This window comes from Pedobacter sp. SYSU D00535 (assembly GCF_017355855.1).
In the GTDB taxonomy this organism is placed as follows: domain Bacteria; phylum Bacteroidota; class Bacteroidia; order Sphingobacteriales; family Sphingobacteriaceae; genus Desertivirga.
In genome coordinates this window covers 115,344-173,014 of the sequence record NZ_JAFEWD010000011.1, presented here as the reverse complement: position 1 = coordinate 173,014, position 57,671 = coordinate 115,344, and the positions used below count along the sequence as shown (strand labels likewise).

Below are 57,671 nucleotides of genomic sequence, written 5' to 3'. Positions count from 1 at the left end.
TATAGTCCGGAGGGTAAAGAGGTTCGGCGGGTTTCCTCAAGCAAAACCGTCGCAGCTAATGGACTTGCAGAGGTCGTTCAAGCCGCAGTTTTGAACAAGCCCAGCCTATGGTCCGTTGACAATCCTGCCTTATACAAGGCAGTTACCCAAGTAGTGGTAAATAAGAGAATCACCGACGTCTACGCTACGCCTTTCGGAGTCCGTACCTTTAATTTCGATGTAGATAAAGGATTTTTTCTGAATGGTAAACCTTTAAAAATACGTGGCGTCTGCAATCATCACGATCTTGGAGCCCTTGGCGCTGCATTCAATGTACGGGCAGCGGAGCGCCAGCTGGAAATTCTGAAAGAGATGGGCTGTAATGGCATCCGAACCGCTCATAACCCACCAGCTCCAGAACTTTTAGATCTGTGCGACAAGATGGGCTTTATTGTCATGGATGAAGCCTTTGATATGTGGGCGAAACCGAAGAACAAGTTCGACTATTCTGTTGACTGGACGCAGTGGTATAAAAAAGACCTTGAGGACTTCATTCGGAGAGACCGGAATCACCCCTCGGTCTTCATCTGGAGTGTGGGCAATGAAATACAGGAACAATGGGGCGATGCTCAAAAAGGCGATTCAAGCGGTCGCAGTATCGCTAGGGACCTTGTGTCCATCGTTAAAAAGCTAGATACTACCCGGGAAATTACAACGGCCAATAACGAAATAAACCCCTGGAACAACTTGATACAGTCCAATGCTTTTTCTATGGTGGGGTACAATTACAACCACAAGTCTTGGGAGAAGTTCAGGAAGGATTGGCCGGGAAAGAAGTTTATTGTCACAGAAAGCACTTCTGCACTTCAAACCCGTGGCCATTACGATTTGATTCCCTTTGATACGATCCGCCGTTGGCCGGAGGCATGGGACAAGCCGATTAAGGGAGGAGGAAATCCTGATTTTACCGTGTCTGCCTATGATCATGTAAGTGCTCCCTGGGGTTCCACTCATGAGGAGAGTTTGAAAGTACTGGAGAAGCAGGATCATGTGTCTGGAATGTATGTCTGGACAGGATTCGATTATCTGGGTGAGCCTACTCCCTATCCATGGCCAGCACGCAGCTCTTACTTCGGAATTATCGACCTCGCCGGATTTCCTAAAGATGTGTACTACCTGTATAAAAGCGTTTGGTCTGAAAAACCGGTCCTGCATATCTATCCGCACTGGAACTGGAAGCAGGGAGATACAGTAGATGTCGTTTCTTACTATAATAATGCGGACGAGGTCGAGCTGTTTGTGAACGGAAAGTCGTTAGGAGCTAAAAGGAAAGAGGGCGATAATCTACATGTGAAATGGCGGGTTCCCTATGCTGCGGGATCAGTAAAAGCGATTTCAAGAAAAGCTGGGAAGCCCATCCTAACACGGGAGATCAAAACAGCCGGAGCCCCTGCGAAAATTGAGCTACACGCAGACCGGAACAATATTGCAGCAGATGGTAAGGACTTGTCTTTTGTAACGGTAAGAGTTCTTGATGCGGAAGGCAATCTTGTTCCCAAAGCAGACAATCTGGTTAGATTTAAAGTTTCAGGTCCAGGTTTCATCAATGCCGTAGACAATGGCAGCCCGACCAGCCATGAGCCATTTAAAGCAAGCCAGCGAAAAGCATTTAACGGTTTGGCTCTGGCAATTCTTCAGGCGACAGAAAAGGCGGGTCAAATTACGTTTACCGCAGAATCAGAGGGTTTGGAGCCTGCTACACTTACAATTCATGTTAAATAGTTTAAATACAGTTCTTCACTTTTATTGGTTATGTGCTGCTTGCCTGATCGCCCGATCAGGAAGCAGCCTTTTTTAATTGAGTATGGGACAGCTTTTTAGAGTGCAGACCGTTTTCCTATTGTTGCTACAGTTTATAGCGTTAAAGCTTGTCGCCCAAAGCGAAATCAAGCAGGTTAGCTATCAGTGGAAGAGTGTAAATATTACAGGAGGTGGCTTCGTTTCAGGAATTGTTTTTCACCCTAAAGAGGACGGACTGCGCTATTGTCGGACAGACATGGGAGGTGCCTATCGTTGGAATGCCTCTAGTAAAAGTTGGGAAGCTCTTCTTGACTGGCTGTCTTACGAAGACCGAAACCTGATGGGGGTAGAAAGCATCGCCCTTGATCCCAATGATCCGGACCGGGTATATCTTGCTTGCGGGACTTATACCACTATGCAGCCCAATGCTATTCTCATCTCTACAAACCGCGGCAAGTCATTTAAAAGAGTAAATGTGCCTATCCGTTTTGGAGCAAATGAAAATGGCCGGGGAAACGGTGAAAAGCTGGCAGTGGATCCCGCTAACAGTGATATAATTTATCTTGGAACCCGCTTGGATGGCCTTTGGAGAAGCGAAGATCGGGGGTTGAATTGGAAAAAGATAGAGAGCTTTCCTGATATCGCTGAAAGTCCTCCGACTAATCTTTCTGAGGCGCAGAGGCGCCGCTGGCGCTGGCAAAACCAAGGGTCTGGAATTGTTTTTGTTGCATTCGCTTCCGAAAACAAGAGTAGTGCCGGCAGCAAAGTTCTTTATGCAGGGACTTCTTTAAAAGATCGGACTAACCTCTATAAAAGCACAGACGGCGGTCAAAGTTGGACGCCGGTAATTGGGCAGCCAACGCGAAATAGAATTACCAGTGGCGTTTTAGGTGCCGATGGAAATCTTTATATCACCTACGGGTCTAATCCTGGTCCCGGACCAATGGTCGACGGAGAAGTTTGGAAGTTAAATACACATACTGGACGCTGGATGGAAATTACACCTGATAAACCTGAGCCCGAAAAAAACAGAGCCTTTGGTTATGCGGCCATTGCTTTAGACTGCCTACATCCGCAAAACCTCCTGGTGAGTAGTTATAATCGCTACCAGGCGGGCGGTGAAGAGTTGTTTCGGAGCGTAGACGGAGGACAAACCTGGACGGCTATTCTTCGTAAATCTGAGTTCGACAATTCCCTGGCTCCCTATGTTAAAACCACCGGTGTCCACTGGCTTTTTGATATTGAAATTGATCCGCATAATTCTGATCATGCAATTTTTACAACTGGTTATGGAGGACATGAAACCTTTAATTTATCTGCTGCCGACCAGGCTAAGCCGGTGACCTGGACGGTTATGAGTAAAGGTATCGAGGAGACAGTAGCACTGGAGTTGCAAAGTCCTCCAACAGGAGCCGCACTGCTGTCAGCTATTGGAGATTATGGTGGATTTGTGCATTGGGATCTGGATAAACCCTCCCCTGAAGGGAATTTTCAAAACCCCCACTTTGGCAATACCAACGGAATAGCATATGCGGAGAAAAGGCCAGAGGTGATCGTGAGAGTAGGAGCGGCATCGCACCAGGTAGCAGGTAGCAATATCGGCTATTCAATGGACGGAGGAAAAACCTGGAAGCCAGCGAAAATGCCAGGTAAGGACAGCAAGTACGGACACATCGCTGTTTCTGCTGATGGAAATACATGGATCTGGACTCCACAAAATAGTCACTCTTATTGTACGCAGAATGCAGGGAAATCATGGAAACAGGTACACGGTCTTCCTAAAGGGATACGTATTGTGGCAGATAAGTTCTCGGGCCGGCGGTTTTATGGTATCGACTTGATGGGTGGGAAGTTTTATGTCAGTAAGAATTCCGGTTCAAGTTTCACAAGTCGGCCACTGCCTGCAACTGTAAAGCTGCCTTTGTCAAAAGCAATGCGGGGAGACCCGCGAGGTGGGCAAGATCGGATCTACACCAGCCCGGCCGCGGAGGGTGACTTGTGGATTGCCGCATTTGATGGCTTATACCAATCGATGGATAGTGGAGAGTCTTTTAAGCAACTTAAACTGGTAGAGGAAATTCATGCATTTGGCTTCGGCAAAGGTCGCCGGGGGGCAGTAAAACCCACTCTTTATCTCGTCGGAAAGGTGGCCGGTACCAGAGGGATTTTCAGATCAGAAGATTATGGCAACAGCTGGGAAAGGATCAATGACGGAGAACATCAGTGGGGATTGGTGCTGCATATTACCGGTGACCCGAAAGTTTTTGGCCGAGTATATGTCGGCACGCACGGAAGAGGGATTTTTTACGGTGATCCAAAAAAAACTGAAAGGCTATAGTAAATGAAATTAAATACGCTTTTTTTATCAATCGCCTCCTTATTGAGTCTTTCCTGCGCTATAGCTCAAAGGCAAAACCATATCCGCCTCAATCAGCTTGGGTTTTATCCAGGTGCAGAAAAGGTAGCGGTAGTGGTTGGAGCCGGAGAAGGAACGTTTCAATTGCACGATGCAGGAAGTGATCAGGTAGTTTTTACGGGAAATCTTTCAGAAGAAAGAATATCTGCGCTTTCGTCGGCTCGAACGAGGATTGCTGATTTCACTAGCTTCGGAACTCCCGGACGCTACTTTATTCGCATTGGCGGACTGACAGATTCTCCCCCTTTCAGCATTCAGCAAAATGTTCTGAAAGAAGTAGGAGCAGCTACAATGAAGGCGTTCTATTATCAGCGTGCCTCGGTTGATCTTCCAAAAAATTATGCAGGTATCTGGAGCCGTAAGGCCGGTCACCCCGATAATCAGGTGATTATTCACCCATCTGCTGCTTCTGCAGGTCGGCCAGCAGGTACGGTAATTTCGGCTCCTCTTGGCTGGTATGATGCGGGCGATTATAACAAATACATTGTCAATTCAGGTATCTCTATGGGTACTATTTTGTCTGCTTACGAAGATTTTCCAAAGTTTTTTAAACGGCTAAATCTTAATATTCCGGAGAGTTCAAACGATGTTCCTGATATCCTCGATGAAGCTTTATGGAATCTCCGCTGGATGTTAGCAATGCAGGATCCTAAAGACGGCGGAGTGTATAACAAATTAACGAACCCTGAATTTGATCCCTTGGATGCAATGCCGGAGCAAGCTAAAGGAGTGCGCTATGTGGTTCAAAAAGGCACAGCAGCTACCTTAGATTTTGCTGCGGTAGCAGCCCAGGCGGCAAGAGTTTACAGTGTCTATAAAAAAGAGTTTCCCGGCCTTGCGGATTCCTGTTCCACAGCAGCAAAAAGGGCTTGGGAATGGGCCAAACGAAATCCTGCTATAAGCTATGAGCAGAATGTCATGAACAGACAGTTTGAGCCGAAAATTAACACCGGGGGTTATGGTGATCATGATTTTCGGGATGAATTTATTTGGGCTGCCGCCGAATTATATACTGCAACGGGCGACGAGTCTTATTTATCCACTGTAAATCTTTTTCCGGATACCAATACTCCTCTGCCCAGTTGGAGCCAGGTGAGACTGTTGGGGTATTATACGCTCTTACGATCTAATTATAAGGGAGCGGCTAAGGCACGGGTTGAAGCAAAAAGGCTAATACTGAAATTTGCTGACAGCCTTCTTGCCGGAACCGGTCAGCACCCTTACAAGACAGTAATGGGAAAATCGGTTCGCGATTTTAATTGGGGCAGTAACTCTAATGCAGCCAATCAGGGAATTGCTTTAATTCAGGCTTTTCTTATTTCGAAAGATCCTCGTTATTTAAGAGGGGCCTTGTCCAACGTAGATTATCTTTTAGGACGAAATGCGACGGGTTATTGTTTTGTAACCGGTTTTGGTGCCAAAAGTCCGTTAAATCCGCACCATCGGCCTTCTGTTGCAGACGGAATTAAAAAACCAATCCCCGGTTTTCTGGTGGGTGGACCTAATCCGGGAATGCAGGATAACTGCGAAGGTTATCCTTCGAAAATACCCGATGAAGCCTACGCAGATGTTGCGTGTTCTTACGCTTCCAACGAAATAGCTATAAATTGGAATGCCCCTGCAATGTATTTGATCAATGCTGTTGAAGCTTTGCAGAATAAGCTTCCCAAATAAAATATTTGTCATTGTTTTAACTTCAAACTATGCATCATCCGTTACGTCTTTTCCTGCTGTTTATAGTAACTCTGCTTTCATCGGATATTTCTGCACAGTCACAACCTTCTGAACTTAAGATCTGGTTCAACCACCCGGCTGCTAACTGGAACGAAGCTTTACCGGTAGGGAATGGAAGCCTGGGAGCGATGGTTTTTGGTAATGTGCAGTCCGAGCGTATCCAGCTAAACGAAGAAACCGTGTGGGTGGGTAAGGACGTTGACTTTGTCAATCCGCTCGCAAAGGCAGCTCTCCCTCAGGTACGGAAGTTGCTTTTTGAAGGCAAATATGCTGCGGCAAAGGACCTGGCGCAGCAATCGATGATGGGTGACAAGAAAGTTCACAGTACTTATCAAACTTTGGGTGATTTAAATTTAGAATTCGAAAAACCCAAAGGGGATGTGAGCAATTATCGCCGTGAACTTGACCTGGAAACAGCGGTTGCGTCGGTTTCGTATCTTGCTGATAATGTAACTTTCAAAAGAGAAATATTTAGCTCAGCTCCGGGAAAAGCGATTTTTTTACGATTTACTGCATCGAAACCAGGGGCGCTAAGTTTCAAAATAGGACTTACCAGGCCGGGTAATCAGGCACAAATTTCGGCTAGTGGATCAGAAATCTTCTTGACAGAGCATGTTGGAAATGGAAACGGGGTGAAATTATTCGCCAGAGCAAAGGTGTTACATGAAGGCGGCGAGCTAAAGGGCATTGGGCCAGAGTTAAGGATTGAAAAAGCGAACTCAGTTTTGATAGTATTGGCAGCTGCTACTGATTATTGGGGCAGCGATCCGGCGCTAAGTTCGGCTGCACAGCTGAAAGCGGCGATTGAAAAATCGTATGATGATCAGAGAGAAGCCCATATCAGGGATTATCAGCGGTATTTTCATCGCGTAAAGCTAAATCTAGGAACTTCTGACGCTGCGTATTTTCCTACGGATACAAGGATTACGGCATTACAGAATGGGAATATCGATCCGCAGTTGCTGGAGCTGTACTATCAGTTCGGCCGTTATTTGCTAATTAGTAGTTCGAGGCCGGGAAGCCTTCCGGCAAATCTTCAGGGCATCTGGGCTGATGGCTTGTATCCACCATGGAGCGCCGACTATCACATTAATATTAATATTCAAATGAACTACTGGCTGGCTGAAAATACCAACCTTAGTGAAATGCACCTGCCGTTTTTGAGGTTCCTGAATGCGTTGAGGCCAGATGGGAGAAAGACTGCAAGAGATATGTATGGGCTTCCGGGTACGGTGGCTCACTTTACTACCGACCCCTGGCATTTTACAGAAACTTATGGTGAAACCCAGTGGGCCATGTGGCCAATGGGTTTCGCCTGGAGTGCGCAGCATCTCTGGGAGCATTACCAGTTTACCGGAGATGAGAAATATCTGAAAGAGCTGGCATATCCCGTAATGAAAGAAGCCGCGGAGTTTTGTGCGGAATGGTTAGTCGAAAATCCAGCAACAGGGAAGCTGGTATCAGGACCTTCAATATCTCCCGAAAATACCTTCAAAACGAAAGCAGGAGAGATTGCGACGATGGTGATGGGACCAACAATGGATCACATGATCATTCGTGATCTTTTTAGAAATACTATTGATGCGGGAAAAGCGCTCGGGAAAGATGCAGGCTTCCGACGGAAATTGGAGTCCTTGCTAAGCCGGCTGGCTCCCACTCACATTGCTTCAGACGGACGAATTATGGAGTGGACGGAAGAATTTGCCGAGCCGGAACCAGGGCACCGTCACATTTCTCACCTGTTTGGTTTGTACCCCGGAAGAGAGATCAGCTCGAAAACGCCGGATTTAATGGCTGCCGCCCGAAAAACCCTCAATTACCGTTTATCTCATGGAGGAGGCCACACCGGCTGGAGCAGGGCCTGGATCATTAATTTTTTTGCCAGGCTGAATGATGGAGAGGCTGCTTATAAAAATCTGACTGCATTGCTGCAAAAATCTACTCTCCCTAATTTATTTGACAATCATCCACCTTTTCAAATCGACGGTAATTTTGGTGCAACTGCCGGGATTACTGAGATGTTATTGCAAAGCCATGCTGGAGAAATTCAGGCACTCCCGGCTCTCCCGTCTGCCTGGAAAGATGGCTTTATTCATGGTTTGGTAGCAAGGGGAGGCTTTGAGGTAGATTTGGACTGGTCGGCGGGTACATTAACCGGAGTGAAAATACATTCAAAAAACGGTAATCCTTGTACGCTTCGCTACGGGGACAAAGTGATTAACTTCAAAACTGAAAAGGGCAAATCTTATGTGTTTAATGGGAGCTTAAATTAGCCCGGCAGGAGAAGAACCTAAACCACTTCTGCAAGTCCTATAAGTACAACTTGCCCCGGCAGGATGCCGCAGGTTGCCACCTGTTGTTTAACTCCTAATTTAGTATTCCTAAATAACAGTAGAACTGTCTTTTTCAGGCAGGTTTACGCGCTCGTTTTAACCAATTATTTACTGCTAAAGCGGATTTCATGCTAAAATCTCTACACTTTTCTGGAGGATAGGTATTCCCAGGTCGTGGCCTTCCCGTCAGTGCAACAACTTCTTCTTCAATATCTAAACATTGTTTTGTCTCTTTTTTCACGTTCTAACCAATTAAAAGTATGGTGAAATCTTTACTAAAATCTTTAAAATTTAACCTTGTTTCTGCTGTCCTTCTATTTGCAAATTATTCTTTCGCCCAAAGCGACTGGCAAATTTTAGCAAATGAGACGCAGATTGCATCGACTAGTTCAAACTTCACTTCTCTGGTTACCGTTAGCGTTAATGGTACAACCGTTCCTTACCTGGGTTATACCGAATCCTCGGTTGCAAAAGTTAAGCGGTTTATAAATGGCGCCTGGGAGCAGGTCGGTGGGAACGTGTCTGCGGGAAATGCCAGCTATCTCACCCTTTCTGCCGACAAAAATGGCAAGCTTTATTTGCAGTATGTAGACGTAGTCAACGGGAACAAGCTGGCAGTGAAGATATTCAATACCAACACAGGTTCATGGGAGGCAGCAGGTAATTCTTTGCACGCATCTACAGGGCCGATTCTTAACGGTCAATCGGAAGAGCGCATACCATATAATAACTCCCTAGCGTTCGATTCGAACAACGTTCCTTATGTTACTTTCGGTGAGTTCCCAACTGCCGGTACGGGCCTCGGAAATGCCTGGGTGAAAAAGTTGGTGGCAGGTGAGTGGCAGACGGTAGGATCTGGAGCCATTAACACCACCGACAGGGCAAATAGCATCGATATCGATCTGACGTCTGACAATATTCCTTACGTGGTCTATCATGACGGGACAACTGGGGGACAGATCAAGGCTTTCCGGTTTGTGAATAACGCCTGGGAAAATCTCACCGTTCCAGCAGCTATCGGAAGTTTGTCTCTGGCAGGTGCCAGAACAACACGTTTGGTTATCGATAGGAAGACGAACAAGGTAGTGATCAATTTTTCGAATACAGCAAGTGGAACCACTGCGAATGCGCTTACTCTCACAGATGCGGGTGCCTGGACTACCTTAGGTGGACGGATCGGCTCTGGAGCGGCCGCCACTTATACAAGTACAATTTCCGATTCGAATGGCAATATCTATGCTTTGTTCAGGGATCAGATGTCCAGTAGCAATGGCACGTTTAAAGCCAGGTTGCACGAGTTTGCAAAGGGGTCGAGATCCTGGGCAGAGGTAGGAGCAGGGGGTGGGTTCGACGGGCCTATCGGTGGATATACTACTTTATCCTACGGAGCTGACCGGAACATGTATGTGGCGTATCTAAAATCGAACAGCAACAGTGTTTCTACACCGGTCGTTCAGGTATTAAAACAGGAAACCAAAATGCCTGCGGATGTTCCGGTAACAGCTGCCAAGCAAATGGAATATTTGGACAGGGGACTGGTAGCAGTTCGAACAAGCCCGAATCAGGTATTTCTTTCCTGGCGCCTGCTGGGAACTGATCCGGCTGATGTGAGTTTTAATGTTTACCGGGATGGCGAGAAAATAAACCCTACACCGATTACCGGGTCAACGAACTATGCTGACAATGGTACGGCCGCTGCTACTTACACGGTGAAACCGATTGTAAACGGACAGGAAAAAGCAGCCTCTGCTCCTGCGGCCATTTGGGCAGAAAATTATTTCAGCCTTCCCCTGCAAATCCCGGCAGGTGGAACTACCCCAGACAATGTAGCCTATACTTACGTAGCTAATGATTGCAGTGTAGGTGATTTGGATGGCGATGGGGTGTACGAAATTATTGTGAAATGGGAGCCTACCAATAGCAGTGACAACAGCAATGATGGCTATACCGGCAATACATTCATTGACGGATACAAGCTGAATGGAACCCGGCTCTGGAGGATTGATTTGGGAAGAAACATACGTTCGGGTGCCCATTATACTCCCTTTACTGTGTATGACTTCGACGGAGACGGAAAAGCGGAACTAGCTTGCCGTACCGCAGACGGAACAGTGGATGGTGTAGGGAATGTGATTGGAAACAGAACCGCAGACTATAGAAATGCGCAGGGAAAAGTGTTAAGCGGTCCAGAATTCCTGACAGTTTTCAATGGCCTTACAGGTGCAGCTTTAGCTTCCGCTGATTATTATCCAGCACGGGGATTGGTTTCTTCCTGGGGAGATGATACAGGCAACCGGGTAGATCGATTTGTGGATGCCGTGGCCTACCTTGATGGCATGAAACCTAGTTTGATCACTGGAAGGGGCTATTATACTCGTCTTGTTCGGGTAGCCTGGGATTGGAGAAACGGGCAGTTGACCCGCCGTTGGGTGTTTGATAGTAGTACGCTCGGGAACTCGGGTTATTATGGACAAGGCAATCATCAAATAACCGTGGGAGATGTTGATGGAGACGGAAAAGACGAAGTTCTGAATGGATCGAGCGCTATAAATGACAACGGTGAAGGGCTATGGACGGATGGTAAAGGTCACGGCGACGCCATGCATCTCACCGACATGGATCCGGATCTGCCCGGAAAAGAGTTGTGGATGTGTCACGAAGATCAGTCTTCTTATGTGGATAAGGGCCTCACGTTTCGTAAAGCCGCTACCGGCGAGACGCTTTTTGGGGTAGCAACTACAGGGGATATTGGGAGATCTATGGCAGCAGATATTGATCCCCGACACAAAGGCTATGAAGTATGGGGACCCAGAGGGGGACTTTACAACGCCAAGGGAGAGGAGATAAGTGCCACAAAGCCTTCCACGATGAACTTTGGCATCTGGTGGGATGCGGACTTGCAAAGGGAATTTCTGGACAATGTGACCATTTCAAAATGGAACCATCTCTCAGGTTCTACAGGTACACAGCTTTCGCCAGTGGGGGTAGCTTCTAATAACAGTACTAAAGCCACTCCAAATTTGAGCGCCGATATTCTGGGCGATTGGAGGGAAGAGGTTATTTGGAGAACTTCAGATAATACAGCTCTAAGGATCTACACAAGTACCGATGTCACCACTCACCGTATTCCAACTTTAATGCATGATGCACAATACCGTGTTGCCATCTCCTGGCAAAATTCCGGCTACAATCAGCCACCGTATCCTAGTTTCTATCTCGGTACAGACATGGCTGCATTGCCTCAGCCAAACATAACTACGGTAATTGCGACACCTCTAAAGCCAGTCATTTCAGCCCAAACATCGCTAACCATTTGCAACGGCAACGCTGCTGTATTAAATTCTTCCTCTGCCGTAGGGAACCAATGGTATAAAGACGGAATAATTATTAATGGGGCCGTCAATAGCAGTTATTCTGCTACCTCCGCAGGGGTATATACCGTTATTACTACCATCGAGGGCAAGTCTTCTCCTGCATCGGATGGAGTGGTTGTGACGGTTAATGCAGCACCCGTTGCTGTTATTACGCCTGCAGGCTCAACTACAATTCTCACCGGCGCAAGTGTAGTATTGAACGGCGCCACGGGCGCGGGATATACTTACAAATGGTTTAAAGACGGAGCTGAGCTGGAGGGGCAGATAACGCCAACGCTAACAGTTAACTCTGCTGGCTCTTATACCCTTAGGGTTAGTGCAAACGGCTGTACGGCTAGCTCCAGTCCTGTTGTGGTAAGTGTTATTTTTAGTTTGCCTGCAAATAATTTCCGGGTAACCGGAACCCCAGCAACGTGTAAAGGGTCGGCAAACGGAAAAATCTCAGTGCTTGCAACAGCTACTGGATATAATTATACCGCGACCTTGAAGAAAAGAGCGGAGACGATTCCATACAACTTCACCAGCAACACGCTCGACATTACCGGTCTTACCGCTGGAGCCTATGAACTTTGTATCGCGGTTCAGGGGCAACCCGATTACAAGCAATGTTTTAACATTAATATTTCTGAGCCCGCTGCTCTTTCGGTTTATGCATCTGTAAATGAGTCCGAGAAGACCGTCGATTTGACGCTTTCCGGAGCTGAGAAGTATTATGTGGAATTAAATGGGAAAACGCTGACGACAACAGAAGGTCATTTAACCCTCAATTTAGCTGCTGGATCAGGAAACGTGTTGAAAGTAAGTAGCGACGTAACTTGTCAGGGAATTTTTGAAAAAGTGCTTACATTAGCGAATAGTATATCGGTATATCCAAATCCGATAGCTGAAGTGTTAAACGTAAACCTTGGTAGTAGTGTGTCGGGCGAAGTGGGAGTAGAGCTATATTCCCTGGACGGAAAACAAGTATACAGCAAAAGAGATAAAGGGGCGGAGAGAAATTTGCAGGTTAATATGTCAAGCCTCTCTCCGGGAATTTATTTGCTGAAGCTTAAAACGGATGAGTCAGAAGTATCTTTTAAAGTAATTAAAAAATGAGAAAAGGGATTTTAATTTTATCAACGCTATTGTTTTTTTTTTCATGTAAGAAAGACAAAAATTCGAAGCCTGCCGAGCCTGAAAAAGCTGTACTGATTGCGCCTGCAAAAGATGAAGCTTGTCTAGAAGGACAAATACTCTCTGATGCAGAGAGTAAGGTCACTTTGAAGTGGAACGCTGCGCAAAACGCGGACAATTACGACGTGGTTATTAAGAATTTGCAGTCGAATGAAAGCGTTACAAAGAATGCCTTGAGCACTACGCTTGATGTTAACCTTTCCCGGAACACCCCTTACTCCTGGTATGTGATTTCCAAATCCGGAAAAACAAATGTGACGGCACAAAGCGAGACCTGGAAGTTTTATAATGCTGGTGCTGGTGTGCTAAATTATGCACCATTTCCTGCCGAAATTGTAAGTCCTGCAATCGCGGGAAGTGTCAATGCTACCAACGGTAAAATTACGCTTGACTGGACCGGTAATGACGTTGATAATGATATTGTGAATTACGACATCTATTTCGGTACATCTCAAACGCTGGGAGTGTTGGGCAGTAACGTAGCGGCAAGTATCCTGAATGATGTCTCCGTAACAGCTAATACTACTTATTACTGGAAAGTTGTAACCAGGGATTCTCAAGGAAACACCTCCGTAACTCCGGTTTATTATTTTAAGGTAAACTAAGCTACTTTTTCAATACTAAATAGCCAGTTCTTGCAAGGACTGGCTATTTTTCAGCAATATTTTCAAGAATCACGCTCAAGGAAAACGGTTGTTGGCCTCACTCTCTCTTCCGGATTTTATCCTAAGTGTCTGGATTTCTACTTTTTTAATATGTAGTCTTGACACGATCAGCACACGACGGGATACTCAAAAGCAGAGTCGAAAAATAGTTACCGAATGCATGGCGAGAAACTGAAGACAAGGTTAGGAGTAATAAAATGAACGCTGTAACTAATAACGATATTATATACCCTATTCCGCAGAGCCAACGGCTCGCCAGCCCCGGATTGTACGATCAGAATCCTGGTTATTAGGATCAAAGGCCGCTTGCAGAAGCGGCCTTTTGCTTTTTTTAAATTATCAGCCTTACTCTGTAGGGTTTGCTGCAGCTTTAAATTTCTTTACTTTTAAAGTAAGCAGACGGATTTCGATTTTTACGGAAGTTTTAAGATTGATAGATGGAACAAAAATTTGATGCAGATAAGCTGATTGCGTTCGCCCAAAAGGTATTAGAAAAGGTGGGATTGCAGTCGGCTGCTGCCACTGTGGTTGCTCGAACCCTGGTGGAGGGCGACTTGATGGGACACAATACTCATGGCTTGCAATTGTTGTCTGCTTACGTCTCGGAGCTGGAGGCTGGAAAGATGAGCAAAAAGGGAGAGGCAATAGTACTTAACGACCTTGGTGCTGCTATAACCTGGGATGGCAATTATCTACCGGGCCCCTGGCTGGTACATCAGGCAATGGATCTTGCCTTCGAAAGAATCTCACAGCATCCCGTTGTAACGGTGGTCATCCGCAGAAGTCACCACATTGGCTGCCTGGCTGCTTATCCGGAAAGGGCAACAGAAAAAGGTCTGGTAATGATGCTTTCCTGCTCTGATCCCAACACCAGAACCGTCGCCCCTTTTGGCGGAGTCAGCCCGGTGTACAGTCCTAACCCCCTCGCCATGGGAATCCCTACAGCCACAGAGCCGATTATCTTCGATGTTAGTATGTCGGCAACTGCAAACGGCTATGTAAATCGAGCAAAAGAAGAAGGTAGGAAATTACCTCATCCCTGGTTGCTGGAAAATAGTGGTTCGGTAACCGACAATCCTGCTGCATTTTTTGATAGCCCTCCTGCTACTATTCTCCCAATAGGAGGGCTGGATTCCGGATATAAAGGATTTGCACTCGGTTTGATGATAGAGGCACTTACGAGTGCACTAGGCGGACATGGCAGAGCCGATGAGCCGGGTAGGTGGGGCGCTAATGTGTTTTTGCAGATCATCAATCCCGGAGCTTTTGGAGGCTTAGCCAGCTTTCAACGTGAGATGGAGTATTTATCTGATCAATGCATAGCTTCGGAGCGAAGAGAAGAGGCTTCTGAAGTGCGTTTACCCGGCAGACGAGCGTTGAAATTGCGAAATCAGCAAAGAGAAACCGGTTTGGAACTTTATCCGGGGATAATACCTGCGCTTCAAAACTTAGCTGCAAAATATCAGATTCCCCTACCGACCCCTCTATAGAACAAGATGGTAAAAAGCTGAAATTGTAATAACTTAGCCCGTCAAACTTATAATCAATGAATAAAACCTTACTCTCGCTGATACTGCTTTTCCTTGCGGTTTCAGTTTACGGGCAGAAGAAATCAGTGTATCTGTTCTCCTATTTCAAAAATAATGGGCAAGATGGCTTGCACCTGGCCTACAGCGAAGATGGTTATAACTGGAAAGCGCTGAAAGGCGACAGCTCATTTTTGCGTCCCACTGTGAGCAAAGACAAGCTAATGCGCGACCCATGTATTATCAGAGGTAAAGATGGGTTGTTTCATATGGTTTGGACAGTGAGCTGGAACGACCGTGGAATTGGTTACGCTACATCAAAAGATCTTATAAATTGGTCGGAGCAACGGTTTATTCCCGTTATGGCTCATGAGCCTACTGCCCGCAATACCTGGGCTCCGGAAATTACCTACGATAAGAAGAGCAAGGAGTATATGATCTACTGGGCGACCACTATCCCAGGTAAATTCCCTGAAACCCAAATTGCTGCGGATGCTGCTTACAATCATAGGATGTATTATGTTACTACAAAAGATTTCAAGACCTTCAGCGATACCAAACTTCTTTACGATCCTGGATTTAATTCAATTGATGCCACTATTTTCAAAGATGGTAAACGCTGGGTGATGATCTTAAAAGATGAAACCAGGGAGCCCGCACAGAAGAATTTGAAGATCGCTTTCGCAGATAAACTTACGGGACCCTACTCAAAAGCAAGTGCTCCCATCACCGGAAAATATTGGGCTGAAGGGCCAACAGTCCTCAAAATGGGAAATGAATGGTTGGTTTATTTCGATAAATACACCGAGCATAAATACGGTGCAATCAAATCATCTGATCTTGAAAACTGGGCAGAGGTTTCCGATGAAATATCCCTTCCCAAAGGCATCAGACATGGTTCTATCTTTGAGGTATCCCAAAAGGAGTTCAAAAAATTGCAAGAGCAAATAAACTAAAATTCATAAAAAGCCTTCGGACTGCCTCCGGAGGCTTTTTTCGTTAACAAATAGCTACCTATTCAAAAACAATACTCTACCAAAAGCTGCTTTTCTCTTAGCTATTTTTAGCCTTGCAAAAACTGTTAATTCAGTGAAACTAACACGCATATGAACTTAAACGACATGAAAGCTAATTTTACAAAGCTCCTTGTATTATTCGTGCTTGCAAACTTCACCAGGGCATTTGGTCAGCAGACAACCAATCCTGCCGTTGAAGCTAAAATTGAGGCACTTCTTAAACAAATGACTTTAGAAGAGAAAATTGGGATGATTCACGGAAATTCATCCTTCACTTCTACTGGTGTTGCCCGCTTGGGGATTCCTGAACTCACTACTTCCGATGGTCCACACGGCGTTCGCCCTGAGCATGGCCGTGATTGGGTTCTCGATAAAAAGGGAAATGATTCCTCTACTTATTTGCCTGTAGGCCTAACCCTTGCCTCTACCTGGAATCCTGAGCTTGGTTATGCTTTTGGTTCCGTTTTGGGTGCTGAGGCGAAGTTTCGTGGTAAAGACGTTATCCTGGGCCCGGGCATTAACATTATCCGTACGCCCCTGAATGGACGGAACTTCGAGTACATGAGTGAAGATCCTTATCTGATTTCGAAGATGGTGGTGGGATACATTAAAGGAGTGCAGGATCAGGGGATCTCTGCCTGCGTTAAGCATTACCTGGCTAACAATCAGGAAACCCGTAGGGATGGAATCAATGTGGAGATGAGTGAAAGGGCGCTTCGGGAAATTTACCTTCCTGGATTTAAAGCTGCGGTAGTAGAGGGCGATGTAAATACGATAATGGGCGCTTACAACCGATTTAGGGGCCAATATGCTACTTATAACGATTATCTCATCAACAAAATCCTGAAAGGAGAATGGGGGTTCAAAGGCATTGTGATGAGCGACTGGGGCGCAATTCATCATACCAAGGAAGCTTTAATGGGAGGTGCAGATTTGGAAATGGGAACGGATCTGGCGATGCTTCCTTTGCCTAAGTATGACAAGTTTTTCTTTGCAGAGCCTGCATTGAAAGTGGTTCGCAGTGGTGAGGTTCCAGAAAGCATCATCGATGATAAAGTTAGAAGGATTTTACGCATCATGTTCAAAACGAATATGATCGATGCGAAGCGAAGTGCAGGGGCACTATCAACACCTCAACATGCCGAAGTTGCTAAAAAGGTAGCCCGTGAGGGAATCATTTTGTTGCAGAATAAGAAGAATATCTTGCCGCTGAACAAGGCGACCGTGAAGACCATCGCTGTTATAGGAGCGAATGCCAACCGCGATAATGCGATGGGAGGGGGAAGCTCTCAGGTACTACCAAAATACGAAGTAACGCCATTAGAAGGGCTGCAAAATATCGCAGGAAGCGGGGTAAGTATGCGTTTTTCTCAGGGCTACTCCATTGCCCGTAATGCAGGCGCTGACCAAAAGCTGATTCAGCAAGCTGTTGAAAATGCAAAAAGCGCAGACGTGGCCATTATTGTAGGAGGTTGGACGCATGGTTACGATTATTCAAAATGGGATGACAATGCTTATGATGCCGAAGGATTCGACAAGCCAAACATGAAGATGCCTTTTGGACAGGATGACTTGATATCAGCTGTTGTCAAAGCGAATCCCAATACCATCGTGGTATTATACGGCGGCGGCGCTATTGACGTAAGGCAGTGGGTAAGCAAAGTGAAAGGAATTCTTCAGGCGGGATATCCGGGCTTAGAAGGAGGGAATGCGTTGGCTGAGATTATTTTTGGCGATGTCAATCCTTCTGCCAAACTAACCGTTACGTTCCCGAAAAAACTGGAAGATGTTGGGGCCCATAAACTGGGCGAGTTCCCGGGCGATAGTCTGAACGTACGGTACAAGGATGACATCTACGTTGGCTACCGGTACTTCGATACGTACAAAGTGAAACCGCAATTTGCGTTTGGTCACGGGTTGTCTTACACCAGCTTTGACTACGGCAAGCCGGTAGTGTCAAGTTCGGGTAACAATGCGACAGTCAAGTTCACTTTAAGAAACAACGGGAAGCAAGCCGGAGCCGAAGTGGTGCAAGTGTATGTAAAGGATAAAAAGGCGGCGGTAAAGAGACCGGAGAAAGAACTGAAAGGCTTCCAAAAAGTGTTTTTGCAACCCGGAGAATCGAAGGAAATTACACTAAGTCTGGATGAACAGGCGTTCAGTTTCTTCGATGATAAGCAAATGAAGTGGGTTCTGGAACCAGGTGATTTCGAAATCCTTATTGGAAGCTCCGCTCAGGACATTCGATCCAAGGCTAAACTGAAATTATAAATTATGGGCGTCTTTTAAAGGCGCCTTTTTTGTTTTGGAGCTTTCTCATTCAATAAAAAATATTTGATAAAATATTACAGAAATATTCATACTTTAAGCCCCTGAATTTTGTGGTGTTTTTTTGACACTAAGTATTCGCCGATTATAAAACAAAGGTTTGCCGGAAAAGGGAAGGTTTGATGAAGATGGAATCCTTATGCAAACAACTTAAAACTTAAAATTAAATAACAGTTTATAACAACCTTTCCAAATGAACAGGCTAGAAACGAAAGATTACATTGTTTTTCTAATTTACTTTTTGATTGTATCCCTGTACGGGTTATACATCTACCGTAAAAAGCGGTCAGAAAGTACAGGATCGAAAGATTACTTCCTTGCCGAAGGATCTCTGACATGGTGGGCCATTGGTTCATCTCTGATCGCGTCCAATATCTCAGCAGAGCAATTTGTTGGAATGAGTGGATCGGGTTTTAAAATGGGTCTGGCAATTGCGACCTATGAGCTGATGGCAGCGCTAACGCTCGTTATAGTAGCCGTATTTTTTATTCCTGTTTATCTCAAGAATAAGATTTTTACCATGCCACAGTTCTTGCACCAGCGTTACAATGGTACGGTAGCAATGATCATGGCGGTTTTCTGGCTGCTACTTTACGTAGTAGTAAACTTAACCTCAATCCTTTATCTGGGAGCTATCGCGGTGAACAGTATCTCTGGAATCAGCCTTGATGCCTGTATGTACGGGATGGCAATTTTTGCAATCATTATCACACTTGGTGGGATGAAGGTAATCGGATTTACAGACGTAATCCAGGTGTTCTTCCTTATCCTCGGAGGATTGGCTACCACCTACCTGGCGCTTGACTTGGTTGCAGAACATTATGGATCGTCAGGGGTAGTAAATGGTTTGGCCTTATTAACTGAAAAAGCACCTTCTCATTTTGATATGATCTTTGATCGTGACAATCCCAACTACATCGATCTCCCTGGTTTAACCCTGCTGGTAGGTGGTATGTGGATTGTGAATCTAAACTATTGGGGATGTAACCAATATATCACCCAACGTGCGCTGGGTGCTGATCTTCAAACAGCAAGAAACGGTATATTATTCGCCGCCTTCCTGAAAATCTTAATGCCGGTAATCGTGGTACTTCCAGGTATTGCAGCATATGTTCTGTGGAGAGAAGGCGCGGGTACATTCCAAAACGATATGTTGCATGGTGGAGAAGTAAACCCTGACCGTGCGTATCCTGTATTGTTAGCCTTGCTTCCGGCAGGACTAAAAGGCTTGTCTTTTGCAGCATTGACAGCGGCGGTAGTAGCTTCCCTGGCAGGTAAGGCAAACAGTATCGCTACTATCTTCACGCTTGACGTATACAAAAAGGTGTTTAATAAAGATGCAAGTGAAACAACGCTGGTGAATGTAGGTAAAGCAACGGTTGTTATCTCCATGATCCTTGCGGTAATTATTGCACCACACTTGGGTATCGATAAAAAAGGTGGTTTTCAATACATCCAGGAGTACACAGGTTTCGTATCTCCAGGTATCTTTGCCATGTTTATCCTTGGTTTCTTCTGGAAAAAAGCTACCTCGAACGCTGCGTTATTTGCCACTATTGGCGGTTTCTTAATGTCGTTATTACTTAAGTTCCTTCCGCTGTGGGTGGACCTTTCGTTCCTGGCTCCGATTGGTTTTGCAGTTCCTAACCCTGCTTCTGGTGGTATCTATGAAATTCCGTTCCTTGACCGTATGGGTATTACCTTCGTATTTTGTATGATTGGTATGTATATCATCAGTATGATCGAGAATCCAAGAGGCGAGAGAGCAACAGGATTGGAAGTTGATACAACGATGTTCAAGACTACAACAGGTTTTGCAGTAGGATCAATTATCATCATTGGTATCCTGGCTGCTATCTACACTGTATTCTGGTAAGGAGAGTTTATATCTTCAAATAAAGAAAGTCCCTCTTCCAAAGAATGAGGGACTTTTTATTTGGCTTCTGTTGAACAGTATCAGATGATTAGTTTGTTGCCTCTTTTGAAAAAGGTTTCCAGCCTCTGAAGATGTTATCAAGCGTGTACTCTTTCGCTTCGGCATCGCTCAATTGACGCGACCACTTTACACGTTTAGCGGGCTGATATCCCGGCCCTGAGTTTTTGTATTCTGCATAAAAGGCTGTCTTCTCGTTTGATTCTTTACCCCAGTTGTTCCAGCCTTCCGGACGGATGAAATCTCCCATGTGGGAGTTTATGAATACCGTCTTTGCATAGGGCCTCCAGGGGCGGCCCAAATAGAAGGTGTTTTTGGGCGAGTCGCTTTTGAGGCGGCAATTGATAAAGACGTATCCGAACTTGGTGGTGTCAGGGGTGGAAGCAGCGGTGATATATCCTTCCTTTTTTCCCACGATGTCACAGTTGTCAAAAACAGCAGTGGAAGAGCCAAAGATAAAGTCGACAGTACCTTCGATATAACAGTCTTTGTAGTATTGACGGCTGCCTCTTCCATAAGTGTACAAGGTATCCTGAAAACCGAGGAATCGGCAGTTTTTAAACGCGGCCTTGTCGCCACCTACCCATATCGCTACTGCCTGTCCAACTGGACCTGCTGAGTTCTGGAAAGTAATATTCTCGGCAGTGAAGTTGTCGCCGTAGACATAGAAACTTGAGGAGCCGGAAGTACCCTTCTCCTCACCAAAAATGTTCTTTTTCTGGGCCCAGTCATCGTAAGTTAAGATCGTCTTCCCGACGTCCTCGCCGATAAATCTGACGTTTTGTTTCGAGCCGGCCAGTACCAACTTTTCCTTGTAGACACTATTTTTAATAAAGATGGTAGTGGTTTTCTTTCGAAAGTCGGGTACTGCATTAATTGCCTCTTGTACTGTTTTAAAATTGCCACTGCCATCCTGGGCAACAACGAAATCATATTTTTCGGCAGCCCGAATGCCAAGGGATAGAAATAGGAGTGTGATCAGAAATAAGACTTTTCTGCAATTGAAATGTAGAAGCATACTTGTGGTTGATAGTGTGAAAATGAAACGAAATAAAGGATAATTTCGCGTTTGAGGAAATGTGTTGAGATCGGCTTGATGATCTTAAAAAGAAAAGGGCTGATAAATTATCAACCCTTTGAAGTATTTACTCTAAAACCTGCCTCTAATGAGTGGCCGGATGTCGGAATTGTATTTTTGCTTCAGCTGCTGATGTATTTCTGCCGGTAAAGGTGCCAGTGCTGATGCTGCCATGTTGCTTTCCACCTGACTTACTTTGGTGGCTCCCGGTATGACGGTTGTTACCTCCGGATGATCTAAAATCCAACGAATAGCCCATTGAGCAGTGCGGTCGTCCGGAAAAGCTTGCGCTATTTCCTGTGCAAATTGGACGCCCTTACCGAATTCTATTCCTGAGAAAGTTTCACCCACATTAAAGGCCTCTCCGTTCGCATTGTAGTTCCGGTGGTCATTTTCACTGAAGGTACTTGTTGCTGTGTACTTGCCACTTAACAAGCCGCTTGCCAGGGGTACCCGAACAATGAGAGCGACGCCTTTCTCCTTCGCTTTCGCGAAGAACTCTTCAGCATAATGCTGCCGAAACAGGTTGAAGATGATTTGAAGAGAGGCCAGACCTTCCTGCTCGAGACAAAGAAGAGCCTCTTCTGCCGTTTCCACACTTACTCCCCAGTTTTGTATCAGTTTCTCTTCCTGAAGCCTTCTCAAGTGATCGAAAACCTTCCCTGCACGCAGTTCCTCTTCAGGGATACAATGCAACTGTTCAAGGAACAGCGATGGCACGTCCAGATGCTCCAGCGATGATTCGACGTGACTTCTCATCACCTCGTAGCTGAAGTTTTGGGGCCATCCGTTTCCAGCATCGTGTCTTCTTCCAAGCTTAGTAGCTACAAATAATTGTCTGTCTGTAGTTTTTAAAAACCTGCCTATAACACTTTCGCTGATCCCCATGCCGTAGACATCGGCGGTATCAATAAAGTTTCCACCAAGCTCAACAAAGCGGTTCAGAATAGCGAAAGCTTCCTCGTCGTTCACCACTCCCCAGTCGGCGCTACCCAGTTGCCAGGTACCTAAACCTACTTCTGAGACGGATATATCTTTAAATTGTCTGTAATTCATCCTGCTAAAGTAAGGATTGAGACGGCTAAAAGTTTAAAAAATCCGTGCAGTAGTTTATACTTCTACCATAGCTTTTATTACCCCATTCGCAGGATCGAGCCATCCTTTGAATTCATCTTTCACTTCTTCGAAACGAACACGGTGAGTGATATAAGTTGCTGGGTTGACAAGCCCTTTTTTCATCGATCGGATTACATGTTCAAAATCCTCACGGTTGGCATTTCTGCTGCTCATCAACGTTGCTTCACGCTTGTGAAATTCCGGATGACTGATCACGATTTCATTTTTTTGCAAGCCGACAAGCACGTAGCGTGCGCCGTGCGCCATATATTGGAAACCGTTGTTGATTGCTTTAAGACTTCCGGTGGCGTCAATAACGACGGTAGGAAAATCACCAGAGGTAATATCCTTTAAACGTTCGATAACGTCATCATTCATAGCGTTAATGGTATGCTCGACACCTAGTTTCTCCTTGCAGAAGTTCAATCGCTGATCGTTAATGTCCATTGCAATCACTTTTCCTCCGGCAATTCGTGCAAATTCCATAATGCCTAAGCCAATCGGCCCGGCACCAATCACCAGTACAAACTCGCCCGGCTTTACGTCTGCTCTCCTTACACCATGAGCGCCAATAGCCAGTGGTTCTACCAGTGCCAATTCATCAAAGGTCAGTCCTTCGCCGTGGATCAGGGAATAAGAAGGTACAGATAGATATTCTGCCATCCCCCCGTGAACGTGCACTCCGCAGACCTTGATACTGCTACAGCAATTTTCCTTTCCGGAACGACAGGCAATGCATTCGCCACAATTGAAGTAGGGGATGAAAGTAACAGCCTCTCCCGGTGTAAAGCCCGGAGCGTTATCCCCCTCAACAAATTCAGCTGCCAGCTCATGTCCTAAAATCCTCGGATATTCAAAGAAGGGTTGTGTTCCTTCAAAAGCGTGCAGATCCGTGCCACAAATTCCTATTCTTTTGATTTTCAATATAGAATGGTTTTTGCTGGGAGCGGGGTGCTCACCCTCCTGGTAGTCAAATTGTCCGGGAGTTGTACAAACCAAAGTTTTCATATCTGTTTTTAATTTAATTAGGAGATGCCATAGAACTTGCAGGCGTTTCCGCCCCAAAACATCTCTTGTTCATTTTTAGAAAGTGAAGAAGTGTAATCCCTCACCATATCAATCATTCTCTCGTATCCACCTGCAACCTCGCATACTGGCCAGTCTGATCCATACATTAGTCGTTCAGCTCCAAAAGCCTCAAATACAACGTCCAGGTAGGGATGAAAGTCTTCTTTTTTCCAATGTTGCCAATCGGCCTCCGTCACCATTCCCGAAATTTTGCAGTAGGTGTTTTGATGAGCAGCAACGGCTTTTATATCCTTAGACCAATCTTCTATCTTGCCCTGCTTAATATCCGGTTTCGCAATGTGGTCGATAACAAATCGCTGATCGGGAAAACCTGCTACAAACTCCTCGGTAAATTTTAGTTGATCCGCATAGATCAATACATCATAGGTGTAACCCGAGTTTCCAAGCGCTTTGATGCCTCGTTTGAATTCCTCTCTCAGCATTAGTGCCCGGTCTGTCTCGCCCTGCAAGACATGCCTGAAACCTTTTACCTTATCGTAACCTTTGTAAAACGCAAGACTTTCTGCGATGTTCTCCGCCCGCAAATCTATCCAACCTACAATGGCTTTAATAAAAGGATGTTCGGCGGCGAGCTCCAGAAGAAAAGCGTTTTGCTCTTCCGACTGATCTGCTTGTACGGCCACACAACCGTCCATGCCATTTTGCTGTAGCACTGGAAGAAGATCTTCCGGCAGAAAATCCCGCTGGATTACGCTCATTTCGTCTGTGATCCAGCTGTCTCTAACAGGATCAAAACGCCAGAAATGTTGGTGAGAATCAATTCTGAGCATAAGCCACTACTTTTTGTTTTGATGTTCCCAGGCCATCAATTCCCAGCTCTACTACATCACCTGGCTTTAAGTAAACCGGAGGGTTCATGCCAAGACCAACGCCGGACGGTGTACCTGTAGAAATGATATCACCTGGAAGCAGGGTCATGAACTGACTTAAGTAATGTACCAGAAAAGGGATTTTGAAGATGAACGTTTTCGTATTTCCATCCTGCATCATTTTGTCGTTCACTTTAAGCCATAGTCGCAGGTTATCAGGGTCTGCTATTTCATCTTTAGTAGCTAAGAAAGGGCCTATTGGTGCAAAGGTGTCACAACCTTTTCCTTTATCCCAGGTTCCATTACGCTCGAGCTGAAACGCCCGCTCGGAGACATCGTTATGCAAGCAATAGCCTGCTACATAATCCATCGCTTCAGATTCTTCTACATAGCTCGCTTTCTTACCAATTACGAAGGCAAGTTCTACTTCCCAATCTGTTTTTTCAGAATTTTTCGGGATTATAATATCATCAAACGGACCCACAAGGGCAGTAGTAGCTTTCATGAAAACAACCGGTTCAGGAGGCAGGGGTGCTCCTGTTTCGTGAGCGTGATCTGCATAGTTCAAACCAATGCAAACGATTTTCGAAGGTCTGGCAATCGGTGATCCGATACGCGTTCCTTCCGGTAGCCGCTCCAGCTTATCTTTATTTACTTCCAGATAGGTCTCCAGACGCTTTAATCCTTCCGTTTCAAAAAAAGTCTCGTTAAAATCTTCCCCAAAAGCAGACAAATCATAGTAGACATCGTCAATAATAACTCCTGGTTTTTCTTTGTTTAATTCTCCGTGGCGTATAAGTTTCATGGATGTAGTTATTTGGATAGTTATAAATCTATTAGCACGCGATGGCAAGGCGCCTGATATCGCGTGCTAAATTACTATGGATATTGCCGTCTGTATTATAGAAGGTTGACCTTTTATTGTAGCATTTTAGCCTCGGTACTACATCATATGGCAACACCTGAAGTGTAACGGCGAAAGTATCTAGTTGTTTAGTTTGATAAAGCCTCCATCAATCGGGTAGTCATTCCCCGTGATAAAGGATGCTTCATCTGAGCATAGGTAAAGAATCAGCTTTGATATTTCATCGGGTGTACCCATACGTCCAATAGGCTGGGTTTTCGACAACTTTTCGAACATCTCCTGTTCCTGACCGGGATAATTTTTTGCAAGAAATCCATCTACAAAAGGCGTATGCACCCTTGCCGGGGAAATGCTGTTACAGCGGATATTGTCCTTAATATAGTCTTTGGCGGTAGAAAGGGTCATCGCATAAACAGCGCCTTTACTCATCGAATAGGCGAACCTGTCAGGAATACCTACCACGGCAGCGATCGAGGCCATGTTAAGAATAGCACCGCCACCTGAGTTCCTCATTAAAGGAATCGCCGCATACAAACAGTTATACGTACCTTTTACATTTACACTGAAAACTCTGTCAAAATCTTCCTCTGACGTATTTTCTACTTTGCCAATGTGCGAAATCCCAGCACTGTTTACCAGAATGTCGATTTTCCCGATTTCCTGGAAAGATTTTACAACATCTGCCTGATTGGTGACATCAATTACCTGCGCAAAAGCTTTACCCCCTGCAGCTTCAATTTCGGCTACCGTTTGTTCGGCAGCAGCAGCATTCAGGTCTACGACGTAAACCACTGCCTGCTGTCTGGCAAAAGTAAGTGCCACAGCTTTACCGATTCCGCTGCCTGCTCCGGTGACTACCGCTGATTTATTTTCTAAAGTGAACATGGATATTTTATTTGTAAGACTAAGATTGTGTTTCAGTGCTGATTTTGTAGCCTCTGGCGCCGAAATAGAGAATAACAAGGAAGCAGATCAGGGGCACAATATAGGCGGTTTGGATGCTACCTGTACTATCAGAAATCAGGCCCATCACTACCGGAGCTACGGCTCCTCCAATAATTGCCATCACCAAAAATGAAGAAGCTATTTTGGTTTCATCACCAAGGCCCTTAATTCCGAGCGCAAAAATGGTAGGAAACATAATGGACATAAAGAAGGGTAGTGCTATTACAGCATATAGAGCGAGCTCTCCCTTCGCAAAAACGCCCACCACCAACAGTAGAACATTAATGGCAGCGTAAATGCTTAGAAGCTGGGCTGGCTTAATAAAGCGCATTAATGCTGTTCCCACAAAGCGGCCGACCATAAATCCAACCATCGCTATAGATCCCCACTGTAGCGCAGCTGTCTTTTCATCAACATCCGCAACAAATCTTGCATACCTTATAAAAAAGCTACCGATACCTACTTGTGCTCCTACATAAAAAAATTGAGCTGCAACCGCCCACGACACGTGCGAATGACGTAATACTCGCGGTGAAAAACCTGCTCCGTGTCCGTGAACTTCACTATCGTCAGCTTTTACCTCCGGCAGTTTTGTGAACAGGAAAAGTATAATCAACAAAAAGACTACTCCGGCGATAATCAAATAGGGAGTTTTAACAGTTGCGGCTTCAGCCTGCAGGTACATATTTAATTGAGTCGGAGACATAGCGGTTAATTGCTCCTCAGTGTATTCAATACCTGATAAAATTACCTGCCCACCGATGATAGGCGCGAGAAAAGCGCCAACACCATTAAAGGACTGAGCAAAATTTAAGCGTTGTTCGGATGTTTCTTTGTCTCCCAAAACAGAAATATAGGGATTGGCAACTGTCTCCAAAAACGTGGCACCACTTGCAATGATGAACAGCGCTGAAAGGAAAAATGTATAGTTCCTGGCATCCGCCGCTGGAATGATCAGCAGGGAGCCGACTGCATAAAGTAACAATCCGAAGATGATTCCCTTTTTATAGCCAAACTTATGCATAAATAAGCCCGCCGGAATGGCAATAAGAAAGTACGCCAGCGACACTGCAATATCTATATAAGAGGACTGGGTGTCGTTCAGTTGTAAGGCTTTTCGAAGGTGTGGGATTAGGATGGGATTGATGTTGTGTAAAAACGCCCATAAAAAGAAAAGAGAGGTTACCAGGATAAGCGGAAAAAGGTAATTGTTTTTCTTGGCCATTGAAGTGTTGGGTTTAATTGAAGTGTTATTTCTGCAAATAAAATAATCTTTCTTGAATACTGAATCATAAACAGTTGATGAGCTGACTTTTTAAGAACTGTTCGGGTTTTTCAACAAGCGTAACTGGCTGATTTTGTTTTCTTACACCGGCCTAGGCTACGTGAGGTCTGTCCTTAATTCTACATGGCCATTCGATTGTTTTTTAAAAGGCACCTTGCCTTCGATGTTACCGCAGTTTCTGTTATATGGGAGAAATTTGGACCACCCCTAGCCGAACTTGGTGGTTTTCGGTTTAGTTCAACAATCCCGGATGAGAAAACATGACTACGGTGGTTTGCTGCGCTTTGTTCACCTGCAAAGTGGATATTTGAGAATAGCTACACCGATCTTAGAAGGGCAAACGAAAGTACACATAAGAATGCCCAGCTTTCGTTTGCAATTAGGGGAAGAAACCTTCCCCCGTTGTCGTTTCCGACTTCTAAAAGCCTCCTTCTTCCTGGAATTGATCTGGCTGCTGGTTATTGTTGCGGTCTGATTTCCTGTTTCTGTTTTGAAGATCTGACTGTCCGAATCGATAGCTGAAAGTAAGGGTGCTCATCCGCCCCTGCATTCTCCTTTGCGACTCCCGCGAGAACTGGGAGGTTTCAGTCAAAAAGCCCCATCTTCTCGAATTAAACACGTCCCGCATGTTGAATGAAATGCTTCCTTTCTTGTTCAATACATCAACCCGAAGTGCTGCGTCTGCTCCCCACATTTCTTTACTTCGGCCTTGAGCCGTCACACGAGGAGCCATATAGTTGGCATTGATTTGTGCAGAGATGTTACGGGGGAACTGAATACTGGCAGTTAAATTCGTGTTCCAGTTGATGCCGCTATTAGGGGCGATGTTATATTCAGGACTGCCGAAGAACTTGTTGTAGAACAAGTTGAAGTTTCCTGTCACATTAAATGCTTTTGAAAAATCAGCTCTTCCGATCAGCTCCAGTCCCGTTGCTCTGTTTTTTGTCAGGTTGATAAACTGAGTTAGTGTAGTATCGCCACTCGGCTGACCTACGCTATTGCCTGAATTTAAACGTGTTTGAACTCCTTCTACCACATCATTTACTTGTCGCGCAAAAGCCGCTGTTGTCAGTGTAAACTTGCTGAAGTACTTCATGTAGTTCAACTCGAAAGAATGCACATCTTCCGGGCGAAGGTTGGGATTGCCTACGCGAACATTGTTAGGATCAGAAAGATCCCGGAAAGGATTCACCTGCCAGCCTCTTGGTCTGTTTACCCTCCGGGTGTAACTCACTTGTAATTGCTGTTGGTGAGCAAGCTTTTGAGTCAAGAACACGCTGGGATATAAACGAAAGTAGTCTAAGCGACCTTTCGCCAGGGTCGGCAGGAAAGTAGTTGTATCCGTACCGATGTATTCAGTATTTAGATACGCTTGTTCTGCCCGAACTCCCACCTGAAGTCCAAATCCTTCGGTGACCTGATTCTGGTAGTTTCCATAAACAGCGTGAACGATGTCTTCCAGATTAAAGTCATTTGTCTGGGTATAGTCGGTTCTGAACCTTGCAAGTGCCAGGTCGTACTTTTCAGAGTACTGCGATGCTTCTTCAATTCGGAAAGTAGATCGGTATCCGGCCTCAAACTTCTGTGTTTTGCTCAGCGGAAGCATATAGTCGGCCTGGACATTGTAGTTCTTGCTCAACTCGCTGCCGTCGTTAGTTCGTCTGTCGATTCTGTTGTTGATAGCTGTACCGGCAGAATTGAAGAACTGCTGGTCAAGTTCCTGTATTTCGTTTTCCTTACTTTGGCCCAGGCTAAAATTTGCAGTTAGTTCATGGCCTTGATTTTTGAACTTTCTGCCGAAGTCCAGACTAAGGTCATAACCGGTATCTTCATCGTCTTCTCTGGAAGTTCTGTAACTGGTGCTATCGAGCCTGGAAGAGAGGTCGCGATAAAAATAATTGATATCCTCGTCCCGGCCGCTGTTTCTTAAGTTAATATTAGCCGAAAGCCCGATCGTAGTCTGGTCGTTTATGAAGTAGTCGATGCCGGCCTTTGCAGTGTTTCCAGTGTTTTGCCTTCTTCCATCCATATTGTTATTAACGATGTTGTTGTTGCCAAAAAACAAGGTGTTGTTATACCCACCACCGAGTCTGGTGCCGTATCTGAAGCTGTAGTTGCCGTAAATATTTACGTTTTTATCCCGGTAGCTTAAGTTGGTACTGGCGTTGTAGTTATCTAAATTTCCAGCAGATAGGGATACTGCGCCATTTATACCAATCTTTTTATTCTTCTTCAGGACGATATTGATGATGCCGGTCTGTCCCTCTGGATCGTACTTCGATGAGGGATTGGTGATGAGTTCAATTGTTTCAATGGAACTTGCAGGCAAAGACTGAAGTACGGTTGCGATGTCGCCGCCTCCAATCGCTGAAGGCTTTCCATCAATAAGAACGCGAACGCTCCCTGATCCGCGAAGACTAACATTTCCATCGATATCGACTCCAACAGTCGGCACATTGGCTAGAAGATCGGTAGCCGAGCCTCCTTCACTTACCAGGCTTTGTTCCACATTAAATACTTTTCTATCAATACCCAGTTGAATATTGCTTCTTTCTGCCTGGACTACGACTTCTTTCAGTATGTTCGTTTTTCCGGGACTAAGTTTTAATGTTCCAAGATTAAGCTGAGGATTGGTTGCTGTGATGGTGATCGATTCGCGGTTAAGTGGATCGTATCCTACGAAACTCACCTTAAGGGTATAACGACCGAAGGGAAGAGCGCTGAGGGAGAAAATGCCTTCCAAATTAGTTCTGGTAGATTTGACTGCCTGGCCTGATTCTGAATTAACCAAAGCCACCGTGGCAAAATCGACCGGATTATTTGTGGTGCTTTCCACGATCTTTCCGGTTATCTTTCCCGATGGTGTTTGAGCCAGGATTGTCTTTCCCCAAAAGAGAACAACAAGGAGGGTGATTAAAATTCTCATTTTCAACTGCACTTGATGAATTGGTATCAAAGAACGTGCAAAGAAAATGGTATTTAGGAAATAAGGTTAGGCGTAACCGCTTTATTACAGTTAAATGGAAAAGACTCAGGCCGGTTATCCTAGTCGACAGTGACAGTAAGGCCTTCTTGCTGCAGAATTTTTCTATAAACTTCGAGTTCTGTAAAAGATCCTTCTAAAATGGCGCATTTTCCCTCTGTATGTACCGTCCAAGCTATTTTTTCAGCCTGATTGTCCGAGTAATCGAGGTACTTTACCAGGCAGTAAATAACATGATCAAAGCTGTTCACGTCGTCGTTCCAAAGTATCAATCGATGGTTCGTCTTCAAGCCTACTAAAACTTCTTCAAGGGTAAAGGTTTCAACTTGGGTATCCGTATCAGCGAATCGTATGTTCATAAGACCGCAAATTTAACTAATCCTGCTTACACAAACAGTAAAAATGGGAAATATGTCTGTTTTCGGGTTAGATTAAAACAGGAAAAGTTATTCTACCTGAAACCGGTATACTTTTCGACCTAGTTTTCCTTCCAGATTTAGTCCTTCCAAAACAACTTTATAAGTTCCGGGAGCATCAGCAGTGTAAAAATCAAATGAAGCCTTTCCTGAAGAGTCGGTAGTTATATTTGGAGCCCAATAAATAGTTTTTCGCAGGTCAGGAATGCGAGAGGAGGCTGCCGGAGTACCATAAACGGGTGAATAGAATTGACGGGCAGCGTAGAAGCCTTGCGGTGTATACGCTGCAATTCCGGGAGCATAATTTCGGTAGGAGAGATTTCGCTCGCCCCGCTTGGTGTTGATGATTAAAACCCCACCTCCTCCTCTGATTCCGTAAATAGCGGTGTTTCCGCCGCTTTTCAAAACTTCTATTGTTTCCACGTCTGTAGGTGGGATAATGCCGAGAAACGTAGGGTCAACGTAAGTGCCATCTACTATAAGTTGCATGGGTACAAGGCCGCTAAAAGAGCTGTACATGCTTCGGGTAAGGTAGGCGATGCCGTTTTGAATAACAAGACCTGCCACCATTCCTTGGAGACATTGCGAGAGGTTCAAACAATTCCTTAGCTGATCAGCTCGCAATATCGCGTCTGCATTACCGGCCCCGTTTAAGTTGCTCGAATGGGTTACTACCGGCTTTTTCTTCACGATCTTTACTTCCTGCAACATGATATTTCTTCTCAGTAAGCCATTTTTTCTCATGCTAATCAACTCCTCATTTTTTGCTTTCAAATAGGGGAGGATGCTTTGGTTGACATTAACTTCGAGTTCTGCTGCATTTTTATTTTTAGTTACCAGCTGAGGGGGGACGTGGTCTACTTCAATATCTACATTCTTTTTTCCCTTAGTGTTTCGCGCCTGGATTACAAAGCGGGTGCTGTCGTTGAACGAAAGGTTTTCGAATCGGAAGCGTCCTTCTGCATTAGTAACGGTATCCAGTGCCCCCGCATTTCCACTCGAGGCCAAAAGCGTTACCTTTCCGCCGATGACAGGTTTTCCGTTATTCGAGTGCGTAACTTTGCCGCTCACCGTGATGCTTTGCTCGGGTGTATAGACAGTCTCAAGATACGAATTAGAGATAATGCTGTTCCAGGTATATCTTCTCCAGCCCTGGGTAAGCATCAAATGGTCGAGGGCTTTCCTTTTCTCTTCGTTGATATCAAGAAAGTAATAGTTGGGGTTCTCGATATGTCCTTTTAAATCTGAAGTGAGGAGTAGATTGGAAAGTATGGTTGTCGCTTCTGTGTCGTCAAAAGGAACCAGGGTCTCGTTTAATACGGAAACGGAAAAGTTTCCTACAGTAGGTCTTCCTTCAGGAGTCTTTGCAAGCAAATTAATAGTTACCTTCTCTCGCTCTTTGAAGCTTTGTTTATTTGTTTCAAGATTGATATCGAGAAAATCATTCTTATTAATGAAGACCAGCCGTTCGGCAACGGGCCGGTAGTTGGAGGAGAACAACGTCAATTGTAATATCCCTGTCGGAAATCGTTTTCGGGGAAGTTTCGCGCTTAGAGTGGTATTATCCAATTTATTTCGGGAAGTGTATTGTATTATTCCGTTTGTCTGCGCTACCAGGACAATTTCACCAGCATCTTTCAAGCCGGGACTAGTCGACACCTTAATCCCTAACGAGTCGGGATCTGAAACACTTACGCTGAGAACGTAACCTTCGTTTTCTGCCCTCGGCAGTGGGACTTTTTTCTCGGATCCGTCTGCAAAACGAACCACAGCCGTATAACTGTTGCCTTTGGCAGGAAGGATGGTAAACACGCCCATTCCCGCATGTTCTGATTTGAAGTCACCTAGCTTGTTATTGTCCTTATCTATCACATATCCTGTAACGGATTTGCCTAACCCATCAGCACCTACGGCTTTAAAGGCCACTTTTGACCGTAGGTTGTTCACCAAATTTCCGCCTTCAGGGAACAATTGAACGTCTGCCTCGGCTGAAGTAGCTTTAACCGGAAAAGACTTCGCAACTTTTGTTTGTGGGTCAAGGGTGATAGTAGTATTGATCTTCCCCGACTTCAAGACGAAGGGCTGGGCGTTCGTGAACTTTATCTGCAAGTTTCCATTCTCGTCGGTTGTCCCCTTCCCGGAGGCGATGTTGCGAAAATCAAGCTGGACGTTATAGCTCACCTCTTTATTTGCCACGGGCTTTCCATTAATGTCCCGATAATTAGCTGTCGCAACCACATTTTCTTTAATCCCCGTTTTGCTAAAAGCATATTTTACATCCGTAATAAGTTGGTGAGAAAAAACATTTCCAACTTGGATAGTCTTGTCGAAAAAGAACTCCTCGCCGAAATTCCTCATCCACTGTGTGTAAGCCCTGATTCTGTAATTCCCCTCGGCTAATGAATCAGACAGCACAAAATCACCAGCAGCCAATCCGGCTACGACCGGAAGTCTCAGCGATTTTTTGATCGAGTCTTTTTCGTTGATGAGATCGACATAAACAATTTTGCTGAGCGCAGATAACTGGTTCCTCTCACTGTTAACGATATAGGCTTTCAACCAAATACTATCTCCGATGGCATAGTAAGGTTTATCGGTGTGGATGTGGATTTTCTCCTGTGGATTTTTCTCCTGGTATTGCTTCAGCTTTGCGAGGAGGACTTTCAGTGGATCTTCGTCGTTAGAAATAAAGGCAAAACTGAATGCGGAGCATAGCAGGGCAAACAGAACGAGGATATAGCGCTGCTTCATAATGGCTAAGTAAAAGAGCCTCAAATTACTAAAAATGAGGCCCTTATTTTATAACGTTCGAAGTATTAAAATGTGTTCTTCCACATCATACTTTCTACTGGTCGGGTCGTTTTGTTATTGTATTTAGCGTTTCCCTTGCTGTTGTAAAAGGTTTCTATCTCGCCAGCAACATCAAAATAAATCAGTTGTCCGATGGGCATTCCGGCATAGACGCGCACTGGCTGAGCAACAGAGATTTCAAGGGTCCAGGTATTGCAAAAACCTACGTCACCTTTTCCAGCCGTGGCATGGATGTCAATGCCCAGCCTTCCCGTACTTGATTTTCCTTCCAGAAACGGGACATGAGCATGGGTTTCGGTATATTCCATTGTTACTCCCAAATAAAGAGTGTTGGGTTGTAAAATAAAGCCGCTTTTCGGAATTTCGAAATGCTCAATTTGGTTATGCTCCTTCGCATCTAACACCCGGTTTTTATAAGTAGCAAGGTACTTTCCTAAGTGCACATCATACGAGTTAGTACCAAGGCATTCCCTTTTAAAGGGTTCTATAATAATGCTTCCTTTATCAATTTCTTCTAAAATACGTTTGTCTGAGAGAATCATAATCTGCGAAGGTTGGCATAAAAATATGATTAATTTAAGATAATTTTGACCGGGATTTTCAATTAGCTGTTAACATCTGTTGTTGACAACTGTCGGAAATTTCGGGATTCAAACGGAACATAAGGATGGCTCTTGCTTACTATAAGCACCTTGACGCAACCACCGCATTTGGTGTTTGGAAGATTGAAGAAACTGCTGAGGAGTTGTATTCCAGTCTGCAACTGAATAAAGACGAAGAAGCATATCTTCAAACACTGAATAATGGCAAGCGAAATTTGCACTGGCTCAGTACTCGCGTCTTGCTCCGCAAAATGCTTAATACAGAAAAATACATCGACTGTCAGGTGGATGAAGATGGGAAACCGTACCTCGTTAATTTTCCTCATCATATTTCTTTTAGTCATTCATTTGATTACGCTGCCGTGATGGTTAGTGAGGATAAACCGGTGGGAATAGATATCGAACTGGTAAAAACGAAAATTGATCGCGTGGCGAAAAAGTTCTTGTGCCCCGACGAACTGGCGTTTATTGACAATGTGCATCGCATTGAACACCTGTATATCTGCTGGTGCGCTAAAGAAGCGATCTATAAACTTCAAGGGAAGCGAAACGTTTCTTTCAAAAATCATATCCGTTTAAATCGCTTTAATTACCAGGAAGAGGGCTGTTTCAGTGCCCGTTTGGAAGTAGATCAGGAGTGTAAATCCTTTGAAGTGTATTACGAGGCGTTTAAAGATTACATGATCGGATACGTCTCCGGCTGCAGAACTTTAGGTTGATGAAAAATAAGAAAGTTGAGTTTCAGGATTGGGGTTTGCTGGATTATCAGCAGGCCTGGGATAGGCAGGAGTCCGTTTTTTCAGAGATAGTAAATCAAAAAACGGAAAACCGGACGCAAGGGACCGAGGCACCTACCCGCAATTATCTTGTATTTGTAGAGCATCCCCATGTCTACACACTGGGCAAGAGTGGCAAACCGGAGAATCTTTTGTTGGATGAACAGGGTTTAAAGAACAAGCAGGCGAGCTATTACAAAATAAACCGGGGCGGCGATATTACTTATCACGGTCCGGGGCAAATTGTTGGCTATCCTATTTTGGATCTCGATAATTTTTTCACCGATATTCATCTTTACCTCCGGACTCTTGAAGAAGCAATCATTTTGACTTTGGCAGCATACGGTATTGAAGCAGGACGGTATCCGGGCTACACCGGAGTTTGGCTTGATGCTGATAACGAGAAGGCCCGTAAAATTTGTGCCATGGGTGTACGCTGTAGCCGCTGGGTAACCATGCACGGATTCGCTTTCAACGTTAATGCTGATTTGAATTATTTCAAAAACATTGTCCCCTGCGGGATAGATGACAAAGACGTTACCTCGATGGAAAGAGAGCTGGGACACGCCGTAGACATTGAAGAAGTAAAACTAGCGTTGAAGCAGAAAATAGCTGAGCTGTTCGGAATGGAGCTGATTTAGACGTTTCACCGAAAAATAATAAAATTGGTGTTGCAACATTTAAAAAAGCTATTTATATTTGTAGCTCACAAATTGTGATAAGGTTTAGGTTGCCCAGTTGTTTCCCATAAACTCTGGGCTTTTTTATTTTTTAACCTATAGATTTGTGACTCCCTTAAAGAACTGAATCCCACCAAAAACAATTGCACCGCAGAAAATAAAACCCGTATCTGCAAGTGTTAGCGCCAGGCCTGCAACGCACCAAAGTGCCCCATACAGCATGTCTTTCTTTGCACGATCCTTCCTTGCTTTTTCAAGTTCAGTCTCCAAGTCATTGACAATGGCACTTGCACTGTCCCTTTCCAGGCCAAGGTCGACCAGCGAATTTATAACCTCATAAGAATTTTTGCCTTGAGTAACGAGTAAGTCAGCCGCATGAGCATAAATGCCTTCAGCTACTTCGTGATTGGTTTGGGTGGTTTCCATGTAACTTTAGTTTACTGCAAGTTTCGGTTTTACGTAAAGTGGTGCCACCCGAAGTAAAAGAGAAATTGCGATAGGGTTTTCAAAGATAAAAAGAGTTCGAGTTTTAACAATGGCCTTATCTGTTGGGAGAAAAAATTTTTTCAACATGAAAGCTTTCCTTAGGAATAAGAAAGGAAATATCTTAAACAAAAGGCCACTTTAAGTTTTTCTAAATTAAGGAGATATCTATTATGCGCCGGATCGTAAAAATGCTCATCATCTTTGGCGGGCTTACTGTCACTGTTGCCCAGGCTCAAGAACTAGTGCTACCGGGAGACTATCCCGACCCATCGGTAGTGAAGATAGGCAAAAACTACTGGGCTACTGCTACCACATCTAATTGGATGCCTGCTTTTCCTATTCTAAAATCAAAAGATCTCAAAAAGTGGGAGACTCGATCGTTTGTATTTGAGAAAAGACCAGATTGGGCCGATTACTATTTTTGGGCCCCCGAAATTAGCTATGAAAACGGCCGGGTATACGTCTACTATTCCGCGAAGAAGAAAGATGGAAACCTGTGTTTAGGGGTAGCGAGTGCAGAAAGGCCAGAAGGACCGTATAAAGATCATGGACCCTTAATGTGTCAGGAAGTAGGTTCTATAGATGGCTTTCCCATGCGGGATGAAAATGGGAAACTTTACCTCATCTGGAAAGAGGACGCAAACAGTGTCAGCAAACCAACTCCTATCTGGATTTCTGAGATGAATGAAGAGCGCACAGCCCTAATCGGTGAAAAGCAGGAGCTGTTTAGAAATACCGAAAAATGGGAAGGAAACTTGGTAGAGGGGGTGTCCATGATGCGCCATGGTGAGTACTACTATGCTTTCTACGCGGCCGATGCTTGCTGTGGTCCCGGCTGTAATTATGTTACAGGTATTGCTCGTTCAAAAAGTCTATTTGGTCCCTGGGAGAAATATCAGAACAACCCTGTCCTAAAAAATTCTGAGAAGTGGAAGTGTCCGGGGCACGGTACTCCTGTGGAGATGGATGGAAAATATTACTTTCTTTATCATGCTTACGAGAGCAAGAGCCATCAATATGTGGGAAGACAAGGGCTGTTAATAGAATTCCGCTTTACACCAGAAGGGTGGATAGAGTTTATCGACGAGGAGCAAGTAAGTTCCCTGGAGCACCTTTCCCTGAAAGATGATTTCGAGGGAAGAAAGCTTTCAAAGGACTGGCAATGGAGTATCTTCCAGGAAACTCCGAAGTATCGGCAGCGGAATGGACGTCTTCATTTGTATGGGCTGCCCCAGGGGCGTATTTTGGGACAAAAAATTCTTCGGGAGAACTTTGTAGCAGAGACTGAAATTCAACTCAAGAAAACCACAGCGGAGGCTGGTTTAGCAGCTATTGGTGATGATGAAAACATCGTTTCTGTAACTGCGCGTAACGATCTGCTGCGGCTGAGTGTGATAAAAAAAGGGAATCCGACTATGATTGTAGAGAGGAACTTTGATTCCCGCGGCAAAATCTACCTTCGGATGGAAGTATATGAGGGTCACCGCATTTGTTTTTCCTTCAGTACAGATAAAAAGGTCTATACCCGAATTATCGAGGAAAATATTGATGCATCCTATCTTCCTCCCTGGGATCGTGCTATTCGGGCCGGCCTAATAGCTCGCGGCACTGATAGCGGAGTAGCTGTATTCGATAACTTTTGGATGAATAAATAGCTTTCTTGTAAAAGCAGAAGAAGTCTTTACATTCCCGGTAGCTTAACGTCGGCTCTCTTCAGGTCTTCCATTAGTTTTTCCTGGAATCTAAGGCGCGCATCTGTAAAACCGTGGGTAGTAACCCAGGCGTTCACTACAATTTTGTAACCGTCCGGCTCTAAGGCAGAGACGCCTATTCGGGGTGCAGGACTTTCCAGGATATTTTTAGTTGATCTGATAGATTCTGCAATAATTGGTTTGACTGATTGAAAATCAAATCCGTAGTTGAGCTTCAGCTCCACATCCATTCGGCGTTTACCTTCCCGGCTCGTGTTAATGATAATCTCATTCGACAGTTTGCTATTTGGAATGATAACTGTTTTGTTATCGAAAGTTGTGACTACGGTGTAAAATATCTGGATTGAATGTACCGTGCCTTCTTGTCCCTGAGCAACGATGTTATCTCCAACACGGAAAGGCTTTAATAGCAGAATAAGTACTCCGCTTGCGAAGTTCTGCAAGGTCCCCGAAAGGGCCAAACCTGCAGCTACGCCAAAAGCACCAATTACCGTAGTAAAAATGGTTAGTTGCAAGCCCACAATCTGCATGAACCCTATAAGGAGCAGAACCTGAAGCGAGATAATGATCAGGCTTTGCAAAAAGGGCCGCAGTGAGGGGTCCAGGTCCCTTTTCTCCATCCCCATGAGTAGCGCCTTTCTGATGAATTTAATCAGCCAAAATCCAATCAGAAGAATGATGAAAGCAGAAATAAGTCGTGGGCCGTTAAACAGAATATATTCGTAACCTTTGTCGTAAAATCTTTCCCAGTTCATGGCATCAAAACTAAAATAAAATGAGGTATATCGAAAAGTAAAGCGACAGGACAAGCCATTAGGATGTAAAAAGAGCAGGTTTCCTGACGGAAAACCTACTCTTTTCACGGATAGGGCTTATAAGTTTAGCCACTTCTTGCGGATCGCTAACTGTTCCGGAGTTGCGTTTGGATCTGCCTCCAGCCTGTATCTTCCGTTTGGGTTGGCTGTCAGTTTTGCCTCAATGGTTTGCAGGATTCCATCTCTGGAAATTAAGATGTTTACCTTGTCGCCTACCCGCTTGCCATTAATAGTTCTGTCAATTTCTGCTTGTGAGCCTACCCTGAAATTATCAATCGCGATAATCTCGTCGTTCACATTCAGGCCGTCCACCCAAGCGGTTGTTCCCCTTACTACGCCGGTAATAATCAACTTCCCGTCCCTTGCAACAGAAGCTACACCGAGATATGGAAGAGATTTGCCGCTTAACTCGTTGGATAGATACACGCCTGCATGACCCAAGTAATTGTTGTAGTTAATACTCTCGGTGCCGTTGATATACTCGTTGTAAATTTTGTCAAGTGATTTTCCTGCAATTTTCTCGGCCATCGCCTTAAATTCGGCATCTGTAAAACCGCGTCTCTGCTTTTTAAAATACTCGTCGTACATAGCTTTCAGTACATCATCTAAACTTTTGGCTCCCTGCGTGGCAGCAATGATTTCAAGGTCCATGATCATTCCAACCAGGGCTCCCTTTGTGTAGTAAGAAACGGTGGAGTTCCGAGAGTTTTCGTTAGGACGGTAGTATTTAATCCAGGCGTCAAAGCTAGCCTCACTTAGCGGCTGTACTTTATTTCCCGGTTGATTTTCGACGGTACCAATATCGTTTGTCAGGATGTCAAGGTATTGCTGCGGACTATAAAATCCGGTTCTGCGAAGCATCAGGTTATCGTAGTACGCTGTAAAGCCTTCAGAGATCCATAAGTTCGTCGTGTAGTTCTCGTTATCGTAGTCGAAAGGACCGAGCGCTTTGGGCCGAAGTCTTTTTACGTTCCAGAGGTGGAAATATTCGTGAGCTACCAGGCCCAGGAAATCTTTGTAGCTGCCTTCGTCCGTATATCCGAAGCGTCTGGCTCCAAGTACGGTAGAGTTAAGATGCTCTAATCCGCCTCCGCCGTTTTGGTAGTTATGCACAATGAATACGTATCTCTTATTGGGATTTTCACCAAAAATTGCTGTTTCAGCTTCAACGATTTTCGAAATGTCGGCAGAAAGCCTTTGCTTGTTGTAATTGCCGCCACCATACATCGCTACTTCGTGTTTTACGCCGGCAGCAGTAAATTCAAAGGTGTCGTGATTCCCAATTTCAATGGGTGAATCATAAAGAACATCGAAATCGGGGGCGAAGAAAGTGTTTTGTTTGCCTTTTACGGGCTCCAAACCCGTCGAGATTTTATCCCAGCCTTTAGCCGGCTCAATGCTCACAGTTGCAGGTTGCTTAATCATCCCATCAACATACATGAAGATCCCTGTTGGTGACAAAAACGCATGTGCAGCATCCACAAAGCTTGTCCTCACAGAGATCTCAAAACAATAAACCCGGTATTTAACGCGGACGGTTTGATTCTTAGCAGTGTTTATTCTCCATGTATTCTTGCTGATTTTTTCACTCAGGAGGCTTTTGTTGTTCGCCCCTATAGCCGAAAAACCTTCTACGTTTTTTGCAAATTCCCTAATCAAATAAGATCCCGGCGCCCATACCGGCATTTTAACATCCATTACGTCCTTTGTCAGTCCCGAAAGAACCATTTCTACGTCAGTGTAATGAGCTTGGGGTTCAGAAAAGCTTACGTTAAAAGCGATTTTGGTCTCAGCCTGCAAATCTTCGGAGGATGTTATCATAAAAAGTATATATAAGAAGGAGTAAAGGACGGTTTTCTTCATTTTCTTTTTTTGCAAAGGTAATTTTTAAGGGGAAACAGTTGAATAATTGCTTATAGTAAAATAGTTGATACACTCAACTAATCTGTAATTCCATGCGTAGTTTTGAGTTATAAGTTCATGAATTCGGCGGGAAAACCTTTAAATAAATTATTGATATCGGTAACAAAGAAGTACCTGAGTGTGTTCTCGCAACAGACAAAAGGACTGGACATCGACAGGTATCAGTACGTTTTGGTAGTGATTGACGATCAGCTGCAGCCGCCCACTCAAAAAGCTTTAGCAGAGCATTTCGAAGTCGACAAATCGTTTATGGTTACCATGATAAACTATTTGTCAGAGAAAGGATACGTTTATCGGGAGCAGAATGAAAGTGATAAGAGGCAGCAGCTGATCAAACTGACAGAAAAAGGTAAAGAGGCGGTGCCCGTGATTCGTGCTGTGGTGGAGGACCTGAACCGGAAGTCGCTGGAGCACTTGACAATAAAACAAATTGAAACGTTTATGGAGGTACTAAATCGAATAGACTCAAATCTGCTTGGAATAAATCCCTTCAATATCATCATTAACTACAAGAAATAGTAAATTGTTATGAAACTAAAGCATATCATATATGCAGTTCTGATTATAGGTTTTGGATCCCTGATCGTTTACCGGATCAGCAAAAATTCTGGTGACGATAAGGGAGGCAAAATGGCCGGGGGAAAACCCGGAGGTCCAAATCAGCCACCTATGAGGGTAGACGGAGTAGTGATTTCACCTACGCGTTTTGAAAATACCTTAGCCGTAACTGGATCGATTGATCCGGATGAGCAGGTGGAGATCAAGGGGGACGCTACCGGCTTGATCCGGGCAATTTACTTTAAGGAAGGAACGAATGTTCGCAAAGGACAGGTATTGGTCAAGATAGACGACTCGGAACTTCGAGCGCAACTTGCACAGGCTGTGACAAGGCAAAACCTCGCTGCTGAAAATGAGCGAAGGGCCCGCCTTTTGCTGGAAAAAGAGGCAATTAGCCGGGAAGAATACGACGCATCTCTGGCCGAGCTTAGGTCCCAGCGCTCGCAAACGCAGCTGGTACGGGCTCAAATTGCAAAAACGGTTATTACTGCACCATTCAATGGTAAGGTAGGGCTGCGGCAGGTCTCGGTGGGCGAGTATTTAACTCCTACTACAGCTATTACTACCCTCGTTAATATCAACCCTGTGAAAGTTACTTTTTCAGTGCCAGAAAAGTATTCAAGTCAGGTGCAGGTAAATACCGAGATTGCCTTTACAGTGGCCGGATCTACGCAAAAGTATACGGCCCGTGTTTACGCGGTAGAGCCACGGATAGAAGCAGCCACCCGAACGCTGCAGCTAAGAGCAAGGGCAGATAACTCAAGGGGAACGCTGATTCCCGGAGCCTTCGCCAATATCGTGCTTCCACTGACTACTATTGAAGAAGCAATATTGATTCCTTCTGAATCTATTGTTCCGGTACAAAATGGAAAAAAAGTGTTCGTGACGGAAGCTGGCAAGGCGAAAGAGGTAATGGTAGAAACCTCGACACGAACTGAAAAGGACGTACTGGTTACTGCTGGTTTGAAACCGGGGGATACTGTATTAACGACGGGTGTGATGACCCTCAAAGAAGGTGCTCCGGTAAAAGTGAAGATTGGATTGTAAACATAATACCTATGAGTTTATCCACCACAAGTATAAAGAGGCCGGTTTTTACAATTGTAATTAACCTGCTGTTGATCCTGTTTGGGATAATAGGATACTCCTTTTTAGGAATCCGGGAATATCCGTCCATCGATCCCGCCATTGTTTCCGTCCGTACAAGCTATTCAGGAGCGAATGCAGACATTATAGAATCTCAGATAACCGAGCCATTGGAGAAAGCCATTAACTCGATCGATGGGATTCGTAATATCTCCTCCTCAAGTAACCAGGGAGCGAGCAACATTAACATCGAGTTTAACCTGGATAAAAACCTGGAGGAGGCTGCAAATGATGTCCGCGATAAAGTTTCGCAGGCCGTTAGGAATTTGCCGCAAGATATTGATTCGCCTCCTGTGGTTTCGAAGGCAGATGCCGACTCTGAGCCGATTATCTCTATGACTGTCAGAAGCAGTTCCCGAGATCAGCTTCAGTTGAGTGATTATGCAGAAAACGTTATTTCTCAGCGGATGCAAACGATTCCCGGGGTGAGTAGCGTGCAGATCTGGGGACAAAAGCGATATGCTATGCGTTTATGGCTGGATCCGGTGAAGCTGGCTTCTTATGGGTTAACGGTCGCAGATATAAGAAATGCACTCAACAGCCAGAATGTGGAACTTCCGTCTGGAAAAGTGAGTGGAGAAAATACCGAGCTAGTCGTTAAAACGCTGGGGAATCTCTCCAGTGCAGACCAGTTCAACAACCTCATCGTTAAATCAGACGGTCCCAGCATTATTCGCTTTAGCGACGTGGGTACAGCTGAATTGGGCCCTGAAAACCTGGAAACGAAAATGAGCGAGTCGGGAACTCCAATGGTCGGTATGGCTATTATCCCGCAACCTGGAACCAACTACCTGGAAATTGCGGGTCGGTTTTACGAGGAATTTGAGAAGCTGAAAAAGGAGTTGCCGGAAGATATTAAGTTGGACATTGCGATGGATAACACCGTTTTCATCAAGCGCTCAGTGATAGAAGTGGCCGAAACGATTTTAATTGCGCTCGTGCTGGTTATCCTCATTATCTACCTCTTCTTCCGGGACTGGGGAATTGCCTTCCGGCCCTTGATAGATATTCCGGTGTCGCTTATCGCTACCTTTTTTATTATGTACCTGGCCGGCTTTTCGATCAACGTGTTGACCCTACTAGCTATTGTTCTTGCTACCGGCCTCGTAGTAGACGACGGTATTGTTGTCACAGAGAACATCTACAAGAAGGTGGAGGAGGGGATGTCGCCTATTGAAGCGGCAATAAAAGGGTCGAATGAGATCTTTATGGCTGTTATTTCAATTTCGATCACTTTGGCAGCCGTGTTCTTACCTGTGATCTTCCTCGAAGGTTTCGTTGGTCGACTATTCCGGGAATTTGGAGTAGTGATTGGTGCGGCCGTTCTGATCTCGGCCTTCGTATCACTGACACTTACTCCAATGCTGAATGCGTACCTGATGAAAGGGGATGTGCATAAAAGATCTAGGTTTTACGACCTAACCGAGCCTTATTTCGTTAAAATGAACTCGGGGTATGCAGAAGCGCTTAGCAGCTTTATGAAAAGAAAATGGCTTGCTTTTCCGATCATTCTTGCGTGTTTGGGCCTGATATTTTTGTTCTTCAAGATCCTGCAAAAGGAAACTGCGCCCTATGATGATAGAAGTATGCTGCGGGTGCAAGTTACTGCTCCGGAAGGTGCGTCTTATGAATATACGGACCGGTTTATGCGGGAGTTGACCGAGTTGGTGAATGATTCCGTGCCTGAGAAGGCAGTAAACCTGGTGATCACTTCGCCAAGTTTTGGTGGATCAGGATCAGTAAACAGCGGATTCATGCGCTTGGCGCTAAAAGAGCCGGGAGAAAGGGAACGTTCCCAGAAGGAAGTGGCGGAGCATTTAACAAAGCTCACCCGGAAGTATCCGGAGGCAAGAACCATGGTAGTGCAACAACCTACTATTTCAGTAAACAGACGGGGAGGACAACCCATTCAGTATATTATCCAGGCTCCGAATTTTCAGAAGCTGGAAGAGAAGATCCCTCAATTTATGGAAGAGGCGGCTAAAGATCCAACCTTCTCCAATACAGATGTAAATCTTAAATTTAATAAGCCGGAGATTAATATTTCTATCGATCGGGAGAAAGCACAGAGCCTGGGAGTTTCGGTGATTGATGTCGCCCAAACTCTGCAACTGTCGCTGAGCGGGCAGCGGTTCGGGTACTTCATCATGAATGGGCGGCAGTATCAGGTAATGGGACAGTTCGATCGGCAGGATCGCGACGATCCCCTGGATTTGACCTCTCTATTTGTACGTAGCGATAGCGGTACTCTGGTACAGTTAGATAATTTGGTAACCATGCAGGAGCGAAGCAGTCCCCCTCAGTTATACCACAACAACAGGTATCTTTCTGCTACCGTTTCCGCGGGATTAGCACCGGGAAAAAGTATTGGCGACGGTATAGATGCGATGGATCGCATTGCAGAAAAAGTGCTTGATGAAACCTTCTCTACTGATTTAGGAGGTGAGTCCAGAGACTTTGTGGAAAGTGGATCGAACACAATGTTTGCTTTTGGATTGGCATTGCTTCTTATTTATCTTATTCTGGCAGCACAGTTCGAAAGCTTTGTCGATCCATTAATCATTATCCTTACGGTACCGATGGCGGTTGCCGGAGCGATGCTTTCACTTTGGCTGTGCGGGCAAACCTGGAATATCTTCAGCCAGATCGGGACGATCATGCTTATTGGATTAGTCACCAAGAACGGAATTTTGATTGTCGAGTTTGCTAACCAGCTCCGAGAACAGGGACGGTCTAAATTGGAAGCCATTTTAGAGGCTTCTGAAGCCAGACTCAGGCCGATTCTGATGACCAGTCTTGCCATTGCCTTGGGAGCTTTACCTATCGCTTTAGCTTTGGGAGCTGCGGCACAAAGTCGAATGGGGATGGGTATCGTTATCGTAGGGGGTACAATTTTCTCTTTAGTACTTACCCTCTTTGTGATCCCGGCAATTTACATGATGTGGTCACGGGAGCGAAAAACCAGAAAAGAACTAGAACAAATTGAAGCACTCGAAAGAGAGGAGTTAGCAACAGTACATTAATAGAGATGAGGATAAACTTCAAAATATTTTTCAGTTTGGCTTTGGTATTTTTTACCAGTGTCGCCAGTGCCCAGCAACTGCTTACCCTCGAAGAAGCGGTGAGGATAGCGCTCGAAAATAACTACAACATTAGGATAGCGAGAAACGACGTGGATATCGCGGAGAACAATGTTAGCAGGGCAAATGCCGGTTTTATACCTTCAGTAAATGCTAACCTAACGAACAACAATACCATCCAGAACAGTAGTCAAACCAGGGCAACAGGTGAGGTTACCGAAAGAAATAATGCGAGAGGGTCTTCCCTCAACTACGGCGTTGGTTTAAACTGGACGGTTTTCGACGGTTTCCGGATGTTTGCTCGCTACGACCAACTGCAGGAGCTTCAGAAATTGGGGGAAGCTAATCTGCAACTTACGATACTGACTACCCTAGGTGATGTAATCAGCAATTATTATAACCTCGTGCAGCAGCAACAGCAACTGAGGGCGTATGATACAGCGGTGGCCATTTCCCGTCTTCGGGTGGAGACAGCCCAGACCCGGTTTGAAATTGGGAGGGCGGCTCGATTGGAAGTTTTGAATGCCCAGGTTGATTATAACACCGACACAACCAGTTATTTACGACAATTGGAAAGCTATAGGAACGCGCAGATAACCCTGAACCAGTTGTTGGCCCGGGAGGCGACAATTGTCTTTTCAGTGGCAGAGGATTTTAACATTGATACTAAGCTCCTTTTGCCTCAACTAATGAGCCAGGCACTAACGAACAATCCTACCTTAAGAGCAGCATTGGTAAGCCGGCGCATTGCCGAGCTTGACTTGAGGCTGGTAAGGGCTAATCGCTATCCGGTGATTGGCCTGAATACAGGTTACAATTTTAACCGATCAGAGTCGGCGCTAGGTTTCGCAACCTTAAATACTGGTAGAGGCTTCAACTATGGTCTTACAGCTTCAGTAAATATCTTCAACGGATTCCTGCAAAGGCGTAATGAGCGGAATGCTAGTATCGCTATCGAAAGTGCAGGTCTTGACTATGAGCGGGTTAATCAAAGTCTGAATGCGCAGCTAGCTACGGCCTACCAAACGTACCAGACTAACTTGAGTTTAGTTCAACTGGAGGAAAACAATGTTCGTATAGCTCGACAGAATCTCGATATTACTATGGCTCGGTATCGGTTAGGAAGTATCACTCAGGTTGAAATCAGAGATGCTCAGTTGAATTTTGTGAATGCTACTGTGCGCTTGAACAGTGCGCGTTATCAGGCTAAGTTGGCAGAGGTGGCGCTGAGAGAAATCTCCGGAAATCTTTCCCTATAATTTTGTTTGCATTTTTACTATGTTTGGTGAAAATTGCATAACCTTTTTTAAGCCTTTTCGTAAAAGCGAATATTGCTATTGTAGGGGAAAAAATATGGGTGAGTCAAAATACAAATCTGTGTTGCTGATTGATGACAGTTATATCGATAACTTAATCAATCGGAAGATTCTGGAAAGCAGCCAGTTTGCAGAGGACATTGTAGTAATGGATTCCCCTTATAAAGCTATAGACTACCTTAACAAATGCCTTTCTGAAAAAGCCCTTCCTGAGATCATCTTCCTTGATATCAGAATGCCGGAAATGAGCGGTTTTGAGCTCTTACAAGAACTTAATCATTTAAGGGGCGCCGAAGGGTCGGGTGTTAAAATATACGTACTCTCTTCGTCTCTTGATCCGAACGATTTAAAGAAAATCCAGGGGAACAATTTAGTGACTAAATTCATAGGGAAGCCATTAACAAGCAAAGTGCTGGAAGAAATAAAAGAATGATTTTAGTAGCCGATAGCGGTTCATCAAAAACAGATTGGATAATAACTTCAGTAAACGCAGATCCGATTGAGTTTACAACCAAGGGGATAAACCCATTTTTCGTCTCCGAGAAAGAAATAGCAAAAATTATTGCCCAGAAAACTGAGATTAAAAATAACCTCGATAAAATAGACGAGGTGCATTTTTTTGGGGAGGGCTGTACCAGTCCCGATAAGCGAGAGATTGTTTCTAATGCCTTGTCGACAGTGCTGAAAAACGCCTTCATCAATGTTGAAACAGATACACTGGGTTCTGTATACGCCACCTGTGGAGACAGTAAGGGATTTACCTGTGTGCTGGGAACCTCCTCAAGCGTCGCTTTCTACGACGGTGCCGAAGTCAGTGCGAGCACCCATGGCCTGGGATTTATACTAGGAGATGAAGGGTCGGGAAGCGATCTTGGTAAAAGACTGCTTACTTCTTTTTTGTATGGCAGAATGCCTGGAGCGCTAAAGCGTAAGTTTCAAGCGGAGTATTCGCTTACTAAAGACCTGATTATTACTAACGTCTATCAACGTCAGCTGCCCAATCTGTACCTGTCTTCATTTTCACAGTTCCTGAGTAGCAATAGGGGCAATCCTTTTGTTGAGGAGTTATTGGATGAAGCTTTCCAGGCCTTCGTCGATACCAACCTGGCTCCCTATTCATATTATCAATCGTACCCATGTCACTTTGTAGGGTCAGTTGCCTATTTTTTTAAAGATGTGTTGGAAACAGTGTGTCTAAAGAATAAACTGAAGCTGGGAAAAGTGTTGAGGCAGCCTGTAAGAGATATCGCGGAATTTATTATCCGGCAAAATGAAGCAGTTTAATTTCTGCTGTCTCTGATTTTTTTAGCACCGTAGATGGCGCCAAGGGTAAGTAAAATGCTTGTTCCAGCATCAAGAGGAGCATCTATGTCCCCCTCGCACCCAGGTATAAGCTCGTATTCACTGCAGTCTTGGCTGTAGCTTGCAATCGAAAAAAGAAAGCAGAGCAGGAACAGAAAGGTAATGCGTAAAAGTTTGTGTTTTTCGAGAGCCTTCATTTCTAATTATCAACTATCAGGCTTTCCGTAGTAGAGCCTGATGCCCTTATTACGTGGACTTTTTGGAAAGGTTATATAAAAGTTAAGCCTTTTAACTGAGCGAACCTACCCTAAAATTTGCTTTTCTTATTCAGTAAATATATCTTCGTACCACTCAGGACAAGACTATATCAGCGAAGGCAGGTGTAGTCTTGTTTGTTTTTTATACTAGTTGAACAAAAAGGGACGCAATGGCAGAGGTAACTTATTATACTAAAGAAGGATTGGAAAGACTTAAGGAAGAATTACACTTCCTAAAGACAGAAGGACGTACACAAATTGCAAGAGCTATAGCTGAGGCAAGAGACAAAGGCGATCTTTCAGAAAATGCTGAATATGATGCCGCAAAAGAAGCTCAGGGCCTGCACGAAGCAAAAATTGCTAAGCTGGAAGAGACCTTGGCAAGTGCCCGGTTGATTGATGAATCTAAGCTGGATACCTCCAAAGTGCTAGCACTTTCAATCGTGAAAATCAAAAATGTAAAGAACGGTGCTACCATGACCTACCAGCTGGTTTCAGAAACAGAAGCAGATCTTAAATCGGGTAAAATCTCGGTTAAATCCCCTATTGCGCAGGGCTTGCTAGGGAAATCAGTAGGCGACAAAGCGGAAATAGCGGTGCCGGCAGGAAAAATGGAATTTGAAATTTTGGAAATAAGCAGATAGCAATGGCTTCGATCTTCTCAAAAATAGTTGCGGGAGAAATACCAGCTTATAAAGTGGCAGAGGATGAACAGTTCCTTGCTTTTCTCGATATTAATCCACTTGTTGAGGGGCATGTTTTGGTGATTCCCAAGCAGGAGGTTGATTATATTTTTGATTTGGAGGATGAAACTTATCTGGGGCTGCAGGCTTTCGCTAAAAAAATTGCCATAGGTTTAAAGGCTGCTATACCTTGTGTCCGCGTGGGGGTAGCCGTAATTGGATTGGAGGTGCCACATGTACACATCCATCTGATACCCATGAATCGTATGGATGATATTAATTTCTCGCGGAAAAAACTTAATCCTACCAAGGAGGAACTGCAGCAAACTGCAGACAAAATCAGAAGAGCTTTGGCTTAGGCCTTAGCTCTTTTCTATTTATCCGCCGATACAACTCTTTTTTGGTTGTCTTTAATAAAAGATTCCCAACCCGAATAATTTTTTTTGCTAGTGCCTCCTGTGCTTAGCTGTTGAAAAGAATGGCACATGGCAACGGCTAAGCCGTCTGTGGCGTCAAGAAACTGAGGCGTTTCCTTAAATTTCAACAAAGTTTGAAGCATCGCAGCTACCTGCTCCTTTGTCGCATTGCCGTTTCCTGTAATAGATTGTTTGATCTTTCGTGGGGAATATTCAAAAATAGGCAGGCCCCTCGATAGTGCGGCTGCCATTGCCACCCCCTGTGCTCGTCCAAGCTTGAGCATCACCTGGATGTTTTTGCCGTAAAAAGGGGCTTCTATGGCCAGGCAGTCAGGCTGGTATTCGTCTATCAAGGCGACTGTTTTTTCGAAAATACGCTTCAGCTTCAAGGGGTGGTCGTCTAGGTGCTCTAGTTTTACAATCCCCATGCTGATGAGTTCAGACTGTCGCTTTACCTCTTTAACCAGTCCATACCCCATCACCGCTGTTCCTGGATCTATTCCTAAAATAACCCGCTCGGTCGCCTTTTCTTTCTGCATCTTAAACAATAATACGAATATTCGCTGAGGCCATCTCCGGCTATTCATAAAATTGTTTGTAAAATTGCAGCAAACAGTCAGAGTTGGTAAAAGCGGATAAAAAACTTCTAAACCTTTTTTTCAAAGTGGCAATACTTGTTTTTGCTGCCGTCTTTATTTATTCCAAGCTTAACAACAATGCGAACCTCTCTAATTTTCGCCAGTTGGTATCGGCATTGTCACTTGCTCAAGTCTACCTGACTTTGGGGTTGGTGCTTGTATTGATGCTGTTGAACTGGTTTCTGGAAGCGTTGAAGTGGAAGTTCCTGATCAAGAAAGTCGAAGGTATATCTGTTTGGAAGTCGATAGAGTCAGTGTTCTGCGGACTTACCCTTGCTGTTTTTACTCCTAACAGAATTGGGGAGTACGGGGGGAGGGTATTTTTCTTGTCGCCCCGTAGACGGATTTTGGGAGTGGTGGCAATGAGCGTTGGTGCAGTAGGTCAAATGGTGATTACCAATATGCTGGGTGCCTGTGCAATCTTATGGTTCGTCATCCGCTTTCTTGAGCTAAACATTCTGTTGGATTATGCGCTGGCAGTTTTAGTACTGTTCTTTTGTGCTTTTTTCTTCGTTTTTTATTTCAATATCGAACTTATCGGTAGGCTCCTCGTCAGAGTGAAATTCCTAAGGAAGTTTAAGCGGTTTTTTGGATTGCTAGCACGATATAGTACCAGAGACTTGACCGTGGTATTTGCCTATTGTCTCGCCAGGTTTGCTGTTTTTACCTCGCAGTACTGCCTTATCATCAGTATGTTAATTCCTGAAATGCATCTGTTCGAAATGAGCATGATGGTGTTTATTTTGTTTTTTATCCAATCCGCCCTGCCTTCCCTCGACTTTCTGGATGTTGGGGTTCGAACACTCACTGCCACTTACTTTTTTGGATTTATCACTGATCAGGAATTGGCTATCATGGCTGCAACCGCCTGTATTTGGTTGGTAAATCTCATCATTCCTGCTATTTTAGGCTCTGTTTTCGTCTTTAAACTAAATTTCTTTGGTAGTAATAGTTAGCGTTTTTACCATTCTGCTCGCGTTGGTATATGTGGTGGTGGTCCTGTTTTTCAGAAGGGGGTGGAAACGAATTTCCCCTGTAGCTGGATTTCCAGCAAATCCTCACACAAAAGTTAGTGTGCTTATTGCCGCCCGAAACGAAGAAGCTATCATCGCCGAGACGATCGAAGACATTCTTAAGCAAGATTACCCAAAGCACTTGCTTGAGCTGATCATCGTTGACGACCATTCGACTGACAAGACCGCGGAGGTCGTAGCATCTTACGCGGGTCAAGGCGCACAGTTGATCCGACTGAACGAGAATCAGGCGCTCAATTCATACAAAAAAAAGGCAATTACCGAGGCTATAAATAAAGCCACAGGTGAACTGGTAATCACTACCGACGCGGACTGCAGGATGGGTAATAAGTGGCTGCGAACGATTGTCGGTTTTTATGAAGCGACCGACAGCAAACTGATATCTTCACCGGTACTGTATTTTAAAGAGAAGAGCCTTTTTGAACGCCTGCAAACCCTTGAATTTTTATACCTGATCGGTTTGGGAGCTTCTTCCATAGGAAATAAAATGCCCTCTACCTGTAATGGCGCTAATCTAGCTTATCGAAGAGATGTTTTTTTCGAGCTAAAAGGATTTAAGGGAATCGATGACCTGGCATCCGGAGACGATGAGCTGTTTTTGCATAAGGTAGCATCAGCTTATCCCAATAGTATTGGCTTTTGCAAGTCAGAAGACGCTGTTGTTTATACCTATGCAAAATCCACTTTGAAGGAGTTCATTCGTCAGCGTAAGCGCTGGGCCTCAAAAAGTACCAGATATAAGGACAAGAAAATCGTTGTTCTGGGCGTCGCAATCTGGGCTTTCAATGTGATGATTTTTGCTAATGTGATTCTAGGCTTTTTTAATCCACAATTTCTGTTACTGGCAGGACTGGTGCTTTTGCTAAAGGCTACAGTTGAACTAATTTTTTTGGTTCCACTGACGAGATTTGCGAGAAGGAGCGGCCTGATTGCAATCCTCCCGGTATTAACACTGCTTCATATTCTTTATATCATTTACATCGGCGTTGCCGGTAACTCAGGTAAATATGTCTGGAAAGAAAGGTTGGTAAGATGAGATATTTTAAAAAAAAGTATCTGGAAGGTTTCTAAATTTGTTAATGATAACGGGGCGCCGGTATTTTTAAATGTATAATTGTTATTTTTAGAGCTTAAACAGCAGTTTGGAACCAATCAAAAGCGGACATAAGGAGCCTGATGAAAATGATCTCATTCAGCTGTTGCTGAAGCGACAGGCGGAGTTGAATGCCTTGCTAGAGGTGACATTGGCCATCAACAAAAATAGCGCTTCCTCAGTGCTGTTTGAGATGCTCGAAGTGGTGCTTCGCGTTAACCTTAATGTGGGTAAAATGCGGCTGCTAGTAAAAGAGGGCGATCAATTTTACTGTGCTTCTAAATATGGCGGGGATAATGAGAATGTAAAATCACTGCTGCAAGCCTGTCCGCATCTCGTTTCCATCAAAACCATTACTTCTCTCAATAGCCACGTCGATGAGCTGCTAAACAAGTATGATTACTTTGTGCCGGTACGCCATAAAAGCAATACCCTTGCTTTTGTGCTGATTGGTGATTTTCATACACGACCCGAACTTTTGAGTCATGAGCTTAATTTTATACAAACGCTGATCAATATTATCATCGTAGCGCTGGAGAATAAGAAACTTTTTAAAGAACGGGTGCAGCGGGAACGGATGCAGCGAGATATGGAGCTGGCCAGCGAGGTGCAAAGTATGCTTGTTCCGCTTAAGCTACCGCAGAGCGACACGTTTGAAGTGGCTGCTACTTACCTTCCCCACCAAAACATTGGAGGCGATTATTTTGACTTTATCCGGCTCGATAAAAATGAGTTTTTATGGTGCATTGCGGATGTTTCAGGAAAGGGTGTCTCCGCGGCCTTGCTAATGGCTAACCTTCAGGCAAGTTTAAGGGCGTGGGCCTCTGTTGAACATAATCTTGATAAGATTATTCGTAAGCTGAATGACCTGGTTACCTCAAATACTAAAGGAGAACGTTTTATTACTTTGTTCCTGGGAAGATATAACGAGCTTACCAGGGAAATGGAATTTGTAAATGCTGGGCATAATTCACCTATTTTAATTTCTGGCGGTGATGTAAGATACCTGAAGGAAGGTACTACAATGTTGGGTATCTTTGACGAACTTCCCTTTGTGAATACCGGTAAGCTGGTACTGAAGAAAGATTCCCTTGTTTTTAACTATACGGATGGTCTTATTGAAAGTCCCGACGAAGAAGTGTTCATTTTGGAGGATGAATTGGTGCACTATCTGAAGCTGCATAAACCTCTTTGTGCGCAGGAAATCAATAAAAACATCTTGGCAGATATCCAGAGCCACTATAAGGCGAAAATGAACTCCGACGATATCACCTTACTAACACTGAAGGTGCATTAGTGTGTAAAATCTCCTTTCTTAATTCTGATCTAAACCATTAATTTTGAGAAAAGTGAAGCTGAGGTAAGCTTCAACTTGTAAATCTGTTTGTACAATGCTTTCTCCTTTTTACCAGGACGAGTTTGTTGAAGCTGGGTGTGATGAGGCTGGCAGAGGATGCCTGGCAGGACCTGTTTTCGCTGCTGCCGTTATACTTCCCAAAAACTTCAAACATAAATTGCTTACTGATTCAAAGCAGTTGAAGGAGGAGGATCGTTACAAGCTACGCAAATTGATTGAGAAGAAGGCGCTCGCTTTTGCGGTTGCCCAGGTGGATCATCAGGAGATTGACAGAATTAATATCCTTAACGCTTCATTTCTGGCGATGCATCGTGCTCTTGACCAGTTAAGCATTAAGCCTGGCTTCGTAATTGTTGATGGTAACCGCTTCAAGAAGTACGGAGAATTGCCGCACGCCTGCATCGTTAAAGGTGATGGAAAATATTATTCAATAGCCGCCGCTTCTATCCTTGCAAAGACCTATCGAGACGATTACATGCATAATATCGCCAGTCTGCACCCGGAGTACGACTGGGCGAGCAACAAAGGCTATCCTACTATTAAACACCGGGAGGCAGTTATTAAACTAGGTTTCTCTCCCTTTCACCGGAAGACCTTCAGGGTAACCGATCCGCAGCTGGACCTTTTTGCTCAGGTGGAGGAAGATCTCGATTCAGCCATGGCTGTCTGATTTCGCTTTTTTCCGTACTTTTGGCAAAATCCAAAAAATTCATTGATGAAAAATACTGCATTAACCGAAAAGCATATTTCTTTAGGTGCTAAAATGGTGCCTTTTGCCGGATTCAACATGCCGATTCAATATGAAGGAATTAATGCAGAGCATCAGACCGTGCGCTCCGCAGTAGGTGTTTTTGATGTCAGTCACATGGGTGAATTTATCCTTAAGGGTGAAAAAGCACTTGATCTGATTCAGAAGGTTACCTCGAATGATGCAGCGAAACTAGTAGATGGCAAAGTGCAGTACTCTTGTCTGCCGAATGAAACCGGCGGAATCGTAGACGATCTGCTTGTATATCGTATTGATACTACCACGTATATGCTGGTAGTCAATGCCTCCAACATTCAAAAGGATTGGGATTGGATATCGAAGTTCAATTCTTTTGGGGTGGAGATGAAAGATATTTCAGCGCGTACTTCACTCTTGGCGGTTCAGGGGCCGAAAGCTGCGGCGGCACTGCAAAGCCTTACGGACGTTGATCTTAGTTCGATGGAATATTATACTTTCCGGAAGGGAAAATTCGCCGGGATTGACAATGTTCTTATTTCAGCTACCGGTTATACAGGGGCTGGAGGCTTTGAGCTTTATTTTGATGCGGAGCAATCAGAGCAAGTTTGGGATGCCATTTTCAAAGCAGGTGAGCCCTACGGGATTAAACCAATAGGCCTGGGTGCAAGGGATACGCTCCGTTTGGAGATGGGGTTTTGCTTATATGGAAACGATATTGATGATACCACTTCTCCATTAGAGGCCGGTTTAGGTTGGATTACGAAGTTTACGAAAGATTTTGTTAACGCGGAGCAGCTGGCGGCGCAGAAAGCAGCGGGTTTGAACCGGAAGTTGGTCGGATTTGAAATGGTTGAACGGGGAATTCCGCGTCATGGTTACGATATTGTAAACGGTGAAGGTGGAAAGATTGGGGTAGTAACCTCAGGAACGCAATCTCCTTCTCTGCAGAAGGCTATTGGTATGGGGTATGTGGAAAGCGGATTAGCAGTCGAAGGGACGGAAATTTTTATCAACATTAGAAACGCTGCAGTTAAGGCTCAGGTAGTGAAACTTCCTTTTTATAAAGCTTAAGATTTGAAAGTAGTACAGTTAACATCCGAAAGAAAAAAAATTGAGGTAGCGCTAACTCCGGCTCTGCTTCCCTTATATGACATTGAAAATAGCATAGTTGTCGTTATTGATATTTTCAGAGCAACTTCATCTATTTGTTATGGGATAGAAAATGGAGCGGAAGCGATCATCCCCGTATCGCAGGTGGAAGAATGTATTGCCTACGGAGAGAAGGGATACTTGATTGCGGCCGAACGGAACGGGGAAGTGGTAGAAGGTTTCGACTTTGGAAATTCGCCCTTTTCTTATACCCCTGAAAAAGTGGCAGGAAAAACGGTAGTGCTCACTACTACTAACGGAACGCACGCTCTTCACCTATCGCGTAAAGCAAAGAGCATTGTTGTGGGATCATTTTTGAATCTTACTGCTCTTTGTAATTGGCTTCGGGATCAGAACGAAAATATTCTCCTGGTATGCGCCGGCTGGAAAAACAAGTTTAACCTCGAAGATTCTGTATTCGCCGGAGCGGTGACGCACCAGCTAAAGAGCGACGTGTACAAGCTAGATGATTCTGCAATTGCTGCAGAGGATTTGTATCTGCTTGCTAAGGAGAACCTGGGCGCTTATCTTGCTAAAACCTCTCATAGCGATCGGTTGAAAAAGTTGGGGATAGAGGAAGATATCGCTTTTTGTTTGAATGTTGATATTACTACGGCTATCCCGATATTAGAGGGAGAACGCCTGGTGAAGCTGAAGTAAAATATACGAGAGCTGGGATAGTTCGCCTGCTATTTCAGCTTTTCATTGTTCTTGTGCCGTTCTGCATCGCGGATGCTTTTCTTTTCGAGGTTCTTCTCCAGGGCAGTGGTTAAGTCGATGCCAGTTTGATTTGCAAGACAGATCAATACGAAGAGAACGTCTGCCATTTCATCTCCCAAATCTACTTTTTTGTCTGATTCTTTAAAGGACTGTTCTCCATACTTTCTGGACATAATCCGCGCTACTTCGCCCACCTCTTCCATCAAGATGGCAGTATTGGTTAGCTCGTTAAAATAGCGAACGCCGGTTGTTTTGATCCAGTTATCGACTAGGGATTGTGCTTCTGAAATGGTCATTGTAGTTTGCGAGTTATTCGAATTGGCGAATTTACGTAGCGGGGATTGAATTAGCTAAATATGAGAGAGACGAACTACAGAAGGATACGAGTTGAATATTCGTATTTTCAACTTGTTCTCTTCAATTTCGACTATGCCTGTCATTCCTTATTCTTCGTATCCATTACAATCGTAACCGGTCCATCGTTCAGCAACCTTATTTTCATGTCTGCGCCAAAGATGCCGGTCTCCGTTTTTTTGCCGGTATGCGTCTCAAGTTCTTTTGCCATTCTCTCGTAGAGGGGAATAGCTTTATCAGGTTTAGCGGCTCGGGTAAAGCCGGGACGATTGCCTTTCTTCGTTGCAGCAAAGAGTGTAAACTGTGAGATCAGAAGAACTTTTCCATCAACCTCCATCAATGATTTGTTCATCAGTCCGTTTTCATCGCTGAAGATCCTCATGTTTACTATTTTCTGAGCCAGCCAAATCAGGTCTTCTTCTGTGTCTGCGTCCTCGATGCCTAGTAGAACCAGGAGGCCTTGTTGTATTTCTCCTGTAACTTGGTTGTCAACCGTGCACGACGCTTCGGTAACTCGTTGGATTACTGCACGCATAAAAAATGGGTCATTTAAGATCTGGTGTCATTGCCGTGATAGATGCTCAAATAGCTGTCATAACGGGATTCATCGATTTCTCCTTCTTCAAGTGCTGCTAATACTGCGCATCCCGGCTCGTTAATGTGCCGGCAGTTATGATACTTGCATTGGTTCAGTAACTCGCGCATTTCGGGGAAGAAGTGGGAGAGCTCCTGTTTCTCGATATCGATAATGCCTAGTTCCCTGATGCCGGGGGTATCAATAAGGTAGCCACCCTGGGGTAGCTTGTGCATTTCGGCGAAAGTAGTAGTGTGCTGCCCTTTGTCACTCCATTCGGAAATTTCGCCAGTTTTTAGCTCCACATCCGGGATCAACTGATTGATTAGGGTCGATTTTCCCACACCGGAGTGGCCGGTGACCAATGTCGTTTTGTCTTTCAGCAAGTCTTTGATCTCTTCCAGATTAGTACCATCTTTCGCCGACACCTGGTAACAAGGATAGCCGAGTCGCTCGTAGATGTCCCTGTAGTCGGCGAGAATTTCGAGGCCCTCGTCGCTGAACAGATCCAGTTTGTTAAAGATAATGCTGGCCGGAATGTCGTAAGCTTCAGCAGTGACCAAAAAGCGGTCTATAAAACCGAGTGAGGTACGTGGGGA

General features: G+C 44.7%; 46 protein-coding genes (2 of these 46 cut by a window edge). 27 read left to right on the top strand and 19 right to left on the bottom strand.

Annotation, left to right across the window (positions count from 1 at the left end; translation table 11 throughout):
- The 10 genes from galB to J4N23_RS17640 form a co-directional block, all read left to right on the top strand.
- Positions 1–1,761 carry the 3' portion of a beta-galactosidase GalB gene (galB, locus tag J4N23_RS17690; protein WP_207429160.1) on the top strand. The gene continues 678 nt to the left of window position 1, outside the view, so only the last 1,761 of its 2,439 coding nucleotides appear in the window; its start codon lies beyond the left edge, outside the window; it ends in the stop codon at positions 1,759–1,761.
- A gap of 82 nt (positions 1,762–1,843) precedes the next feature.
- Positions 1,844–4,117, top strand: a complete 2,274-nt coding sequence (locus J4N23_RS17685; protein ID WP_207429159.1) for a hypothetical protein — start codon at positions 1,844–1,846, stop codon at positions 4,115–4,117.
- Between the two features lie 3 nt (positions 4,118–4,120).
- Positions 4,121–5,869, top strand: coding sequence for a glycoside hydrolase family 9 protein (locus J4N23_RS17680; protein WP_207429158.1), 1,749 nt, complete (start codon positions 4,121–4,123; stop codon positions 5,867–5,869).
- Between the two features lie 29 nt (positions 5,870–5,898).
- Positions 5,899–8,202 carry a glycoside hydrolase N-terminal domain-containing protein gene (locus J4N23_RS17675; protein ID WP_207429157.1) on the top strand — a complete coding sequence of 768 codons (2,304 nt, stop codon included), beginning with the start codon at positions 5,899–5,901 and terminating at the stop codon, positions 8,200–8,202.
- Between the two features lie 320 nt (positions 8,203–8,522).
- Positions 8,523–12,731 carry a T9SS type A sorting domain-containing protein gene (locus J4N23_RS17670; RefSeq protein ID WP_207429155.1) on the top strand — a complete coding sequence of 1,403 codons (4,209 nt, stop codon included), beginning with the start codon at positions 8,523–8,525 and terminating at the stop codon, positions 12,729–12,731.
- Positions 12,728–13,414, top strand: a complete 687-nt coding sequence (locus J4N23_RS17665; protein ID WP_207429153.1) for a hypothetical protein — start codon at positions 12,728–12,730, stop codon at positions 13,412–13,414. Before J4N23_RS17670 ends, J4N23_RS17665 begins: the two co-directional genes overlap by 4 nt.
- 497 nt (positions 13,415–13,911) lie before the next feature.
- Complete coding sequence (locus J4N23_RS17655) at positions 13,912–14,964, top strand: Ldh family oxidoreductase (protein WP_207429149.1); 1,053 nt, start codon at positions 13,912–13,914, stop codon at positions 14,962–14,964.
- Positions 14,965–15,020: 56 nt separating this feature from the next.
- Positions 15,021–15,956, top strand: a complete 936-nt coding sequence (locus J4N23_RS17650) for a glycoside hydrolase family 43 protein (RefSeq protein ID WP_207429147.1) — start codon at positions 15,021–15,023, stop codon at positions 15,954–15,956.
- 165 nt (positions 15,957–16,121) lie between these two features.
- Positions 16,122–18,287 (top strand): glycoside hydrolase family 3 C-terminal domain-containing protein, encoded by a 2,166-nt coding sequence (locus J4N23_RS17645; protein WP_207429145.1) that lies wholly within the window; start codon positions 16,122–16,124, stop codon positions 18,285–18,287.
- A 250-nt stretch (positions 18,288–18,537) separates the two neighbouring features.
- Positions 18,538–20,220, top strand: a complete 1,683-nt coding sequence (locus tag J4N23_RS17640; RefSeq protein ID WP_207429143.1) for a sodium/sugar symporter — start codon at positions 18,538–18,540, stop codon at positions 20,218–20,220.
- Between the two features lie 88 nt (positions 20,221–20,308).
- Here the strand turns inward: J4N23_RS17640 and J4N23_RS17635 are convergent, their stop codons facing one another.
- The 11 genes from J4N23_RS17635 to dcd form a co-directional block, all read right to left on the bottom strand.
- Entirely contained in the window at positions 20,309–21,295 is a 987-nt protein-coding gene (locus J4N23_RS17635; protein ID WP_207429142.1) for a pectinesterase family protein, read from the bottom strand.
- Between the two features lie 132 nt (positions 21,296–21,427).
- Entirely contained in the window at positions 21,428–22,411 is a 984-nt protein-coding gene (locus tag J4N23_RS17630; RefSeq protein WP_207429140.1) for an aldo/keto reductase, read from the bottom strand.
- A 54-nt stretch (positions 22,412–22,465) separates the two neighbouring features.
- The gene (locus J4N23_RS17625) at positions 22,466–23,479 is read right to left on the bottom strand and encodes a zinc-binding alcohol dehydrogenase family protein (RefSeq protein WP_207429138.1); all 1,014 of its coding nucleotides are present in this window, start codon (positions 23,477–23,479) and stop codon (positions 22,466–22,468) included.
- 17 nt (positions 23,480–23,496) lie between these two features.
- A complete protein-coding gene (locus J4N23_RS17620) occupies positions 23,497–24,330 on the bottom strand; it encodes an amidohydrolase (RefSeq protein WP_207429136.1) in 834 nt (277 codons plus the stop codon).
- Positions 24,317–25,174, bottom strand: coding sequence for a fumarylacetoacetate hydrolase family protein (locus tag J4N23_RS17615; protein WP_207429135.1), 858 nt, complete (start codon positions 25,172–25,174; stop codon positions 24,317–24,319). The genes J4N23_RS17620 and J4N23_RS17615 overlap by 14 nt, the downstream gene beginning before the upstream one ends.
- Positions 25,175–25,354: 180 nt before the next feature.
- The gene (locus J4N23_RS17610) at positions 25,355–26,119 is read right to left on the bottom strand and encodes an SDR family NAD(P)-dependent oxidoreductase (RefSeq protein ID WP_207429134.1); all 765 of its coding nucleotides are present in this window, start codon (positions 26,117–26,119) and stop codon (positions 25,355–25,357) included.
- 19 nt (positions 26,120–26,138) lie between these two features.
- Positions 26,139–27,404 carry an L-fucose:H+ symporter permease gene (gene fucP / locus J4N23_RS17605; protein WP_207429133.1) on the bottom strand — a complete coding sequence of 422 codons (1,266 nt, stop codon included), beginning with the start codon at positions 27,402–27,404 and terminating at the stop codon, positions 26,139–26,141.
- A gap of 478 nt (positions 27,405–27,882) precedes the next feature.
- Positions 27,883–30,390, bottom strand: a complete 2,508-nt coding sequence (locus J4N23_RS17600; protein ID WP_207429132.1) for a TonB-dependent receptor domain-containing protein — start codon at positions 30,388–30,390, stop codon at positions 27,883–27,885.
- Positions 30,391–30,509: 119 nt separating this feature from the next.
- Positions 30,510–30,806: an ATP-dependent Clp protease adaptor ClpS gene (locus J4N23_RS17595; RefSeq protein ID WP_207429131.1), complete on the bottom strand. Its 297-nt coding sequence runs from the start codon at positions 30,804–30,806 to the stop codon at positions 30,510–30,512.
- 87 nt (positions 30,807–30,893) lie between these two features.
- A complete protein-coding gene (locus tag J4N23_RS17590; RefSeq protein ID WP_207429129.1) occupies positions 30,894–33,614 on the bottom strand; it encodes a carboxypeptidase-like regulatory domain-containing protein in 2,721 nt (906 codons plus the stop codon).
- Positions 33,615–33,679: 65 nt separating this feature from the next.
- Positions 33,680–34,216: a dCTP deaminase gene (gene dcd / locus J4N23_RS17585; protein WP_207429127.1), complete on the bottom strand. Its 537-nt coding sequence runs from the start codon at positions 34,214–34,216 to the stop codon at positions 33,680–33,682.
- A gap of 125 nt (positions 34,217–34,341) precedes the next feature.
- Here dcd and J4N23_RS17580 point away from each other — a divergent pair, with 125 nt between their 5' ends.
- Together J4N23_RS17580 and lipB are read left to right on the top strand one after the other, a co-directional pair.
- Entirely contained in the window at positions 34,342–34,995 is a 654-nt protein-coding gene (locus J4N23_RS17580) for a 4'-phosphopantetheinyl transferase superfamily protein (protein WP_207429125.1), read from the top strand.
- Positions 34,995–35,693, top strand: coding sequence for a lipoyl(octanoyl) transferase LipB (gene lipB, locus J4N23_RS17575; protein ID WP_207429123.1), 699 nt, complete (start codon positions 34,995–34,997; stop codon positions 35,691–35,693). The genes J4N23_RS17580 and lipB overlap by 1 nt, the downstream gene beginning before the upstream one ends.
- Positions 35,694–35,828: 135 nt before the next feature.
- Here the strand turns inward: lipB and J4N23_RS17570 are convergent, their stop codons facing one another.
- Positions 35,829–36,158 carry a hypothetical protein gene (locus tag J4N23_RS17570; RefSeq protein ID WP_207429122.1) on the bottom strand — a complete coding sequence of 110 codons (330 nt, stop codon included), beginning with the start codon at positions 36,156–36,158 and terminating at the stop codon, positions 35,829–35,831.
- Between the two features lie 248 nt (positions 36,159–36,406).
- Here J4N23_RS17570 and J4N23_RS17565 point away from each other — a divergent pair, with 248 nt between their 5' ends.
- Entirely contained in the window at positions 36,407–37,873 is a 1,467-nt protein-coding gene (locus tag J4N23_RS17565) for a family 43 glycosylhydrolase (protein WP_207429121.1), read from the top strand.
- A 26-nt stretch (positions 37,874–37,899) separates the two neighbouring features.
- On the opposite strand, the gene J4N23_RS17560 is transcribed toward J4N23_RS17565, so the two are convergent.
- Together J4N23_RS17560 and J4N23_RS17555 are read right to left on the bottom strand one after the other, a co-directional pair.
- Positions 37,900–38,793, bottom strand: a complete 894-nt coding sequence (locus J4N23_RS17560) for a mechanosensitive ion channel family protein (RefSeq protein ID WP_370527294.1) — start codon at positions 38,791–38,793, stop codon at positions 37,900–37,902.
- Positions 38,794–38,802: 9 nt separating this feature from the next.
- Complete coding sequence (locus tag J4N23_RS17555; protein WP_242689277.1) at positions 38,803–40,566, bottom strand: M61 family metallopeptidase; 1,764 nt, start codon at positions 40,564–40,566, stop codon at positions 38,803–38,805.
- 192 nt (positions 40,567–40,758) lie between these two features.
- Between J4N23_RS17555 and J4N23_RS17550 the strand changes: the two genes are divergently transcribed.
- The 6 genes from J4N23_RS17550 to J4N23_RS17525 all read left to right on the top strand — a co-directional run bounded on the left by J4N23_RS17550 (position 40,759) and on the right by J4N23_RS17525 (position 48,052).
- Positions 40,759–41,187, top strand: a complete 429-nt coding sequence (locus J4N23_RS17550; protein ID WP_207429119.1) for a MarR family winged helix-turn-helix transcriptional regulator — start codon at positions 40,759–40,761, stop codon at positions 41,185–41,187.
- A gap of 9 nt (positions 41,188–41,196) precedes the next feature.
- Complete coding sequence (locus tag J4N23_RS17545; RefSeq protein WP_207429118.1) at positions 41,197–42,273, top strand: efflux RND transporter periplasmic adaptor subunit; 1,077 nt, start codon at positions 41,197–41,199, stop codon at positions 42,271–42,273.
- An 11-nt stretch (positions 42,274–42,284) separates the two neighbouring features.
- Positions 42,285–45,395: an efflux RND transporter permease subunit gene (locus J4N23_RS17540; protein WP_207429117.1), complete on the top strand. Its 3,111-nt coding sequence runs from the start codon at positions 42,285–42,287 to the stop codon at positions 45,393–45,395.
- 5 nt (positions 45,396–45,400) lie between these two features.
- Positions 45,401–46,711, top strand: coding sequence for a TolC family protein (locus J4N23_RS17535; protein ID WP_207429116.1), 1,311 nt, complete (start codon positions 45,401–45,403; stop codon positions 46,709–46,711).
- 94 nt (positions 46,712–46,805) lie between these two features.
- On the top strand, positions 46,806–47,201 hold the full coding sequence (locus tag J4N23_RS17530; protein ID WP_207429114.1) for a response regulator: 396 nt from the start codon (positions 46,806–46,808) through the stop codon (positions 47,199–47,201).
- On the top strand, positions 47,198–48,052 hold the full coding sequence (locus J4N23_RS17525; protein ID WP_242689276.1) for an N-acetylglucosamine kinase: 855 nt from the start codon (positions 47,198–47,200) through the stop codon (positions 48,050–48,052). Before J4N23_RS17530 ends, J4N23_RS17525 begins: the two co-directional genes overlap by 4 nt.
- On the opposite strand, the gene J4N23_RS21320 is transcribed toward J4N23_RS17525, so the two are convergent.
- On the bottom strand, positions 48,049–48,267 hold the full coding sequence (locus J4N23_RS21320) for a PID-CTERM protein-sorting domain-containing protein (RefSeq protein ID WP_370527293.1): 219 nt from the start codon (positions 48,265–48,267) through the stop codon (positions 48,049–48,051). The two genes, J4N23_RS17525 and J4N23_RS21320, sit on opposite strands and share 4 nt — an antisense overlap.
- Positions 48,268–48,497: 230 nt before the next feature.
- Here J4N23_RS21320 and greA point away from each other — a divergent pair, with 230 nt between their 5' ends.
- Entirely contained in the window at positions 48,498–48,971 is a 474-nt protein-coding gene (greA, locus tag J4N23_RS17520; RefSeq protein ID WP_207429112.1) for a transcription elongation factor GreA, read from the top strand.
- Between the two features lie 2 nt (positions 48,972–48,973).
- Positions 48,974–49,369 (top strand): HIT family protein, encoded by a 396-nt coding sequence (locus J4N23_RS17515; protein ID WP_207429110.1) that lies wholly within the window; start codon positions 48,974–48,976, stop codon positions 49,367–49,369.
- 14 nt (positions 49,370–49,383) lie between these two features.
- Here J4N23_RS17515 and ruvC read toward each other — a convergent pair whose 3' ends face one another.
- Complete coding sequence (gene ruvC / locus J4N23_RS17510; protein WP_207429176.1) at positions 49,384–49,965, bottom strand: crossover junction endodeoxyribonuclease RuvC; 582 nt, start codon at positions 49,963–49,965, stop codon at positions 49,384–49,386.
- Between the two features lie 125 nt (positions 49,966–50,090).
- Here ruvC and J4N23_RS17505 point away from each other — a divergent pair, with 125 nt between their 5' ends.
- The 6 genes from J4N23_RS17505 (at position 50,091) to J4N23_RS17480 (ending at position 56,084) form a co-directional block, all read left to right on the top strand.
- Positions 50,091–51,020, top strand: coding sequence for a lysylphosphatidylglycerol synthase domain-containing protein (locus tag J4N23_RS17505; RefSeq protein WP_370527292.1), 930 nt, complete (start codon positions 50,091–50,093; stop codon positions 51,018–51,020).
- Positions 51,004–52,134, top strand: coding sequence for a glycosyltransferase (locus J4N23_RS17500; RefSeq protein WP_207429106.1), 1,131 nt, complete (start codon positions 51,004–51,006; stop codon positions 52,132–52,134). The genes J4N23_RS17505 and J4N23_RS17500 overlap by 17 nt, the downstream gene beginning before the upstream one ends.
- Positions 52,135–52,240: 106 nt before the next feature.
- Positions 52,241–53,488 (top strand): PP2C family protein-serine/threonine phosphatase, encoded by a 1,248-nt coding sequence (locus J4N23_RS17495; protein ID WP_242689275.1) that lies wholly within the window; start codon positions 52,241–52,243, stop codon positions 53,486–53,488.
- 94 nt (positions 53,489–53,582) lie between these two features.
- A complete protein-coding gene (locus tag J4N23_RS17490; RefSeq protein WP_207429105.1) occupies positions 53,583–54,218 on the top strand; it encodes a ribonuclease HII in 636 nt (211 codons plus the stop codon).
- Positions 54,219–54,263: 45 nt separating this feature from the next.
- Entirely contained in the window at positions 54,264–55,346 is a 1,083-nt protein-coding gene (gene gcvT / locus J4N23_RS17485; protein ID WP_207429104.1) for a glycine cleavage system aminomethyltransferase GcvT, read from the top strand.
- A gap of 3 nt (positions 55,347–55,349) precedes the next feature.
- A complete protein-coding gene (locus tag J4N23_RS17480; RefSeq protein WP_207429103.1) occupies positions 55,350–56,084 on the top strand; it encodes a 2-phosphosulfolactate phosphatase in 735 nt (244 codons plus the stop codon).
- Positions 56,085–56,113: 29 nt separating this feature from the next.
- Here the strand turns inward: J4N23_RS17480 and J4N23_RS17475 are convergent, their stop codons facing one another.
- The 3 genes from J4N23_RS17475 to rsgA form a co-directional block, all read right to left on the bottom strand.
- Positions 56,114–56,440, bottom strand: a complete 327-nt coding sequence (locus tag J4N23_RS17475; RefSeq protein ID WP_207429102.1) for a nucleotide pyrophosphohydrolase — start codon at positions 56,438–56,440, stop codon at positions 56,114–56,116.
- A 140-nt stretch (positions 56,441–56,580) separates the two neighbouring features.
- On the bottom strand, positions 56,581–57,033 hold the full coding sequence (gene dtd / locus J4N23_RS17470) for a D-aminoacyl-tRNA deacylase (RefSeq protein ID WP_207429101.1): 453 nt from the start codon (positions 57,031–57,033) through the stop codon (positions 56,581–56,583).
- Positions 57,034–57,047: 14 nt separating this feature from the next.
- Positions 57,048–57,671, bottom strand: partial view of a ribosome small subunit-dependent GTPase A gene (gene rsgA, locus J4N23_RS17465; protein ID WP_207429100.1) — the 3' portion only. 297 nt of this gene lie beyond the right edge of the window; 624 of the gene's 921 nt are visible here — the last part of the coding sequence; its start codon lies beyond the right edge, outside the window; it ends in the stop codon at positions 57,048–57,050.

Coding starts and splice junctions, on each gene's coding strand:
- dtd (WP_207429101.1), bottom strand. CDS start 57,033: ATGCGTGCAGTAATCCAACGAGTTACCGAAGCGTCGTGCACGGTTGAC.
- J4N23_RS17665 (WP_207429153.1), top strand. CDS start 12,728: ATGAGAAAAGGGATTTTAATTTTATCAACGCTATTGTTTTTTTTTTCA.
- J4N23_RS17515 (WP_207429110.1), top strand. CDS start 48,974: ATGGCTTCGATCTTCTCAAAAATAGTTGCGGGAGAAATACCAGCTTAT.
- ruvC (WP_207429176.1), bottom strand. CDS start 49,965: ATGCAGAAAGAAAAGGCGACCGAGCGGGTTATTTTAGGAATAGATCCA.
- J4N23_RS17630 (WP_207429140.1), bottom strand. CDS start 22,411: ATGAATTACAGACAATTTAAAGATATATCCGTCTCAGAAGTAGGTTTA.
- J4N23_RS17475 (WP_207429102.1), bottom strand. CDS start 56,440: ATGACCATTTCAGAAGCACAATCCCTAGTCGATAACTGGATCAAAACA.
- dcd (WP_207429127.1), bottom strand. CDS start 34,216: ATGATTCTCTCAGACAAACGTATTTTAGAAGAAATTGATAAAGGAAGC.
- J4N23_RS17535 (WP_207429116.1), top strand. CDS start 45,401: ATGAGGATAAACTTCAAAATATTTTTCAGTTTGGCTTTGGTATTTTTT.
- J4N23_RS17675 (WP_207429157.1), top strand. CDS start 5,899: ATGCATCATCCGTTACGTCTTTTCCTGCTGTTTATAGTAACTCTGCTT.
- J4N23_RS17595 (WP_207429131.1), bottom strand. CDS start 30,806: ATGAACATACGATTCGCTGATACGGATACCCAAGTTGAAACCTTTACC.
- J4N23_RS17655 (WP_207429149.1), top strand. CDS start 13,912: ATGGAACAAAAATTTGATGCAGATAAGCTGATTGCGTTCGCCCAAAAG.
- J4N23_RS17680 (WP_207429158.1), top strand. CDS start 4,121: ATGAAATTAAATACGCTTTTTTTATCAATCGCCTCCTTATTGAGTCTT.
- J4N23_RS17640 (WP_207429143.1), top strand. CDS start 18,538: ATGAACAGGCTAGAAACGAAAGATTACATTGTTTTTCTAATTTACTTT.
- J4N23_RS17650 (WP_207429147.1), top strand. CDS start 15,021: ATGAATAAAACCTTACTCTCGCTGATACTGCTTTTCCTTGCGGTTTCA.
- J4N23_RS17600 (WP_207429132.1), bottom strand. CDS start 30,390: ATGAGAATTTTAATCACCCTCCTTGTTGTTCTCTTTTGGGGAAAGACA.
- J4N23_RS17590 (WP_207429129.1), bottom strand. CDS start 33,614: ATGAAGCAGCGCTATATCCTCGTTCTGTTTGCCCTGCTATGCTCCGCA.
- J4N23_RS17490 (WP_207429105.1), top strand. CDS start 53,583: ATGCTTTCTCCTTTTTACCAGGACGAGTTTGTTGAAGCTGGGTGTGAT.
- J4N23_RS17645 (WP_207429145.1), top strand. CDS start 16,122: ATGAAAGCTAATTTTACAAAGCTCCTTGTATTATTCGTGCTTGCAAAC.
- J4N23_RS17545 (WP_207429118.1), top strand. CDS start 41,197: ATGAAACTAAAGCATATCATATATGCAGTTCTGATTATAGGTTTTGGA.
- J4N23_RS17610 (WP_207429134.1), bottom strand. CDS start 26,119: ATGTTCACTTTAGAAAATAAATCAGCGGTAGTCACCGGAGCAGGCAGC.
- J4N23_RS17620 (WP_207429136.1), bottom strand. CDS start 24,330: ATGCTCAGAATTGATTCTCACCAACATTTCTGGCGTTTTGATCCTGTT.
- J4N23_RS21320 (WP_370527293.1), bottom strand. CDS start 48,267: ATGAAGGCTCTCGAAAAACACAAACTTTTACGCATTACCTTTCTGTTC.
- J4N23_RS17625 (WP_207429138.1), bottom strand. CDS start 23,479: ATGAAAACTTTGGTTTGTACAACTCCCGGACAATTTGACTACCAGGAG.
- greA (WP_207429112.1), top strand. CDS start 48,498: ATGGCAGAGGTAACTTATTATACTAAAGAAGGATTGGAAAGACTTAAG.
- gcvT (WP_207429104.1), top strand. CDS start 54,264: ATGAAAAATACTGCATTAACCGAAAAGCATATTTCTTTAGGTGCTAAA.
- J4N23_RS17570 (WP_207429122.1), bottom strand. CDS start 36,158: ATGGAAACCACCCAAACCAATCACGAAGTAGCTGAAGGCATTTATGCT.
- J4N23_RS17635 (WP_207429142.1), bottom strand. CDS start 21,295: ATGCTTCTACATTTCAATTGCAGAAAAGTCTTATTTCTGATCACACTC.
- lipB (WP_207429123.1), top strand. CDS start 34,995: ATGAAAAATAAGAAAGTTGAGTTTCAGGATTGGGGTTTGCTGGATTAT.
- J4N23_RS17555 (WP_242689277.1), bottom strand. CDS start 40,566: ATGATAACATCCTCCGAAGATTTGCAGGCTGAGACCAAAATCGCTTTT.
- J4N23_RS17540 (WP_207429117.1), top strand. CDS start 42,285: ATGAGTTTATCCACCACAAGTATAAAGAGGCCGGTTTTTACAATTGTA.
- J4N23_RS17670 (WP_207429155.1), top strand. CDS start 8,523: ATGGTGAAATCTTTACTAAAATCTTTAAAATTTAACCTTGTTTCTGCT.
- J4N23_RS17565 (WP_207429121.1), top strand. CDS start 36,407: ATGCTCATCATCTTTGGCGGGCTTACTGTCACTGTTGCCCAGGCTCAA.
- J4N23_RS17525 (WP_242689276.1), top strand. CDS start 47,198: ATGATTTTAGTAGCCGATAGCGGTTCATCAAAAACAGATTGGATAATA.
- fucP (WP_207429133.1), bottom strand. CDS start 27,404: ATGGCCAAGAAAAACAATTACCTTTTTCCGCTTATCCTGGTAACCTCT.
- J4N23_RS17685 (WP_207429159.1), top strand. CDS start 1,844: ATGGGACAGCTTTTTAGAGTGCAGACCGTTTTCCTATTGTTGCTACAG.
- J4N23_RS17615 (WP_207429135.1), bottom strand. CDS start 25,174: ATGAAACTTATACGCCACGGAGAATTAAACAAAGAAAAACCAGGAGTT.
- J4N23_RS17530 (WP_207429114.1), top strand. CDS start 46,806: ATGGGTGAGTCAAAATACAAATCTGTGTTGCTGATTGATGACAGTTAT.
- J4N23_RS17580 (WP_207429125.1), top strand. CDS start 34,342: ATGGCTCTTGCTTACTATAAGCACCTTGACGCAACCACCGCATTTGGT.